The sequence below is a fragment of the Vibrio mexicanus genome (assembly GCF_001012815.1).
Classification (GTDB): Bacteria; Pseudomonadota; Gammaproteobacteria; order Enterobacterales; family Vibrionaceae; genus Vibrio; species Vibrio mexicanus.
Genome location: NZ_JYJP01000051.1, coordinates 57,672 through 115,342 on the forward strand (window position 1 = coordinate 57,672; position 57,671 = coordinate 115,342).

Consider the following 57,671-nt stretch of genomic DNA (forward strand, 5'->3'; position numbering starts at 1 on the left):
GGCAGTCGCTGTTGCTGTCACCTGGGCAAGATGACACCCAACTCTCCAACTGTTTTTGAATCTCTTTGAGTTCTTTGATTCTAACTTCTATCTCTTCAAGCTTATTTTCCGTTTGCTTCTTAACATCACAGCTCTTGCGATTTGGGTTACGAGCCAGCGATGCGAGCTCGGCGCATTCTACCAAAGAGAAGCCCGCCTTGCGGCTTTTGGCGATAAGAGTGAGTTCTTGTACATGTTGATTAGTATATTCTCGGTAGCCGGATTCACTTCGGTTGGGCAGGGTGATTAACCCTTTGTCCTCGTATAGGCGAATGGATTTAGCGGATAACCCGGTGAGTTCTGCGATAGCACCAATGTTCATGAAGACTCCTATCAGAATTCTCTGGGTTGATTGTACTCATAACTCGGCTATATACCTAGAGGAATATACTTAATAGAAGAGAATGGCAGGGCGGTTATCGATTTAATTTTTGTTGAAAATGAAATCTAATTTTGCGCTGGATCAACTAATAATACAAATTAAATTATAATGAGCCAAAATAAAGTTGAATCATTCAAAAATTATTGAATAATAGCAGCAGAAACAAAGTTACTCTCACACTACAGTCATTTAATAGGAACTATACCTAATGTCTAATTCGTTTGTACTGGTTATCAACTCAGGCAGTTCTTCTCTCAAGTTTGCTGTGATCGATTCAAAAACTGGAGATGCAGTAATCTCTGGTCTAGGTGAGTGCTTTGGCTTACCAGAAGCTGTCATTGGTTGGAAATACAACGGTGAAAAGACTGAGGAAGCGATCAGCGCTCCAGACAATCACCATCAACACGCTATCAACCGAATTGTTCGCCTAATGGATACATTGGGTTTCACCAATGACTTAGTTGCTGTTGGTCACCGTATCGTTCACGGTGGCGAAAAATTCACTTCTACTGTACGTATCGACGAAGAAGTGCTAGCGGAAATCGAGAGCCTGTCAGACTTGGCTCCACTGCACAACCCTGCTGGCGCTAAAGGTATCGAAGCGGCTATGCAGGCTTTCCCAAGCCTACCTCAGTTCGCTGTATTCGATACAGCTTTCCACCAAACGATGCCTCAGAAAGCCTTTACTGGTGCTATCTCCAACGAACTATACAAAGAATACGGTATCCGTCGTTACGGTTTCCACGGCACAAGCCACTACTTCGTAAGCCGTGAAGCTGCGAAAATGCTGAACAAGCCAGTGGATGAAGCGAGCTTCATTTCTGTTCACCTAGGCAACGGTGCATCGGTTTGTGCGATTGAAAATGGTCAGTCGGTAGATACATCAATGGGCTTCACACCGCTAGCTGGTCTTATGATGGGCACGCGTTCTGGTGACCTAGATCCAGGTATCATCGAGTTTCTTATCAAAAAAGGTTGGAGCGCAGAGAAAGTATTCGAAACGCTAAACAAGAAGTCTGGCTTCTTAGGTGTGTCTGGCCTAACATCTGATGCGCGTGGCATTCTAGAAGCGATGGAAGATGGTCACGAAGGTGCGAAACTGGCATTCGAGGTATTCACTTACCGCGTTGCTAAATACATTGGCTCTTACATGATTCCACTGTCTAACCTAGATGCAGTTATCTTCACAGGTGGTATCGGTGAGAACTCGTTACCAATTCGTCGTGAGATCTTGAACAACCTTAAGCTACTAGGTTTTGTTGAAGATGTAAAAGGCAACGAAGATGCACGCTTTGGTGCAGCAGGTATTATTGCTAAATCTGCAGTTCTTGATGCTGTAGCAATGGTTATCCCAACTAACGAAGAGTTCGTTATTGCACAGCAATCAGTTGAGCTTCTTTAAAAGCGTTTAAAATGAGATTGTCAAAAGCGAGCCTAGTGCTCGCTTTTTTGATGAGCGAAGTCGAAGGGTTTTCCTCTGTGTCGACCTTCAAAATACTCTTTCACAAACTCAATAAAGGCTTTCATTAGATCAGTTGCGGGTACACCAAGTACACTGAATTATGCTGGTGGTCGGTTTCTTGCGTCAGAACTTGATTGAGTCGGCCGCGTTCGACATCCCTTTGTACGTAGTAGTTCGCCAATCGCGCAATACCATTACCAGATAGCGCCGACTCTTTGAGTAAACTATTTTCATTGCTCGAGAGCCAACCTTGGGTTTGAATCGTCCCCGTTTTCAAAGGCCACTCCTTTTTGATGCTGCTCATTTCAAGGAAGCGCGTTAGATAGGTTATTCATAGCCCAAAATATATTCGAACCATCGCAATATAGCCTATTAATGTCTATTGAACCGAGCTTGAAAGGGATTGAGCTCATTACCAATAGGTTCAGTGAGTAACTTGTAAAGCTCTGGCCGGCGGCCACGAATCCATCGACGACCTGTGCACATCTCTAACTCGTCAGCTGTGATGTCCGCAATAATCATATCGTCGTCAATACTGTCTGATTCGTTAATGATCTCGCCATATGGGCTGATGATCATTGCGTTTCCTGTCCGTACTTCATTCATATCGACGCCAATACCATTGCTGAATATAAGATACATGCCGTTATCGTGCGCACGTGAAGGGAGCCAACGCATTAGCCACTCGCGTCCTTTGCGACCTTGAAATTCAGCCTTGATGGCATTTGGGTTTGATCCCCTGTTATGCCAGAGCTGAGGTTCAATTAACCCATGGCTTTGGGACTTCGGGAGTCACACCCACCGGTCTGATGGGGAGCGAGAAGGATATCAGCGCCTTTAAGGGCAGTCGCACGCACATTTTCTACCAGATTGTTGTCCCAGCAGATTAGAATTCCAACACGCCAGCCTTGAGGAGTATCAACCACGGTGTAATCATTGCCACTACTCATGTTCGGGTTAACAAAGGTATGCAATTTTCGATGTTTAGCGAAGCTACCATCTGGCATAGCCAGTACAAAGGTGTTGTAAAGCTTGCCATCAGCATCAATTTCTATCAGCCTGCGCCGATGTTCATGTTGGTTTTCTCAGACAGTGCGAGTAATCGCTGAGTTGACCTTCCTTCTGGGACGGGCTCTGCTAAGCGCTCCAACCCGGCGTGATCAAGCCTAGAAACATGCCAATAGCCGGTGATACACATTTCTGGAAATACAATCATATCGACGCTTTGACGGTGGGCTTTCTCTACGAACTGCTCGATAACCCACATATTGTAGGCTTTGTCATTTGCGCGGTGATTAAACTGGACGGATGCGACTCTGAGATCTTTCATGTCAAACTTCCAACATTGATTCAATGACATCAGTTTAAAAAACTTTTACGATTCCAAAAATTGAATATTAGTTAAACTATGATGACTAAATGGAATGGATTTTGATCAATTAAATGCTTACTGCACCCTCGCTCAATGCAATAGTTATCGCCTCGCGGCAGAACGGTTGTGTATCACTCAGTCAGCATTAACCAAAAAGATTCAGCGGTTAGAAGCAACGATTGGGTCTCCTTTGTTTGAGCGCGGCAGAAAAGGGGCGACGTTAACATTGGTTGGCGAAACCTTATTGGATGATGCGCAACGTTTGGTTGCCAGTTTTGGTCAGTTTAAAGAGTTTTCTTTGTCCGTGTCGCAGGGGACGACAGGGCACTTAAAGATTGGTTTCGGTATTTCTACTCTTTACGAAGCGCCAAGACATATCGCTCAATTCAAAAAATCCTACCCAAATGTAAAAGTCACTCTCAATGACATCCCTTCAAAGACTCAATACACCATGTTAGAGGATGGTGACCTCCACCTGAGTTTTAATCGCCTACCAGATTCAGGCAGCTTTGGAACGCTCAGTTTATATATCGACCGACTTGTTGTCGCAGTGCATGATTCCGTGACCATCGATCCCGGCACGATGTGGGAAGAGTTACGAAACCGAAGTTATCTTAAACTCGCGTCGCCGCGCGGGCCCGGTTTAAGTCGTCAGATAGAGCAGTACTTAGCCCATCAAGATCTAAACCTTCGCGTAGAACAACAAGCGGATGACATATTAACCTTACTTGGTTTGGTATCTGCGAACCTCGGATTCACGATTATTCCAGTTAGTGCCCAACTGATCGATCAACCCAACATTCAGTACGTTGCTTTGCAAGGGGCATATTCTAGCTGGGATGTCGGGCTAATCTGGAAAGAGCCAGTGGCTAACCCTTTGGTATCGCGTTTCATTGAGGGTATGTCAGCGGACAAGCGTTAGCACCTATGGGGTAATATTTTTGTGTGGCTGCAATTTCGTTCAATAACTCTGACTATCGATTGATTATATTAGCCCTCAACAGCAGTTAAATGAGAGGGACACATGGAGAGTTTGTTATTGGCGATGGCGGGGTTTGTTTTAGTAGGTTCAATTACGCCTGGGCCGGTTAATGTCATTGCTACGAATACAGGGTTGAACGCGGGCATATATAAGGCTTTCACGTATGTATTGGGTGCATCACTGTCATTTAGTGTCGTTGTGTTTATCGCTGGATTGATGCTCAATGAAGTCTCTGAACTACTGCCCAAAGCGACGTTAGCGATGCAAATATTCGGGAGTGCATTTTTACTTTATGTCGCATTTCAGCTTTCACGCGCTAGCGCTTCTTTTACCGATGCTAACGAGAATCAAAGTGCGGGTTTTTGGGCCGGGAGCTTTACCCAGGCAATCAACCTAAAGCATGGCTGTTTTCGAGTTCTGGCGTAAGCCTATATGTGGTGGGTCGCGAAACCGAGAATGATTTACTCCTAATATTTACGCTAGTCTCTTTTGTTATCTGTATGATTGGCGTTGGAGTATGGGCTGTCGCCGGCAGGTTGTTAAGGCAGCATTTGAACTCAGAGGGCAAAGTTCGTCGTTTGAATCAGGTTATGGCCGGGCTATTAGTTCTATGCATCGTCGTAATATGGCTTTAAGGACGTAAGAGGTTGAGTAAAAGGAACAACTATGAAAAGAGATAAGAGTGCCGAGTTTACTTGCCCTACGGTCATGCCTTGGATTGAAATTAGAACCGCATTAAATAGCGCTGCCTGTTATGACTCTCATTCTCATGATGAAGTTTCCTTCGGCATCATCAATTACGGAAGTGCAAAGTACAGAAATCAGAGGAATCAACATCTAATCGGGCAGGGAGATGTCGTTACTATCAACCTGGGGATGTACACTCGTGCAATCCCGATAAAGGGAAGTGGTCGTATTCTATGCTGTTTGTTGATGCGCTCAAATTAGGTGATGTTCAACGCGAGATAAAGGCCCACACGCAAGACTATTTGGCATTTAACAATGATTTAGAAAAGTCGCCGCTGATTCAACAGCAATACTTAGCTTTGTATGATGCGCTCAGCACAAGCAAAGACAGTTTAAACTCAGAATCACTAATGTTTGATTTCGTCGAAGTGATATTAGGGGCGAATGAGGGTGAAGGTTATCGAACCCCGAATGCACAGGAAAATGTGGCTCGGGTGAGAGATAAGCTGTTGGATGAAATGAATGCTCCTCATTCCCTTGAAGATTTAGCACACGAAGCGGGCTTGAGCCAATATCAATTACTTAGAGCGTTCAAAAAACACTACGGATTACCGCCTCATGCTTATCTTTTAGATGAAAAGATTAAACGCTCTAAACTTATGCTCAAAAATGGGTCGAAGGTGATAGATGTTGCGTATGAGCTGGGTTTCTCAGACCAAGCGCATTTTCAGCGTCATTTTAAAAAGAAGCTAGCAGTAACACCGAAATACTATCAATCTCATTTTATTGGCTGATTTTTTCGATAAATTGAATCGTTCGTCTGTTTGGTTACATTGATTGGTTTGATTGCAGAGCCAGTGACACTTTGGAACTAGGGCGACGGTTAAGGGCTTTGCAGATGTCCCATCCTGCTTTCGCAATCGCCTTTAATTCGATTCCCGTTGAAATACCCATCCCATGACATAGATAGATAACATCTTCTGTCGCAACATTCCCTGACGCCCCTTTGGCGTATGGGCAGCCACCTAGGCCCGCAACACTCGTGTCTATCGTTGAAATGCCCATGAGCAGTGATTGATGTATATTGGCTAGCGCTTGGCCCCATGTATCGTGGAAGTGGACGGCAAGACATTCTGGCTGGATTTCTACTAGCAAGCAATCAAGCATTGCCTGAACACGTTTTGGAGTACCCGTTCCTATCGTATCGCCCAGCGACACTTGATAGCACCCCATATTGAGTAGCTGCTTAGCGATCGTTAATACGCGTTGTGGGGACGTCGGCCCTTCATAAGGGCAATCTAGGACACATGACAAATAGGCCCGAACGGGGATGTTATTCGCTTTTGCTTTTTCTAATACCGGCATGAATCGTTGCAGGCTTTCGGTAACCGAACAGTTTGTGTTTTTACGACTGAAACTTTCCGAGCAAGTTGTGAAAACAGCGACTTCATCTGGTGAATGCTGAAGTGCCGCATCAAAACCGACGATGTTTGGCACTAGCGCTGTGTACGAGACCTTGTCGGAACGCTCTATTTTGGAAAAGACTTGGTTTGAGTCAGCCATTTGAGGGACCCACCTTGGAGAAACAAAGGCACCAGTTTCAATATGGGTAAGACCGGAGTGGGAGAGGTCGTTGACTAACGCCACCTTGCTACTGAGCGAAACGGGCTGTTCATTTTGCAAACCATCTCTGGGGCCAACCTCAAATAGCGTAACGGATTGTGGTAGTGACATTGTGATTCCTCGCGCCGTTTGCATGAGTATTAACTGAATAGCTGTCTTTAGCCGCCCAATCTACATCCGAAAAATACCAAATTTAGACTCTTGTACCGGAGCATTTAGAGCGATATTAAGTGACTGAACTAAGACCTTTCTTGTGTCCGCGGGGTCAATAATACCGTCGTCCCAGAGGCGAGCACTGGCATAAAATGGATGACCTTGCTCATCATACTTCGCCCGAATTTCTTCACTATATGCGTTAGCCTCATCTTCACCCCAATCAACCCCCTGCTTTCGCTTTCGCTCCTTAATGACTTGGGTCATGACACCGGCAGCTTGGGCTCCTCCCATTACTGAAATTCTGGCATTGGGCCACATCCACATAAACGTCGGGTCATAAGCACGACCGCACATGCCGTAATTCCCTGCACCATACGAACCACCAATTACCACAGTGATTTTTGGCACATCTGCGCATGAGACGGCCATGACTAACTTAGCGCCATGCTTGGCGATGCCGCCTTCTTCATACTGTTTGCCGACCATAAATCCCGTAATGTTTTGCAAAAAGACCAAAGGAATCTTCCTACTGGCACAGATTTCGATGAAGTGCGCACCTTTTTGGGCAGACTCGGAAAACAAAATGCCATTGTTAGCAATGATTCCAACTTGAGTTCCTTCAAGATGGGCAAATCCGCAGACCAGCGTTTTTCCGAACAGCTCTTTAAACTCGTCAAATTCTGAACCATCAACGACGCGTGCGATTATCTCTCGTACATCAAAGCTTAACCTTAGGTCTGCATTGACGATTCCGTAGATCTCATCGGCTTGATAGTTAGGGGACTGAACACTATTGAGCTCTGGTTGTTGAGCCCTATGCTCTTGTTCATGATGGTGAGTCGACTCTAGGGGGCAACTGCTGACACATTGACGAGCTAACATGAGTGCGTGCTGCTCGTTTTTGGCGTAATAGTCAGCAACGCCAGACTTTCTGCAATGCACATCTGCACCACCTAGCTCTTCTTCAGAAACCACTTCTCCAGTTGCAGCCTTCACTAAAGGAGGGCCAGCCAAAAAGATTGTCCCTTGTTCTTTGACGATAATAGAAACGTCCGCCATAGCTGGAATGTAGGCACCACCCGCGGTACATAACCCTAGTACGACAGCAATTTGCGGAATGCCTTGGGCAGACATACGTGCTTGATTGTAAAAAATGCGACCAAAGTGGTCTTTGTCTGGAAACACTTCATCTTGGTAGGGGAGGTTCGCACCGCCTGAGTCAACAAGGTAGATACAGGGTAAACGGCACTTCTGTGCAATTTCTTGAGCGCGTAGATGTTTTTTTACGGTCAACGGGTAATAGGTGCCGCCTTTCACTGTAGGATCATTGGCGATAATCATGCAATAACGGCCGTCCACTAGACCAATACCGGCGACAACACCGGCACATGGCACTGGATCCTCATAGACGTTCCAGGCTGCAAAGTGCCCGATCTCTAAGAAATCTGAACCTTCGTCTAGGACATTCGCAACACGCGAGCGAACAGGAATCTTGCCTTTTTGTTTGAGTTTATCTCGTTGAGCCTGGTTCCCGCCTTGACGGATTATGTCTTGACAATTTCTTAAATCTTCAACAAGTTTGATCATCGCCTCTCGATTGGAGACATACAGTTCACTATCGATGTGTGTCTTACTTCGAATAGTTGGCATTGCCGCCTCCTTTGACTAAATGACTTATTCAGATTCGTTGAATAGCTCGCGCCCAATTAACATCCGACGTATTTCGGAAGTCCCTGCACCAATCTCGTATAACTTGGCGTCGCGTAGCAGGCGGCCAGCAGGATACTCATTGATATACCCGTTGCCTCCAAGTAACTGTATGGCGTCCAACGCGATTTGAGTAGCCAGTTCAGCGGCATAAAGGATCACTCCTGCAGCATCTTTGCGTGTGGTTTCACCTCGGTCGCAGGCTGCAGAAACGGCGTACAAGTAAGCCCTAGCTGCATTGGTTCGGGTATACATGTCCGCAACTTTTGCCTGAACTAATTGAAACTCGCCTATGGAACGCCCAAACTGCTTGCGGTCATGGATGTAGGGGATAACGAGGTCAAGACAAGACTGCATGATGCCTACCGGCCCACCTGCAAGTACAACACGTTCGTAATCCAAACCACTCATTAATACTTGTACGCCTTTATCGACGCCACCGAGTACGTTTTCTTTTGGGACTTTGCAGTTTTGAAAGACAAGTTCACACGTGTTTGAACCACGCATTCCCAGTTTGTCGAGCTTCTGCGCATGGCTAAACCCTTCAAAGTCGCGCTCGATAATAAAGGCGCTTATCCCATGTGCTTCATGCTCAGGACTGGTCTTGGCGTAAACAATCAGTGTGTCTGCATCTGGGCCATTGGTAATCCACATTTTGTTGCCGTTTAGACAAAAATGGTCCCCCTTGTCTGTAGCCAATAGCTGCATGCTGACAACATCGGAACCTGCGTTAGCTTCGCTCATGGCCAAAGCGCCAACGTGCTCGCCACTAATAAGCTTAGGCAGATACTTTTGTTTTTGTTCCTGCGTACCATTTCTGTAGAGTTGATTGACACATAGGTTAGAGTGAGCGCCATAGCTTAATGCTACGGATGCGGAGGCACGGCTAATCTCTTCCATGACGATGGTATGGGCAAGATACCCCATGTTCGCGCCACCAAATTCATCCGATACCGTAACGCCAAGCATGCCCATAGCACCGAGCTCTGGCCACAGTTTGTTTGGGAATTGATTGTTCGCGTCTATCTCTGACGCGAGGGGAGCGATGTGTTCAGCGGCGTATCCCTGAACATGTTGCCTCAGAAGATCTAACGTTTCTCCTAAACCGAAGTTTAGAGGGCGATAATGTTCGGTCATGGAACCTCCCAGATTATCTGCCGTAACCAAATAGAAACCGTTAATAGCGTAAGTCTGTTTGTACAAGCTAACGCATTATAACTAAATTTCTAGTTGTTCAAGCGCTTGTTCACATCGCACTTTGGCGGTAGATAATTCTTTCATAACGACGTTTATGTCATCCAGTTGGCGCTGCAGAACTTGCTGCTTCTCGTCGATGATCGTAAGCATTTTAACTAACTGCGTTTCGCCTTGATGGGTATCGTACAACTCAAATAATTCTCGGATTTCGGCCAATGAAAAACCGAGTCGCTTACCACGCAGAATCAGCTTCAAGCGCACTTTATCTCGTTGCTGATAGATTCGAGTGCTGCCTTTGCGTGTAGGGTGAATGAGATCCATATCTTCATAGAAACGAATGCTTCGAGTGGTTACGTCGAACTCTTTCGCTAAATCACTAATCTTGAATGTTTCCATGCACATAAGGTCCTTTTGATTCTATTCATTAATCGAAACAAGCCAGTGACGATGCTGATGCCGTTTAAGCACTATCAAATTATCACTAACTTGTTTCTTGACGTTTACGTAAATGTTAGTGCTATGCTTACGTAAACGTCAAGTATTCAGTAATGCGTGTTCAAGACAGCGTAACTGGCTCTGTTGAAAGCTCTCCATGAGATGCTCCTAGGTAAACTTCAACACTGGCAGGCGAATATTGAGGAGGGGCAATGGCAGATTCAGTTTGGATAGTTGCGGCAAAAAGGACGCCAAATGGGCGGTTCCAAGGGGCGCTATCGGCTTTCACTGCCCCGAGTTGGGAAGCTTTGCGATCAATGCAGCGCTCAAAGCGAGTGGGCTGTCGCGCATGATGTTCAAGAAGTCTACATGGGCTGTGTGCTGTCGGCTGGGACTGGGCAGGCTCCTGCTCGTCAGGCGGCTTTGAGGGCATGTTTGTCCCAGTCAACGCCTTGTACAACGATCAATAAAGTGTGTGGCTCTGGCATGAAGGCGTTCATGCTGGCGTTTGATGCAATCAAACTTGGCTACGTAGACTGTGCAGTAGCTGGTGGAATGGAAAGTATGTCCAACGCGCCTTATCTGTTACCTAAGGTGCGAAGCGGATTACGCCTTGGTCATCATCATACATTAGACCATATGTTTTGTGACGGGCTTGAAGATGCGTATGAAGGCAGACTTATGGGATGCTATGCGCAAGATATCGCCAATAAGCTAAGTTATTCCCGAGAGGCTATGGATGAGTGGGCAATTCAATCTCTAACCCGAAGCCAGCAAGCCCAAGACTTACAACAATTCTCTGATGAAATTGATGGTGTTAAGTTACAGGGTCACGAAATGGTCATGAATGATGAGCATCCAACGACCATATCTGCAGAAAAAATTCCAAAACTAAAACCTGCCTTTATCGCTGATCCTACGAGTAATGACGGCTCCGTTACCGCTGCTAACTCAAGCGCGATCAGTGACGGAGCTGCGGCTACGATACTGATGAGTGAAGAATCCGCGCGAAACCATGGTATTGAGCCTCTTGCTATTGTTCATAGTCACACGACCCATGCTAGAGCTCCGGAAGAGTTCACGGTCGCTCCCGTTTATGCCATTGAACAATTGTTGTCTCAGCTGAATTGGGCGGCGGAAGATGTGGACCTCTGGGAAATTAACGAAGCATTCGCAGTCGTTGCTCAAATTGCTGTCGACCAACTTAATCTCGATCCAAATCGAGTGAATATTAAAGGTGGCGCGTGTGCGCTAGGACATCCTATCGGTGCTACCGGTGCGCGAATAATCGTTACTCTTACTCATTCGTTAAGGCAGCTGCAACAGCTGCAGAAAACGGAGACTAAAACGTCGCTGAAAGGGATTGCGGCTTTATGTATCGGTGGTGGGGAAGCTACGGCTGTTGCGATAGAAATTCCGGCGATTTAGGCCGAATTGAACTCATTTAACTGATGTGTGAGAAAACAAAATTCTAAGGAGCTGTTATGACTCATACTCGAACAGAATCGTCAGAAGTTTCTAAAGTACCTTTGTTTCTGGGCGGTGACTTCGTCGAATCTAACTCAAAGAAGTGGATTGATGTAACCAATCCCGCCAATAATCAAGTGATCGCACAAGTACCCTGCGCCACCGTTGATGAGATCGAAAGCGCGGTTAAAAGTGCTCAAGCTGCCTTTGGGGAATGGAAAGAAGTTGCCGTGCCGGAACGGGCACGTTTGATGTTGCGCTACCAGCATCTGCTAAAAGAAAATCATGACGACCTTGCGGTTTTATTGTCGAGTGAAACCGGTAAAACCATGGCAGATGCAAAAGGTGATGTGTGGCGTGGTATTGAAGTTGTTGAACAAGCGGCGAATATTGCGAGTAACATGATGGGGCAATTCGTAGAGAATGTCGCCACAGACATCGACAGCTATTCGATCATTCAGCCACTAGGCGTATGTTTAGGCATTACCCCTTTCAATTTTCCAGCCATGATTCCGCTGTGGATGTTCCCCCTTGCCATTGCCAGTGGTAACACCTTCGTACTAAAGCCCTCCGAGCAAGTCCCCTTAACCGCAATGCGCTTGGCATCTTTGTTTGAAGAAGCCGGGGCTCCTAAAGGCGTACTCCAAATTGTTCACGGGCAAGAACCACAAGTTTCGCAGCTATTGGCACACCCATCGATACAAGCGGTGTCTTTTGTGGGCTCGGTACCAGTTGCCAAATCCATTTACCAGCAAGCAACAGACAACTTTAAGCGCGCCCAGTGTTTCGCAGGTGCTAAGAACCATATGGTTGCCATGCCAGATGCAGACAAACAGCAGGTGATAAGTAACTTAGTTGGCGCGTCGATAGGCGCTGCGGGTCAGCGATGCATGGCAATCTCCGTTGCGATCTTTGTCGGTGAGTCAAATGAATGGATTGTAGATTTGGCTGACGAAATGCAAAAGCACTCACCAGGTATTGACGCCGATTCGGCATATGGCCCTTTAATTAGTAAGGCGGCGAAACAACGTGTACTGAGTTTAATCGAACAAGGCAAAGCTCAGGGAGCGACTTGTGTGCTAGATGGTAGCCAATGTGTTGTCGACTCAAGCCCTGAGGGCAACTGGATTGGCCCTACATTATTTCGCGGTGTAACTGTCGACATGTCGATTTATCAACAAGAGATATTTGGCCCAGTTTTAGTCTGTATTGAGGTAGAGACTCTGTCCCAAGCCATTCAGCTAATTAACGACAACCCCTACGGAAACGGTACTTCTATTTTCACCAACAGCGGCGCGGCTGCAAGGCAGTATCAGCATCAAATAAGGGTTGGGCAAGTGGGCGTAAACGTTCCGATTCCTGTACCACTGCCGTTTTTTTCTTTTACAGGTTGGCGTGGAAGTTTTTATGGCGATCTACACGCGTATGGTAAGCAGGCAGTGAAGTTTTATACGGAAACAAAAACCATAACCGCTCGCTGGTTTGAAGACGAAGTGGTGAGCGGGCCGAATCTGACTATTCAACTTAAGTAATACGTGAGACTCGAAGCGAGGGCTAGTCTTGTAAGGAGTGAGTCATGGACTTTGAACTGAGTGAGGAACAACGCGCTTTTGCAGATATGGCGAAACAATTTGCCGATGAGCAGTTGAAGCGAATGCATCGAAGTGGGACGAAGAACAAGTCTTTCCGAAAGAAACGCTGAAGGCCGCGGGTTCGTTAGGTTTTATGTCTCTATATACACCTGAAAACGCAGGTGGATTGGGACTATCAAGGTTGGATTCCTCCATCATTTTTGAGCAGCTAAGTACTGGTTGCACCTCAACAACCGCTTTCATGACCATACACAACATGGTCACGTGGATGATTGCGACATTTGGCAATGAACAAGTTATACGCGAGTTTTGCCCAAAGCTTACAACGGGAGAACACCTGGCTCATATTGTCTAACGGAGCCAAATTCAGGTTCGGATGCGGCCTCTTTAACCACGCGAGCTGAAAAAAAATCAGATGAATACATTCTTTCTGGAACCAAAGCTTTTATCTCTGGAGCAGGTCAAACCGATGTGCTCGTTGTGATGGCAAGAACCAGTGATGAGGGTGCGAAAGGGATCTGCGCATTTGTTGTGCCTGCCCATGCCGATGGTATTAGCTATGGACGCAAGGAGCCCAAAATGGGTTGGAATAGCCAGCCAACTCGAAGTATTACTTTTGATAATGTCCATGTGTCAGAACAAAACATGTTAGGACAAGTAGGCGAAGGTTTTCGTCTTGCAATGAAGGGGTTAGACGGCGGGCGCATCAATATCGCGACTTGTTCAATTGGCACAGCGCAGCAAGCATTGGATGATGCTCTTTGTTACACCACTGAACGCAAGCAGTTCAACCAAACGCTTTTTGATTTCCAATCTGTTCAGTTCAAGTTAGCGGATATGGCCACTGAGCTTACGGCAGCGAGGCAACTTGTTCGATACGCGGCAAGCCAGTTAGACAAACAAGCCCCCGACGCGACCGTGTTGTGTGCAATGGCGAAAAGACTAGCCACAGACGTAGGTTTTACTATTTGCGACCATGCACTTCAGCTACATGGGGCTATGGTTATATCAAAGAGTATCCATTAGAACGATATTTTCGCGACGCCCGTGTCCACCAAATATTGGAAGGAACCAACGAAGTTATGCGCGTGATTATTGCGAGGCATCTTCTCAGGCAACACCAAAGTATCCTCGGGTAGCTTGTTCAAAGCATGTTTCTCGAAGTTGGTTGCAATTAGATAACGCGAACGATTTGTAAAAGGGTCATGACAATGAATGAAGCAATACACGTTGAGATTCAAAGCCACATTGCCGTAATTACAATGAATAACCCTCCCGCCAACACTTGGACGGAAAAAAGTCTTTATGCCTTCAAACAGCATATTCTAGAGCTTGACGCTAACAAAGAAATCTACGCCGTGGTCGTAACGGGTGCAGGAGAAAAGTTTTTTTCTGCGGGCGCTGATCTAAAAGTATTTGATGAAGGGAAACATCAAGCGGCCATTGATATGTCACGAGCTTTTTCAGAAGCCTTTGAGGCGCTGTCAGACTTCAAAGGAGTGACAATTGCCGCGATTAATGGATACGCGATGGGAGGAGGACTTGAAGTGGCCCTTGCATGCGATATCCGCATAGCCGAAGAGCAGGCAGTCATGGCTCTGCCAGAAGCGAAGGTCGGTTTGTTGCCATGTGCAGGAGGGACTCAAAACCTTACAGCTTTAGTTGGCGAAGGATGGGCTAAGTTAATCATTCTTTGTGGCGAACAGGTCTCCAGTGAAAAAGCGTTAAAGATGGGCTTGATCGAAGAGGTCGTCGGTAAGGGCGAAAGCTTGCAAAGTGCACTCGAGTTGGCTGGTAAAGTAGAAAACCAATCTCCTTCCTCTGTTGCCGCATGTAAATCCCTTATCCAAACGATTAGATATTCATCGAGAGCACATGGACTTATTCGAGAGCGAGAACTTTTTATTCAATTGTTTGATACAGAAGATCAAGCAGAAGGGGTAAGCGCATTTTTAGAAAAGCGTAAGCCGCAGTGGAAAAACCAATAGACAGCCTAGGCCTTTTCAAGACATTTAAGGCTCCAGGGGGAACAATGGCAGGGAAGGTTATCTTTGAAGAACCGTCGTGTCACGACAGCGATTATAAGATAGGCATAGCGACACTGAGTAACGTGTCGTCACTAAATGCGCTCACTTATGACATGATCGAGAACCTTTATCAGCAGCTCATTGAGTGGCAGAGCAATCCACAGATAGTTTGTGTTGTGCTCAATGGGGCTGGTGCTAAAGCTTTTTGTGCCGGTGGTGATGTATGTACGATGTATAAAGTGATGAGCGAAAAGAACGACGATGATATTGCTCAGTTTTGCACGGACTACTTTAGTCTTGAATACCGATGTGACCACCTCATTCATAAGTATAAAAAGCCGGTTATTGCTTGGGGGCTGGCTTCGTGATGGGGGAGGTATGGGGCTCTTCATGGGAGCAAGTCATCGTGTAGTCACACCGTCTTCTAAACTGGCGATGCCAGAGGTAAGTATTGGGCTGTACCCTGATGTCGGCGCAACGTGGTTTTTGAATCAAATTGACGATGGCATTGGTCTTTTTCTCGGCCTGACAGGAATGAGTGTCAATGCCTCGGATTCAGTTGATTTGGGGTTAGCCGATTACTTACTTTTAGAAGAGCAGTTCGAGGAACTGACGACGCTACTGCGCACTACACATTGGCCTGATAATGCACACCGACATGAAATAGTTTCAGATACGCTAAGCAACTTACAAATTTTTGCGGCTAAAAGTCGCCCTGCGAATCAATTGATGCCGTTCAAAATGCAGATTGAACTTGCCTGTAGTCATCCAGATCTTTACATGATCGTTCAAAATATCAAGGCGATCAATTGCGAAGAAAAATGGCTCGATAAGGCGATAGCAAACATGGTGAGCGGCAGCCCAATCACTGAATACATCTGTTTTCTTCAAATGCGTCACTACAATAAATTATCGCTTGAAGAGAGCTTTCAACTTGAGTTGAGCATGTCCGTTCGCTGCGCATTATTAGGTGAGTTTAAAGAGGGCGTTCGGGCAAGGTTGATTGATAAAGATGGTATGCCAAATTGGAAATTCGACTCAATAGAGAGTGTGGATAGAGAAACTATCGACACATTAATTACACCGCTTTGGACGGTAGATAACCACCCTTTGAATGGACTTGGCGCAAGCCTGTAGGTTGAGTGATAGTAGGGAGTCAGAACATGAGAACAGTGGCTTTTGTAGGGCTTGGAAACATGGGTTCGCCAATGGCAGTGAACTTGTTAAAGGCGGGTTTTAAAGTACAAGTTTTCGATAGAAATGAGCAGGCCCTTCAGCTCGTAAAAGAACAGGGTGCATCAGTAGCCAAAACACTGACCGATGTCGTGGTGGGAGCTGACTGCATCATCACCATGTTACCTGAAGGCCGACATGTGCGAGATGTGTATCTTGGCGACGGTGAGGGGCATCAAGGGGTAATTGAACTGGTTGCACCAACCACGCTACTCATCGATTGCTCCACCATTGATCCTGCAACCGCTCGACATGTTGCACAGCAGGCCAAAGCGAATCATCTCTATTTTGTGGATTCACCTGTATCTGGCGGAGTTGCAGGGGCACAAGCTGCAACGCTCACCTTTATTGTTGGTGGTGAAGACCATGCGTTCAAACTGGCAAATCCGATTTTAGGTGCAATGGGCAAGAACATCTTTCATGCGGGTGAGATTGGTTGTGGTCAAATGGGTAAAATTTGCAACAACCTTTTACTCGGTGTCTTAATGGCGGGAACCTGTGAAGCACTTAATCTTGGCATTGAAAACGGACTTGACCCAAAAGTGTTATCAAACATTATTATGCAGTCGTCAGGACGTAATTGGGCGCTAGAGCTTTACAATCCGTGTCCTGGAGTGATGGACAATGTCCCGTCAAGTAACGGTTATCAAGGTGGCTTCATGAGTAAACTGATGTTGAAAGATCTCAGCTTAGGGCTAGAAGCTGCAACCCATTCTCAGTCGAGTATCCCGATGGGGTCGTTGGCCAGAAACCTGTACGCATTTCATAATCAAAATGGAAATCAGGAATTGGACTTCTCTAGCCTGTTTGAGTTCTATCGTAACGTCTAAATAACGTCATCGTTTAAATTAAAGTCATGATTCAACGGTAAGTAAGGAGAGGGAATGGACTTAAGTAACAGCGTAATTACGATAACGGGTGCTGGACAAGGATTGGGACAAATGATGGCTGTCACTTTAGCTCATCACGGCGCTGAACTTGCCCTAATTGATATGAATGAAGAGGGGTTACAGAGCACACAAGAGCAATGCAATATGCTGAGTGCTAAAGCGTTAATCTATCGCTGTAACGTGACGGACGAGCAAGATGTGTGTGACACTTTCGATTCAATTGCAGAGGATTTTGGTCAACTCAATGGCTTGGTAAACAACGCAGGTATTTTGCGCGATGGCCTGATGATTAAATCAAGTAGTGACGGTGTCACTAAAATGTCGCTTGAGCAGTTCAATCTCGTTATGAATGTCAATGTTACTGGGACTTTCCTTTGCGGTCGAGAAGCGGCTGCGCGTATGGTAGAAACAGGCAGCAAAGGGGTTATTGTTAATATATCGAGTGTTGCTCGGGCGGGTAACGTAGGCCAAACCAATTATTCTGCGTCTAAAGCGGCAGTGGTTGCGATGTCAAACTGTTGGGCTAAGGAACTCGCTCGTTTTGGTATACGTTCTGCTTCTATTGCCCCGGGAATCATGAAAACTGCGATGACTGATGGTTTAAAACCGGAAGCAATCGATCGACTCAATCAAATGGTACCTGTGGGCAGAATCGGTGATCCCAGTGAAATAGCACATGCGGTTCAGTTTATCTTCGAAAATGATTATTACACAGGTCGAGTTTTGGAAGTCGATGGGGGCATGACGATGTAATTGGATTAAGAGCCAGTTATACAATCAGGCTAAGCACTGTAATTAGTGCTTAGCCAGTTGCTAGCTTTGTAAGACTCTAGTTCTTTGTTGGACCCTTGCGCACAAGGTCTTGACCAGTTTGAAAGACTTCCTCTGTAACCCAACGCCCCAATAACAATTGGTGTTTATCATCCAACACTGCAATAAAACGACGACCGTCCGAGTTGTTAGTTGCTAGGGCAATACCTGCGACATTTTGTAATCCAAGCACGCCGCTTTCTACCGAAACCATGAATGCTTCAAGCTCTTCTAAGCTACTAATAATTTTGTCGTCGTTGATCATCTTGTTTCTCACTCACATTTGTAATTTGAACGCCTGGCAATCAAGCCAGACAATGACGCATACATTAATTGCGTATAGGACCAATTTCCACCTTTAAATTATTAAGATCCATAACTCTTTCATTTATTGATTGTTTTGTAAACAAGGATAAAAAACGTGATGTAGACAATTTGACAAGTTGCATAAGGGTTTCTAGCTTTCAAAAGGACAAGGTTTACTATCATAAGGATGGAATCATATGATTTCGTGTAACAAAACAATCATTACGTCGTTACTGGTTGGGGTAATTGCGGGTTGTGGTAGCGACTCGTCGAGTACTACCGCTACAACTGGCTCTGAAAGCGGTGTATTTGTCGACGCAGCTGTAGCTAATGTTAACTATAGGACAGAGACCGTATCCGGAGTCACAGACTCTGAAGGGAAATATACCTATAACTTAGGCGAAACAGTTACGTTTTCCATAGGCAGCATTGAGTTCCCACCAGTACCAGCATCGGGAGTGGTTACACCTCTGGATTTAGCAGGAACGAATGACACCGAAGATGACCAGGTGATCAACATCATTAGGCTTTTGCAGACGTTAGATACCGACGGAGACCCAAGCAATGGCATTACGATCAGTGATGATGCAAAAGATGCCGCAACCACCGATATCGATTTTGATGTCGATAAGGCTAGCTTTGCAGCAAACCAAACCGTATTGTCGTTGATCAGCCAAGGCGGACAAGACAGCTCTGTCACCGAGCTCGTTAGCGAATCTGCGGCTTTAGCTCACTTTGAGTCTACATTAAGCTCGGTTGGGGTGACATTTGGTAAGTTTGTAGGCACTTGGTTGGTATCTGGAACCAATGAGAATGAACTACTGATGTTTACCTTCTTCGCAGATGGTACTTATGTTCATGCCGAGATTGATACTGACCCTCAGAATGCTGAGAATCCTGATGAAATCAGCGGTATGGAGTGGGGTAAATACAGCGTTAATGACTTAGGAGAGTTCTACAGTGACACGACTTACTTCGATCAAAACGGAGATACTGGCCTAACGGATATCATCCGTACAAGCGATATTAACAGTCGGGATGGTGGAGTGCTGAAATTTACCTTTAATAGCGATGCAACGGTTCTTACTTTCAATATTACTGAGTATGAGTCAGGCTCACAGACCGACACGAGTACGCTTACGTTCAATAAACTGACTGGTACGGGTATTATCGGTACTTGGCTCATCACAGGCGAAAATGAAAACGAACTTCTGATGTTCACTTTCTTGAACGATGGTACATACGTACACGCCGAAGTCGATACTGATCTAAGCACCGCAACAAATCCAAACGAAAACAATGGATTAGAGTGGGGTAACTATAGTCTAAACGCTCAAACAAATGAGTTAACGGTCTCTTTCGACAACCAAAATCTAACGGACTTAAATGGTGATGTAGGTTTATCTGATGCAGTGACCAATGTGATTACACAAATGTTCGCCACGGTAAATGGAGATGTACTGCAACTCAGAGTGCTTGAAGCTTCTTCAGAGCAAAACTTAACCTTCCTAAGACAATAGGAAGAACAACCGGTAGTACAGAAGCAAAAAAGGCTAGCCATAGATTGGCTAGCCTTTTCAATTGAGTTGAAAGTGTTTGGTGCCGTTACTTTTGACCAACCATATCAAGCGCTAATGCTTCAGCAACCTTAATACCGTCGATACCCGCAGATAAGATACCACCAGCATAACCAGCACCTTCCCCCGCAGGGTAGAAGCCTTTTAGGTTGATGCTTTGGTAATCTTTGCCACGCTTGATGCAAACTGGTGAAGAAGTACGAGTCTCCACACCGGTCAATAGACCATCTTCGGTTGCAAAGCCTTTAATCTTGCGGTCAAAAGCAGGAATCGCTTCACGAATCGCTTCGATAGCAAAAGGTGGTAGTGCTTTGGAAAGATCGGTCAGCTTAATGCCTGGCGTAAACGATGGCTCTACGTCACCAAGTTGGCTAGGATCGCGACCTTTAAGGAAGTCACCTATTTTTTGCGCTGGAGCGTCATAGGTTTCGCCACCTAATTTATATGCATTGCTTTCAAGTTCACGCTGGAGACGAATACCTGCCAGTGGGTCCCCAGGGTAGTCCACTTCAGGGGAGATACCCACAACGATAGCACTGTTAGCGTTACGCTCAGCACGTGAATATTGGCTCATACCGTTTGTTACAACACGTCCTTCTTCAGACGTAGCTGCAACCACTGTACCACCAGGGCACATACAGAAGCTGTACACAGTTCGGCCATTCTTACAGTGGTGAACCAGTTTGTAGTCAGCCGCACCTAAAATTGGGTTACCTGCATTAGGTCCAAAGCGAGCTTCATCAATCATGGATTGCTTGTGTTCGATACGGAAACCAACCGAGAAAGGCTTTGCTTCCATATAAACGCCGCGCTCATTAAGCATTTCAAACGTATCACGTGCACTGTGCCCGACAGCGAGTACAACGTGACGGCTTTGAATTGTTTCTCCGTCTGAAAGCGTTAGACCAGTAATCTGACCGTCTTCCATGTGGATATCGTCAACACGTGTACTGAAGCGAATCTCGCCACCAAGTTCGATGATCTTAGCGCGCATTTTTTCGATCATGGTAACCAGTTTGAAGGTACCAATGTGCGGTTTGCTTACGTATTGAATCTCTTCAGGTGCACCTGCTTCTACAAATTCGTTGATTACCTTGCGGCTGTAGTGCTTAGGATCTTTGATTTGGCTGTAGAGCTTACCGTCTGAGAAAGTACCCGCACCACCTTCACCAAACTGTACGTTTGATTCTGGGTTAAGGTTACGCTTACGCCAAAAGCCGAAAGTATCTTTAGTACGTTCACGTACTTCTTTACCACGCTCAACGATAATTGGGTTGAAACCCATTTGAGCCAGAACCAGGCCAGCAAACAGACCACAAGGGCCAAAGCCAATAACAACTGGTCGTTCAGTTAAGTTCGCTGGCGCTTGTGCAACAAACTTGTATTCCATGTCAGGTGTTTCGCGAACGTGCGGGTTATTTGCGAATTTCTCGAGTAACTCAGATTCATTTTCTACTTCAACATCAAGCGTGTAGATCAAAAGGATTTTTGCTTTCTTACGTGCATCGTAACCACGTTTAAACACGTTAAACGAAATCATGCGCTGGGCAGGAATATCGAGCTTGGATAGGATGGCTTCAGCGATCGCGCCTTCTTCATGGTCAAGTGGCAGCTTAATGTCGGTTAAACGAATCATAGAGTGTTCTCAGGTTTTTAGGTGTCTTAGCGAATAGCAGTTAGCTATTGGCTCACAATGGCGCGCATTTTACGTTAAGTGCAAACGTCTGTCATACTTATTCTCTATGTTTCAGTGTTCTATCTTGGGGTAAGGGAGTAAAATCTAATCAGTGATTGGTTCGATGAGGTGGGACTGGATTAGCAGCTTGAATTTTGGTGGTTTATCAGTATTATCGCCGTTCCAGAATTTTGAGCCTTTACGCTAACTACGGGAGAGCGGGTAATTATGGCGTTTGTCGTAACCGATAACTGCATTCAATGTAAATATACTGACTGTGTCGCGGTATGCCCTGCGGATGCGTTTCACGAAGGGCCAAACTTTATGGTAATCAATCCAATCGAGTGCATTGACTGCGGTCTATGTGTCCCAGAATGCGATGCACAGGCTATCTTCCAAGAAGATGAGCTTCCTGACGATCAAGTCGTGTATGTGGAGCTTAATGCGGAGCTGTCCGAGCACTGGCCAGTACTGACCGAAGTTAAACCTGCGATGGATGAAGCCGAAAAGTGGAACGGTGTAGAGAACAAACTCCACATGCTTGAAAAATAGGTTGTTGAAGTTAAATTTAGAAGCTAAAGTTTCGGTTATAGAACATAAAAAAGGCGATGAGATATTTAATCTCATCGCTTTTTAGTCTTTATGTCTTGATCACTGGTGTTGACGACGCAGGTTATCGAGAATGATCCCAGTCGCCATTGCAACATTTAGAGACTCCGCGCCACCAAAAGCGGGGATGGTTATTTTGTTGGTGACAAACTTTTCAGATTCCTCACGTACGCCGTGTGATTCGCTACCCATCAACAAAATTCCCTCTGGGGAAAATTCCGTTTTATGCACACTTTCACCGTTTAAAAATGCGCCATAAACAGGCAGGTTACACGTCGCTAGGTATTCAGGTAGATCCAATTGTGTTACTTGAACACGACCAAAACTGCCCATAGTGGCACTGATAGTCTTCGGGTTGTATGGATCTGCACAGTCATGACTGGCGATGATATGCTTAATACCGTACCAATCAGCAAGGCGGATAATCGTACCAAGGTTACCGGGGTCAGAGACTCCATCAAGAGCAACCATTAAGCCTTCCGCTTTGGGCGCTTGAGTCGATGGAATCTCAACAACCGCTATTGCTGCATTGTTGCTTACCAGTGTGCTCACTTTGGTGAGATCATCGAGTGAGGCTTCAGCACAGTCGTATTGTGATAACTCTAGAGCATGTTCCGCTAGGAAATCAGTCGTGGCATAAACGTGTTTAACTTGCAGTTGGCTCTGTGCCAACTCAAGAACGTTTTTCTCACCTTGAACCAAAAATAGCCCATGGGCTTTACGTTGTTTCTTTTGACCGAGCGAACGTACGAGCTTAAGCTGATTCTTGGTTATAACCTTATATTGACTCATCAGGGAACTACCACATTAGATCGTCTGGTACGACGAAATCAGCGTATGGGTCGTCTTCATCCAACGTTTCTTCACTTGCAGTATTGTTTTGGATAATGGCATCTTGGTCTCGCTCTGCAATCTTGTTTGCAACAGAGCTTGGGATAAGGGCATAGCTGTCCTCGTATCGAGCAATCGACAAAATACCTTTGCTTAGCTGAGTTTGCGCAAGATCATCCACATAGAGTGCTTTTACCAGCGTACCATCAGTGAAGTTGTACTTGATTTCACCTTCGTGGTCGGTGAGGCGGTTCATTTCGATAAGCTGCTTTACTTGAGCTTTGATTGCCTTTGCAAGCTGCTCTTCGTCGCGCTTTTTGTTGAGCTCTTTATCACGCTCTTTTTGTGCCGCAAGATTTTGCTCTGCTGCTGCTTTGGCTTCACGAGCTTGTACTCGTGACTTTTTAGAACCTTTCTTTGCTTTCTTTAACTTCTTTTCATTTACAAGACCTGCTTTTAGCATTTGCTCTTGTAGGCTTAGCTTGGACATCCGCTCACCATTGATTACACGATTTCAATGTGCGCTATCATCCCAAAAAACGATCGCAAAATCACGTGAATCCAGAATGATTTCTAATCATTTAGCTACATTCCTTGATAGTTGGGTCCGCTTCCGCCTTCTGGAGCCACCCAGTCGATGTTTTGACTCGGATCTTTGATGTCACAAGATTTACAGTGCAAACAATTGGCAGCGTTAATTTGTAGCCGCTTGCTTCCTGCTTCTTCAACGATTTCATAAACTCCTGCTGGGCAGTAACGTTGAGCGGGTTCCAGGTAGAGCTCAACGTGGGTGGTTATCGGAATCGTTTTGTCCTTTACCTTTAGATGGCAAGGCTGATTCTCATCGTGCTGTATGTTGGATAGATAAACTGACGATGTTTTATCAAAACTGATTTGACCATCAGGCTTTGGATATTCAATCGGATGATAATGAGCAATCGGACGCAAAGAAGCATGATCCGATTCTCTATCTTTGACTTTCCATGGTAAAGGAGAGGTCGTAATGTTTTGCCAGACGTTGTAATCAAACGTATTGACTAAGCCACCTAATAACGTCCCAAACTGGTGGATAGACGACCCAAAGTTCTGAGCTTGTTCAAGCTCTTCATACAACCAATCATGCTTGAAATGGGACTCGTAATCGGGTTCTGACTTTGGTGTTTCTGATACTAACTCTTCAAAAATGGCTTTGGCCGCCAACATGCCTGAACGCATTGCGGTATGCGTCCCTTTAATTTTTGCACCGTTTAACGTGCCCGCGTCGCAGCCGATTAGAAGCCCGCCGGCGAAGCTCTGTTTTGGCAAAGAAAGCAGTCCGCCTTTCGCTATTGCCCGAGCTCCATAACTCAATCGCTCGCCATTGGTGAGTAAGTTAGACACAGAAGGGTGATGTTTAAACTGCTGGAACTCATCAAAAGGACTTAGATAAGGGTTTCGGTAATTTAAATCGACAATGAGTCCGACGGCGATTTGATGACCGTCTAAGTGGTAGATGAAACCACCGCCGCTCGCATCATGCTAGATAAAGGCCAGCCGACAGAATGGACGACCTTACCTGGGTAGTAGTTGGGATTGCCTGGGTCTATTTTCCAGATCTCCTTGAAGCCAAGGCCGTAATGCTGGGGCTGTTTGCCATTGTCTAAATCAAAGTTCTTGATTACTGCTTTACCAAGGTGACCGCGAGCACCTTCAGATAGAACGGTGTATTGGCCTTTCAACCAGATGCCCGGCATGAAGTTCGGTTTCTCATTTCCGTCTTTGTCGCGCCCCATATCGCTAGTAATGATTCCTGTGACTTTGCCTTTATCGTCGTATGCGATCTGAGATGCACTGAATCCGGGAAATATTTGAACACCAAGATCTTCGGCTTGTTTTGCAAGCCACTTTGCCAGTTCACTAACACTGATAATGTACTGTTCATAAAGGTGGTTACGCAGCGGTTTTGGTGTAAGGATTCGAGGAATGTTGATGTGGTTTTGGTCTGTCGTGAGATATCGTAATTGGTCTTCGGTAACCGCTTGTTTTAAAGGTGCATTGGAATTGGGCCAATCGGGAAACAGTTCATCCAATGCAGAGGTTTCAAATACCGCACCAGAAACAATATGCGCTCCGACTTGAGCCGCTTTTTCGACGACACAAATACTGACTTCGCTGTTTGCTTTAGTGGCGAGTTGAGCAAGGTGACAAGCGCAGCTTAAACCTGCCGGGCCAGCGCCCACGATGATGACATCAAACTCCATACATTCTCTATCTGCTAGGGTGTCTTTTTGTGGTTGATTGTCATCTTTCGCGTTCATATTACTTACCCACCTTTATTCGAAGTGCTGTTTAGAATACTGAACTGTCTATGTCGATTAGCTCCAAAGAGAAAGCTTTATGCACCCAATAGATCTAAGTTTTGTACTACAAAAATAACTATAGTGCAGTTGACGTAAACGTAAACTTTACTAAGCTGAAAATTGTAAAGAAACAAAACAAATCATGTTGCGAAATGTCACTTAATGGCTAGTTAAGCGCTATGTAATTTAGCGTAATAAAGTTAGGGAGAGGCAAGTAATGAAAGTACTGGTTGGTATCAAAAGAGTTGTCGACCCATACGTGAAAGTAAGGGTAAAGGCCGACAAGAGCGGAGTCGAAAAGGACAACGTAAAAATGTCCATGAATCCGTTTTGTGAAATTGCAGTTGAAGAAGCCGTTCGATTAAAAGAAGCAGGCACTGCAGATGAGATCATTGTTGTTTCGGTTGGAGCGAAAGAGTGTCAGGAACAGCTTAGAGGCGCATTAGCGTTAGGGGCGGACAGAGCAATTCATGTTGATTCTGCTGATGACATTGAACCTTTAAACGTCGCCAAATTGTTCAAAGCACTGATGACCCAAGAGGAAGCGCACCTAGTGATTCTTGGTAAACAATCGGTCGATACCGACAACAACCAAGTTGCCCAAATGCTGTCGGCTTTAATTGGTTGTTCACAGGGAACATTCATTTCCCAATTAAACGTGAACGAGCAGGGTGTCGAAGTGACGCGCGAGGTGGATGGTGGGTTAGAAACCCTTCAGCTGTCGCTACCTGCGGTCATTAGTACAGATTTACGCCTCAATGAACCGAGGTATGCTTCACTTCCGAATATCATGAAAGCGCGGCAAAAGCCTTTAAATGAAATTGCCCCTGAAGAGTTAGGTGTTGAGATTAAGCAACACCAAGAGGTACTTGAAGTGTTCGCTCCAAAACCAAGAAGTGCGGGCGTCAAGCTAGATAGTGTTGATGAGCTAATAGCAAAATTGTCATTGGCAGAGTAATAGCCGTAAACACGCTGATTGATTAGGAGAGAACAATGAGTGATTCGAACGTAAAGGTACTAATCATTGCAGAACACGATGGGTCAGTACTGGCTGCGGAAACGTTAAAAGCGGTAACGGCCGCTCAGCAACTCAGACAATTTGCGGATTCCATAACGACAGATGTTCTCGTATTTGGAAAAGGCTGCGCAACCGTAGTTGAATCGGCTAGCTGTATAGATGGTGTGAGCCAAGTGCTTGTTGTCGATTCCGATATTCGAGTAGCAGAAGCGATGACAAGTTTAGTGTCTGACATCGCCAAGCAATACACGCATTTGATGGCGGCAGCGACGACTTTTGGTAAAAATCTGATGCCTAGAATTGCTGCCAAATTAGATGTTGGGCAATTGTCGGATGTCTCGCAGATCTTTGGCGTAGACACGGTTGTAAGGCCAATCTATGCAGGGAACGCTTTGGCGAAAGTACGTTCGCTCGACCCGTTGAAAGTGCTCACTGTAAGGGCGTCATCTTTTGAGAAAGCGGCTATGGGAGAGACGGCGACAGCACAATAACGAATATAGATGAGGTTTCGGTTGAATCTCCGACTCAATTTGTATCGATTACGAAAACCCAATCAGAGCGCCCAGAGTTGAGTTCTGCCAATGTGGTGGTGTCCGGAGGGCGTGGTTTAGGCAGCAAAGAAAACTTCGAGTTAGTTGAACAATTAGCTGATGCGCTCGGCGGCGCAGTTGGGGCGTCTAGAGCTGCTGTCGACGCTGGCTTTGTGCCTAATGACATGCAAGTGGGTCAAACGGGTAAGATCGTTTCACCAGAGCTGTATTTCGCTGTGGGTATATCCGGTGCGATTCAACATATTGCGGGTATAAAAGATTCCAAGGTTATTGTCGCGATTAACAGCGATCCAGAAGCCCCGATTTTTGACGTAGCGGATTACGGGTTAGTCGGAGATTTGTTCGAAATTTTACCGGAACTAATGTCCAAAGTTTCTAAGGTGTAGGTGCTATAAGGTAACGTTTAGGAACACACATTGACGGCATATTTTGAGTAAAGCGATATAGACTGATAAAAAAGCGCCCATAATTGATGTATGGGCGTCTTTAGTTTTTATAAAGCTAATTGGGCATTGCTAATCTGTTTCTAATTACCTTTCAAGATCGTTAACCAAGGCTTTGATAAATCTTGCGGCTTCGCCTCCAGTACAAGCTCTGTGGTCGAATGTCATTGAAAGCGGCATAACTTTAATAGCGACAGGCTTGCCTTCTCTTATTACTACCCGTTCAATCAAGCGCCCAGCGCCAACTATGGCAACTTGAGGGGGCGATACCACCGGGGTCGCGAAAATACCACCAATCGCGCCAAAGTTTGATAGCGTAATAGTCGCATGCTGCAACTGCTCACGGCCAATTTTACGCTCTCTGATTCCTGCCACGGTGTCGTCAAGCCACTTTCTAACACCTTTAGCAGAAACATCATCGGCATGACGAAGTACTGGCACGTATAGGCCATGCTTGCTATCAACAGCGACACCAATATTGACGTTGCTATGCACACAGCGTGTCATCGTATCTGCATCAAACCATGCATTTAAAGCAGGCTCTTGTTCGCAAGCGTAAACAACAGCTTGGATAAGGCGTACCGAGATATCTTCCTTGGCAGACCAGTTGTCGAGCGAGGCTTCTTCGGTAATCGTTACGTCGGCAACATGTTGATGCGACTGTGCCATGGCGTCGACCATTGTTCGCCTAGCACCTTTTAACACTTCGGTGCCTGGTAATTGCTTGTCACAGGCGCGATAAATGTCAGCGTCGATAATCACGCCATCTTGGCCACTGCCAGAGACCTTATGAAGATCAACCCCAGTTTTTGTGCTAGCTTGCGTGCCGAAGGCATCGCGGAGATCAAATTATCTGGCGTGATATTGTGGGTGCTACCAATCCAAAAATCATCAACCTCAACGCTGTGCGCATGGTGAGATACATTGCCCACAACCGTAGCAGCGTCAGTTTGGCTGGTTTTAGTTTCGTTTGCTCCTTTAGATGTTAACGCTCGATTCGAATTTTCTGAATGGCTTTCATCGATTTCCAATAGTAATGAGCCTATTTCAATCACATCACCTTCGTTACCTAAGCGACTAATGATCTTGCCACCAAATGGGGCGGGAACCTCGACGACGGCTTTCGCTGTTTCTACGGTCAACACTATTTGATCAAGTTTGACCACTTCGCCCACGTCAACATGCCATTTGACGATTTCTGATTCGGCTAACCCTTCACCTAAATCGGGTAACATAAACGTCTTCATTTCCAACCCTCCATGAGCTCTCTCGCTGCGAGAACAATATCTTGTTCTTTAACAAGGTAGTAATCTTCATTTCGGTAATAAGGCATCACGGTATCAAATCCCGTCACACGTTTTGGTGGTGCTTTAAGCATGCAAAGCGCTTGCTCAGCGACACGTGTAATGATTTCGGCACCTACGCCACAAGATTGACTGGCTTCATGAACAACAAGCAGTCGGTTTGTTTTTGCCAACGATTTGATGATGGAGTCCATATCAATCGGCTTGATACTCGCTAAGTCAATGACTTCGGCCTCTATCCCTTGCTTTGACAAAGTTTGTGCAGCTTGGAGGCTTTCCACGACACAGGCTCCCCAAGTAACTAACGTAAGATCTCGTCCTTTTCTAAGCGTGTAACAGGTTCCGAGTGGTAGAGCCTCACCGTTGTCGACAACGACAGATTTTACGGTTCGGTAGATGCGTTTGGGCTCGAAAAACATGACAGGGTCTTCAGATCGTATTGCAGCCAGCAACAGCCCATAAGCGCGCTGAGGTGATGAAGGAATCACTACTTGGAAGCCCGCAGTATGGGCGAACAACGCCTCAATACTCTCCGAGTGATGCTCGGGCGCATGAATACCACCACCAAAAGGAGCTCTAAACACGGCGGGGCAGGTCAAACGCCCACGAGTACGATTTCGAATTCTCGCAGCATGGCACATCAAATGTTCTAATGTTGGGAAAACAAAACCTTGAAATTGAAACTCAGCAACGGGTCGTAGCCCTTGTGAAGCCATCCCAACAGTCACACCGCCAATTAGCGCTTCTGCAAGTGGTGTATCGATAACCCGTCTTAATCCAAATCGTTCTTTCAATCCAACCGTCGCGCGAAACACGCCGCCGTTATCACCGATGTCTTCACCTAAGGCAACAACAGAACTGTCCTTTTCCATTTCATGGTGAAGCGCCAAATTAACTGCTTCAACAAGCGTTATTTCATTTGAGAGGGAGCTATTCATGTTTACCTCCCTGCATACGCATTGCCTTGTTGATCAGCGCATCACGTTGTGGGTGCAGTTCCTTGGGAAGCGTTTCGTATAGATAATCAAACCCACTTTCGGGTGGTTGCGGAGAAAGGGCGAGATAACGTTGCACGGCTTGCTCGACGGTCGCTTTCGATTCTTCTAGTGCTTTGTTCTCTTTGTGCTCATCCCAAAGCCCCTGTGACATTAAGAAAGATTTGTGCCTTTCTATCGGGTCATATTTCCATGCTTGTTGAAGTTCATCATCGCTGCGGTATCGGCTAGCGTCGTCTGCCGTGGTGTGATCGCTCAATCGATAACTTATCGCTTCAATGAGGGTTGGTCCTTTTCCTTTTCTGGCTCGATCGAGTGCTTGCAAAATGGTGTCATAAATTGCAACCACGTCATTGCCATCAACGGTGATCCCTTTTATCCCGGCTCCTTTGGCTTTTTCGGAGAGGTAATCAGCAGCACATTGTAGTTTTCTTGGAACAGAGATGGCCCATTGATTGTTATTAACGACAAAAACTAGGGGGAGGTTCCATGCGCCCGCACAGTTAATTGACTCCAAAAAGTCGCCTTTAGAGGTCGCACCGTCACCACAAGTGACTAAGGCTGCGTTATGATTACCTTCGATCTTTAGGGCCGCTGCCACACCTACGGCGTGCGTGCATTGAGTAGCGATCGGAACGCAAAATGGAAGGTCACGGCATCGAGAATCGGGTTCATCATCGAAATCGAAATGGCTGCCTCGTTCATCGCCTCCCCAATATTGGAGGTTTTTCTCCATAGCGATACCACGTACCCACATTGCAGGCATATCGCGATAGTAGGGGATAAATACGTCTTGTCGGGTTAAAGCTCGTCCAATGGCTACACCAATCGCTTCGGCACCAAGATGCGAAGGGTAGGTGCCTAGCTGGCCGGTACGTTGGAGTGCGACAGCTTTGTAGTCATAGGTACGAGCGGTCAACATGTCTGTGTAAAGAGTACGAAGAATATTGGGCTCAGCCCATCCGGGCAGGGGCAAGGTTATATCGCCATGGTGGTTGACGAACCGTTTCATTGGTAATGCTTGAACGTTCATCTCAAGCTCCTTCTTGCATGAAGCCCTTTGCTAAACGGGCCTCGAAACATGCGTACCAATCTGTGATCGCGGTGATGCGCCGTAAAGTCAATCATCTTGATTGAATAAAACACTCTACTGCTATTCGCTAGTTGAGCGTTTTAATAAGCTGCGCAACGACTCGATTTTAGTGATGAATCTTGGTACAACCGATTACATTAAGTGTAACAACTTTGTTAAATCTCGCCTTTTTTAGACTGAATTAGCATGTAAAAATTTTCTTACATAACTAATATTTGTAGTTAGAAATAGTAACGATTGAGATCTGCTACTCGAAAAAGCAGCAGATCTAATGTGCTAATTGACAAGTTAGTAGAATATGATTTTGTTGCACTCTTTATGTGTCTAGTTATTAATCGTATGAGTAGCCAATCAGTGATATTTACTAATATTGCCGTTTCGTCAATTGCTTAGGATAAAGTTAGAATGTTAGGGTTAATGTACAGCGTGTCTAACCAATGTAGGGGCTCCAAGCATGACAACTCGATTACTCATAAATGGTAAAAAAGCTGGACTCGAGGAAGTACGCAATGCCGTATTTACACTGAGAAAAGAGGGCTATGATATCCAAGTTAGGCCGACGTGGGAGTCTGGGGATATAGAGCGATTGGTTTTAGAAGCGGCCGAGCAGGGCGTCACTCGTTTGATTGCTGGCGGGGGTGATGGCACGGTAAATGAAGTGGTTGATGCAATGCTAAAACAGGCGTTTACTGATTGTGAACTCGCTGTACTCCCTCTTGGTACTGCCAATGACTTTGCTACTGCTTGCCATATTCCAACGGATTCTTACTACGAAGCTTTGAAACTGGCTGTAAACGGAAAAAGCGTGTCGATTGATGTCGGTAAAGCTAATGAACGTCACTTCGTTAACATTGCCACTGCCGGATTTGGTGCTCAAGTGACCGCCACGACTCCTGTCGCACTGAAAAACTTTTTGGGTGGCGGCGCATACACGCTCTCGGGATTGGTTCAGGCCATCAATTTCCAGCCATTTAAGGGGCAGGTGAAATATGATGGCATCAGTAAAACGTCTCATGTGGTGGTTGGGGCGATTTGTAATGGTAAGCAAGCAGGCGGAGGTCAGGTTCTTGCCCCAAATGCTTTGCTTAACGACGGATATTTAGAGGCCGTTGCATTAGAAGAGTTTACCCCAGCCGATATCCCAACTGTGATTGAAGAACTTACTAATCATCAACCGTTTGTCGGTAAGTTTGTAAAACGCGAACGAGTAAAACGTGTTGAATGGTCTTCTGATACGGTAATGCCTATTAATCTTGATGGCGAACCAATTTCAGAGCTCAACGTTGTTATTTCCGTGATTCCATCTGCTATTCGATTGGTGGTCCCTGAAGATTGCCCCTTGATTGGTAAAGTCAGTGCCTAGAAAGTCATCGCGATGCAAGAATTCAGACAACGTGATAGTTATCCCTTTACCTTCGCTAATCCATAGAATTGGTAGGGAGCAGGCAAACGAACTTAAAAGTCTGGCACAACCGTTTCATTGTTCAGTAGGGAGAGTTCGTCGCTCTCGTAATTGGCAACTATCAGGGGAGCCAGACCAGCTCGCAAAGCTTGTCTCAAGCCTGAAGGAAATGGATATCGAAGGCTGGTCTTTTGTTCTGTCAAAGAGCGAAGCTGTTCTTAGTCAGGTAAAACCAAAGGAAACACTAGAAGACAAACTAGCACGACTATTGCGACAAGATCCTAACATGACACTGAGTGCTTTGATGGAACAGACTCACTGCAGTCAAACGGAGGCACGCAAAGCAAGGTTCGCTGCCGACGACTGGTAATGCTGTTTGCTTCTTACGAGCACTTCCAAAATCTCACCTATAATCAGTTAGTAGTGATTATTTTAGCGATTAATGTAATGGGTAACTAAAAGGCTCGGATGTGATGACAAGAGTATTAATTTCACTGTTGACGTTCACTTTGTACGCATCACCGTTGTACGCAGAGTATAAGATGCATTTCTTTTTGCCTGAATTTGCCCCTTATACCGAAATGAGTGAATCGGGAGAGGCATTTGGAATCGGAATTGACAAAATGATTCCGATTCTAGATGCACTTGATGTTGAATACACATTCCAAGTCGGATCGAATCACGGACGTGCATTAGCGGAAATGAAAGCGGGGCGTTCTGATGGTTTTTTCATGGCCACTCGCAATGATATGCGTGACAGACACGGCGTCTTTTCTGACCAATTGATGGTGAATCGTTGGGTATGGATTATACGAGAAGAAGATAAAGAGAGCTTTAACCCCAAATTGCCTTCTTTTAAAACTCAAGCCAAAGTCGCGAGTTTACTGAATACCAATACGGAATATTACCTAACCAAGCATAAATACAACAAACTCCCAGCTTCAAAAGATGCGGAAGAACTTTCTAAACGACTGTCGTATGGGGAACTCGACGCGATTTTAATTGCAGAAGTCGTGTTTATGCATTCAATCAAAGAACAACACATGTTGGATTATCATGTTGCGCTTCATCAAGCCAAAGAGTTTGGGGTGTATATATCCCATGACTTTTTAGCAAAACATCCGAAGTTTATGGAAAAGCTCAATGCAGAAATCTTAAGGAATAGAGAGAAAGAATAAGGGCCTCATGCATCCTTACAATCGGCCCTTAGGTGTGAGTTCTTTACGCGCTTTGTGGTTGTTGGTCCTCCACTAAGTTGTTTATCCATTTCTTAGAATGAATGCGTTGAGATGTTAAGCCTATCTTGACGATCTCTTCAATTAGAATGATCATCATTACCCAATCTAGCGGCCAAGCCAGAATGAGTGCGGTATAGTAGGCAAGAGGTATACCGATTCCCCATTGGCAAAATATATCGATGAATATGCTGTACTTTATGTCCCCGCCGCTTTTGAGTACGCCTCCAATTCCGACCATATTGAACACTCGAAGCACCATACCAAAAGCCATGACTAAACAAACATTCACCGCGAGATTAACGTCGGAAATCGGGCTAAGCGAAATGGCCTTGTAAATGAGGGGCTCTAACACGAGGCAAAGCACAGCAACCATGAATGCAATGGCGCAACTTATAACGACGTACCACCATGAAGTTTGATGCACGCGATGGTAGTTTTTAGCTCCAATTTCGTTACCCAAAATGACAGAGGCCGCTACGGCAAACCCGAGGAAAGCAGAAATCAACACGCTTTCTATCGGAGCAAGCAGCGATATGATGGCAAGCTCACTAACTCCTAACTGTCCAACAATGTAGTTGTATATTAAAAGACCGCTTGCCCACGCTGAATCATGGATAATCATTGGCGTTGCAACTTTCCAAAATCTATTGCGCTCACTCTTTTGCCAAGCTTGCAAATAGTGTTCCCGTTTCGGAATGAGATAGCGATATCGTTTAGCGACAATAGCGAACAGTACTATGGTTTGTATGAGTCGAGATATACTCGTACCAATTGCAGCACCAAGTACCCCCAATTCTGGGAACCCAAATAGACCAAAGATAAGCAGTGCGTTGAGGATAAGATTCACAACGATCGCTAAGATACTGACATAGGTAGGTAGCTTTGCTTCACCAACTGAGCGAAGAGCAGTTTCAAGCGGGACGACCAAAGCTGTACACACTAACGTAAACCCAGTGACATAGAGATACTCTGTGGCCAAAGTGATATATGCAGGATCATTGGCGATTAGAGAAACTATATACTCAGGTTCCACGACATACAGTAATGAAAAGGGTACAGTGAACACAAGTGCAATTGCCCAGCTCTGAACTAATGTTCGCTTAAGGCCATCAAGGTTCTTAGAACCAAAATACTGTGAACCCAAGATACCGACTGCACCACTAACACCGACAACTAATATTAAGTTAAAGAAGAAAATACGGTTACCTACGCCAACGGCAGCGGTTGCTGATTCACCAAGTTGGCTAACCATAAATATGTCTACCACACCGAGCAGTGAAAACAGCATAGACTGCATAGATACTGGTAGGCCGATGGATATCAGCTTGTGCCAGAAACTACGGTCAAGAGAATGGGCTGTATGAATCATGGTGTCACTCTTTAAATAGTGGTTTATACGTGTATAGCTTCACAGAGCTTTGTTTAAGTTCTTATCAGTAGTGTATATATGTTAAACAAACGTGTATTCTCCCAAGTTATCAGAAACTTTTGCAAAACTATCAAAATGATCGAAAGACTTGAGCAATTTAGCGTTTCCGAACGCACCGACCATGAGTTTATAGACAGAAGTCACGTCCTTACTCTAGAAGAGAAAGGGATTGTTCAATGTGGAATCGCGACTTGTCGGGATGAGTTCACTATTGCTAGGCGTAACCAACAAAAGCACATGCTGCTTTACACTGTAAAAGGACGTGGCTGGTTAACGAGCGGCGGTATAAGGTACGACCTTGAGCCTGGCAGCGTAATATCGGTGCCGGCAGGCATCGATAATGCGTTTGGCATAGAGGAACAAGGTTGGCAAATTGCTTGGGTGTTTTTGGATCCGCTAAAAGCATGGCCCAGTATTGACTTAAGCTTAGTTAGACTCGACGTAACCCCAATTTCGGAGGTAATGTATGCCGCGGTTCTTGGTCTATTAAGAACGATTTCACTGCCGATTGCTCTAGGTACAGAGATCGCTATACGGTCCGTTGAGCAAATAGAGCTTTTGATCAAAGCCCCCGGAGCAACAGACGGTAATAGACTAAAAACTCGCCTAAACCAGTTGTTTGCCAACGTTCAGAGACAGCTGCATAAAGACTGGTCCGTTGAACAGTTAGCGCAAATGATGCCTTGCTCAGAACCACACTTCCATCGATTGTGTCAGCAATATCTTGGACATAGCCCTAAAGTACATCTGACAAGAATGCGCATGGAGTATGCCGCTAGGTTATTGGTTTCGACTCAGTGGTCAGTGCAACACATTGGCGAAATTGTCGGTTATCCAAATGCGGCTAACTTTAGTACGCGATTCAAGAAGTGGAGTCAATTGACACCTCGAAATTTTCGAAACAGGTTCGCGTAAAATCATGATTTGCAATTGTAAGCCATTTACTCTGAAGCCACTTATTCCGAACTCGTTGTCTTAAAGAATAAGAACAAGAAAAAGGGGCTCACAGCCCCTTTTAGTTGCATGAACCAAATAGATTAGAAGTTCAACTCGAACACAGAAGTTGTGCCGCTCACTTCATTGCCAACAGCAATATAATGCATGCCATTTCGAGTGAAGTAATTGATCGACTCTGGGCCCAAATCTCCGGCTTTCGAGTTGTACGTGTCGTTATCGCACTCACCATCATCGACTAGAGTACACACTGGCTCGTCAAAATTACGATTGTTCAAGTAAGTAATAAACTTGGCTGCGCTCGGTACTGTAACGTCGTAAACCATAATGCCACCTTGTCGCTCTAGGCCAATGAAGGCGTAGGTGTATTTTCCTATAGTTGCGACTTCAATCGCCTCAGGTTCAACCCCTTTATCGTCACTGCGGTCGTCTGCACTGCTGTTACTGTCGTTGCTACTGTTAAAATCCGCAGGGTTTACTTCGAGGACAATTTTCGCAAATTCGTCGCCGCTATCGAAAACCAATTCACCTTGTTCGCTCCAAATAGAGAAAGAACGTGCGCCAAATCCGGTAATAGGATCATCTGACCCTAGCGGGCTGTCTGGCTTAATAAGTTTGATGCGACCGAGTTGTGATTTGTCTTTTAAACTCGCGGCAAGGGGATGGTTCTCTGGTACATCAAGTTTCTTGCCGCGGATTTCGTCTGTGTAGCTAATACAAAAATCAATTTCGCTAGCGTAATCGGGCGTACCTTGGTAGTCATCGCCATCCCATTTGAACCCTTTTGCATCGCACTGCTCTTGAGTTGTCTTGATGCCATACTCTCGGCCATCGCCTTCGTTCGCTGTTAGGATGTAGCTGACATTATCCTTGCTAAACACATCGATGGAATCTGGCATGTATAGGCTTTCCAACCCTGGGTAAGATTTCAAATTACCAACGACACCATCTTTATTCGAAGCATCAAGGGAGATGTTATTCCACTCCTTAGAACCTAATCCCCAAATTGATCGGATGCTAGTGGTCGACACATCAATAACTGCAATGGCGTTATTCTCTTGCATAGCGACAAATAGCTGCCCTTTGTTATCGAAGGTTAAGTACTCAGGCTCAAAATCTTGAGAGACTGTCGCGCTGTGAGCAGAAACTCGAACGTTTGAGCTCAGTTCACTGTGGCGCGGTTGGCCTTGGTTGAAATCAGTAAAACCAATTTGATGAATGGTTGGATTACTCACACCTTGGCTGATATCAACCAAAGTGACACTGCCTTCCGGATCAACGGTGTATTCACCGTTTGGTTCGCCTTCGTTTGCAGAAGCTATCCAAAGGCCATCGGGCGAAAAGCTGACCATGTCAGGAAGTGCGCCAGTAGGATAGGTTGTTATAAGCTCGAGCGTATCAGTGCGAAATAGGGCGATAATGCCAGGCTCTTGCTTTACTTTGTTCTCAATTGCCACCGCCAGTAAGCCATCAAATGTTGATACACTGTTTGCTGCACCAATTTCAATACCAGCGGATTTTTCCGTGACACTGAGTTCGAGGCTTCCTGCACCAGTAGGTTGACCTTTGTCATTAAACTCAATTAAATCAACTTGCTTGGCATGAGCATTAACAACATATATGCGATCTGAACAGGCGTCATAACTGACGATTTCAGCGGCAGAAGTGTCGAAGGGGCTATTCGAAACAAAAGTACCTACCAAAGACAGACTACTCAGTTTTGAGTCAGCGATGTTAATTTCTGACTCGGAAGTATTCTTACAAGTAATACCTAAGTCGTGAGTTTTTACATCAGCACTACCGCAGGCAACAATTTGGGTGGTTACAGCAAGGCCCAATATAGCCTTAATTGCATTTTTCACTTTATATCCTCCATGAATAATAAGCGTAATAAAATAAGGCACTTATATGACATTAATGCTTAACATTCATTGCAGTGAAGTGAAGGCTAACGATATGAATTCGGTTGAGTATTAGAAAAACTGTGATTTAGCTCCTAGAATTAGAACAATTATAAATAATTATTATATTCAGTTGGTTGAATATCCTCGTTATGGAAAACGAATAGGCATATAAGGCAACTGTTATGAAAATTGCTACAAAAATTATAATTGCTTGTACAGTTCTGTGTTCTCTTGGTGTTGCTGTCACTGGTGGTCTTGTTGGAATGAAAGCCTCGAGCTTGTCAGAAGAAGCATTAAGGAATCGAGCTGTTAGCTTGTTACTCTCTGTAAGAGAGATTAAGAAAAACGAAATAGAGCGCTATTTTAACTCTATACACTATCAACTCGAAACACTTACCACGGATATCTCAACTCAAGATGCTATGGTCGCGTTCACTCAAGGATTTAATGAGTACCCGACTGAACGCGTCTCAGACTCCGACAAACAAGCACTTTCGAACTATTACCGAACTCAATTTGGGGCAACGTACCGTGACGTTAATGATGGAAGCAGTGCCAACGAAGTTGGGAAATACAATCAGCTCAGTGATAAAGCAAAGGCTATGCAGGCCCGCTACATTGGCATTAACGCCAACAATCTAGGTGAAAAGCACAAGCTAGATGCGGATTCACTGAACAGCAGTTACGACCAGTCACACCAAAGGTACCACCCACCTTTACGTCATTTCTTAGAGTCTTTCGGATACTACGATATTTTCTTGGTCGATCTGCAAGGTAACGTCGTGTATTCAGTTTACAAAGAGCTCGACTACGCGACCAACCTGAAAACTGGCCCTTATGCGAACACGGGAATCGCTCGTGTCTTTAATTCGGTGGTTGGGCTGTCAGAAAATGAATATCGAATTGAAGATTTTTGCACCCTTTTATCCATCCTATGAAGCGGCGGCATCGTTTATAGGGTCGCCAATTTTCAAAGGGGCAAAAAGGTAGGGGTGTTAATTTTTCAGATGCCGGTTGATGTCATCAATGGGATCATGACTTTTGACAACAAGTGGGCTGAGTCTGGATTAGGTGCCAGCGGTGAAACTTACTTGATCGGGCCAGATTCATTACTAAGAAGCCAATCCAGGTTCCTAATAGAAGATCCAAACAGTTACTTTGAAGCTCTTGCGGGTGCGGGAGTGAGTGCATCGACGATAGCTCAAATTAAAGGAAAAGAATCCGCAATCGGTAGGCAAAGAGTCGACACTCTTACATCGACAAATGCTATCAGCGGTTAAACAGGTGTGGAAGTTGTTAACGATTATCGTGGCGTTGAAGTGTTTTCAGCTTATGCGTCCGTTGATGCGGCTGGAATGAAATGGGGTATTTTGACCGAAATAGACGTAGAAGAAGCATTGAGTGACGTTGCGGCACTTAATAGTTCGGTATTTAACACCATGCTCGCGTCCGTTATTGTCATTATTGGTTTATCCGTGGGTTTAGCCTATTGGGTAGGGACGAATATATCGAAACCAATTCGCCTAGCTTCGCAGAAAATCCAATCTATCAGTAAAGAAAACGATTTAACGGCAAGGCTTGAGGTGAGCGGCAAAGATGAAATGACGGACTTAGCTGTCTCACTTAATAGCTTCTTCGAGCATTTACAAAACATGATCACCAAGTTTGCCACTACGACCGTGATGTTGAACGACAATAGCCAAGCAATGGCGCAAAACATGCGCACGACACGAGCAGCGGTTGATGATCAAAGGCATCGAACGGAGTCGGTTGCGACAGCCGTTAATCAAATGAGCGCATCGATAAACGAGGTGTCACAGTTCGCAAATCGCGCCGCTGAGTCTGTAAAGAATGCAAACCAGACAGGTACTGAAGGCGTGGATGTTGGTGAGTCATTAGGTACCGAGATAGGTCAACTCAGCTTAGAGATGAGCACCGCAGTAGAAGCGATAGGTCGATTGCATCATGAAAGTAATTCAATTGCAGAAGTCCTAGATGTGATCCAAGGGATTGCCGAACAAACAAATCTACTTGCGCTTAACGCTGCAATCGAAGCGGCACGTGCAGGCGAGCAAGGTCGAGGTTTCGCGGTAGTTGCTGATGAAGTTCGTTCTCTTGCTGGTCGAACTCAAGCATCGACTGAAGAAATCCGGTCTAAGATTGATTCTCTTCAAAGCGAAACGAATAACGTTTCCCAAGGGATAGAAAAAGCCAACAAGACAGTGGTTAAAGGGGTAGAAACCTGTACGACAAACACAGAAATGTTGACTCAAATTGTGGATATGCTGTCTGAACTAAACGACATGAATGTTCAAGTCGCAGCAGCAACAGAAGAGCAGACCTCAGTAACAGACGAAATTAGCAGTAGTATTACTTCGATCGCTGACTCTTCCGTAGAAGTTAATAACCAGGTCAACGATGTCGACAGCTTAATTGATGGGCTTTCGCAACAAGCTTCTCAACTTAATGAGGAAATTTCACAGTTCAAATACTGACTTGGACTTACTATGTGTGAAGCTGATATCAGCATTTAAACGAGGAGTGACATTGTCACTCCTTGTTTTGGTTCATGAAAATTAGTATAGGGACTAATAGCGGCTGTTTGCGTTTAACGCCTAATTGTTAACTCGCTAGGTAAATCCGTTTTTTGTATGATACTGTCTTTGGTCAACTTAATAGGACGTAAGTAAGACAATGACTTTAGAGCAATTTCTAGTAAAACTTCAGCAAGAGCCGACAAATGTTCAATTCGAAGACACAATGGCAGTTATCGATGCCAACTTTGAATTTGAGCCGACCGCTTTCATCAACGGCAACACAAAAAACGAAGCCAATCAAAACAATGGTTCATGTAAGATTTTTGCCTTTGGTTTAGAACAGTCATTAAATGCTGAACAAACTCTGGCGTGTTTTGGTCGTTTTTATCGTGAAGACGTACTTCAAAATCCAGAAAATGATGATCACCAGAATATCCGCAACTTTATGGTAACCGGATGGGAAGGGATTAAATTCGACGCATCAGCGCTTAAAAAGAAATAAAAAAATGGGCAACAATGCCCATTTTTTTATTTGAAACTTCGTTACGCGTATTGTGCGACAACGAGCTTCCAGCTTTTTCGTTGCTGCACTAATTTCTCGCTTAGTTGGTCGTAGCGAATTTTAAGCAATGAGTGCTCGTACTTCTTAACCAAATCTTCTTTCTTACTGTCTAGCATCTGTTTTTTTAGCGCATAGTAAGCATTGATGCTCTCTACCAACATTTCAAACTCTGCAATTACCTTTGCGTTTAGTGCCTCCGCATTTGGCATACCGACCAAACGCTTTTGGATTCGCTGCAAATTCATAGCCGCGTGGGCTTTTTCAATTTTGATTTGCGGCGCTCGGCGAAGTTTTGATGCAAGCCCGACCTTAGAAAGTAAAGAAATTAGCCATTTAGTTGGATCGTATTGCCACCAACGAATACCGTTACGATAATCATTCTCAAAAATATGATGGAAGTTATGGTAACCCTCGCCAAACGTAAGAATGGCTAAAATTCCATTATCACGTGCAGTATTTTTGTCTGTGTAAGGTTGGCTTCCCCAAATATGCGCTAAGGAGTTAATGAAAAACGTTGTATGGTGGGTGAGAACCAGTCTAACCACGCCAACAATCAAGAACATACCGATAATATCTTGATAGAGGATGCCTAGCAGTAGAGGAACTGCAATATTCAACCCGACTGCAAGCGGAACGTAGTATTTGTGTTGCCAAACCACGACTTTATCCTTCTGCAAATCACGGCAGTTTCCGTAATCTGAGTAACTGTCGTTGTTATAGTTTCTTAACATCCAACCAATGTGAGAAAACCAAAAGCCGCGCTTTGCACTGTATGGGTCTTTGTCATTGTTATCCACGTGGCGGTGATGGACTCGATGATCCGAGCTCCAGTGCAAAATACTATTTTGCAGGGCTAGTGCGCCCCCTAGAGCAAAAATGACTCTTACAACGGAGTTCGCCTCATACGCCTTGTGAGACCATAGACGGTGATAGCCTGCTGTGATAGATAAGTTACTGAAACTAAACAGCACTAGCAGCCATATCCAATGTTCAAAACCATAGCCATTTGCAAACCCGTACCAAGGTGCTGCAATGATGGCGAGTAAAAAACTAACAGAAAATAGAACAACATTGAGCCAGATGAGAGGTGGCTTATTCCCGGATGTCATTTGTTTATCCCTTTGAGCTTACATCTGTACGCTAGAATATCAGCGTACACGTGTAAGTCAAACTAAGATGATAAAAAATATGAACAGGACAATTGGCTTTCAAACCACAAAAGAATAGTATATCTGTTAACAATCAAATTACATGAAGTAATAAGGCACTATAAATGGAATTAAAAACAGCCAAATATAGCGATTATGAGCGAATCGCAACTTTGCATGCCAATAATTGGCAACGTTACCTAGAAGGTACAGAGTTCGAGCTAAAAGATTCTCAAGACGTTCTAGATGATCGCATTGCTATATGGCAAACCCGTCTCATTAACCCTCCTTTTAATCAACATGTCCTTCTGCTTGAGGAAGGCGGGTTACTCTGCGGCTTCATCTGCGCGTTTGGTAATCATGACGTTGAAAAGGGGACTTACATCGATTCCCTTCATATCGATCCACACTATCAAGGCAAAGGACTTTCAATCACCTTGCTGCGTGCACTTTCAGAATGGATGCGAAGCTACTATCCAGATTCAGGCGCGTATTTAGAAATTTTTGAGACAAATGACAACGCGATAGATTTTTATAAACATTTAGGTGCGCAAGAAGCGGGCTCTCGATTATGGCACGCCCCGTGGAATCAAGATGTTAATGAGGTGATCTATCACTGGTCTTCTCTAAATGATTTAGAAGCAGACATAAAGTGATCTAAGCAACATTTACTTACATTCATCGAGATTAAATTTACTTATCATTAGATTCATACACTATTGCCTGTGCTAAATTGGAATATCTGAAATTCCAAATGTACTTAGCGGTGTATTAATGAAAAAAGTGTTACTTCTCTCTACCTTGTCGGGAGCTATTCTACTAGCTGGATGTAACGATGCTGGGAAACAAGCGGGCCAAGGTGCCGCTCCGTTGGTTGTAGGCAAACAAGCGCAAACCGTGCTCATCAACAAAGTAAATCTTACATAGGTCGTGTTGAGGCTGTTGAAGATACCGAGATTACCGCTCAGGTAACTGGGTATCTTAAAGAGCGTCACTTTGTCGAAGGCCAGATGGTCAACAAAGGAGATTTGCTTTATGTTATCGAACCTTCCTCGTTTGAAGCGCAAGTCGCAAGTGCCAACGCATCGGTTGCCCAAGCTAATGCTGCATTGAAAAAGGCACAGCTCGATTACAACCGTGGTAAAAATCTATTACCTAAAGGCAGTATCTCTCAATCCGAATTCGACGCGCTCACAGCTTCTCGTTTAAGTGCAGAAGCAGAGCTGAAAGCTGCTAACGCTCAACTTAACCTCGCTGAAGTTAACTTGTCTTATACTCAAATTCGCGCGCCATTCTCAGGCCGAATCAGTGATACCAAAGCGAGTATCGGTGATTTAGTGTCTCCACAGTCGGGCGTGCTAACGACTTTAGTCAGCCTAGACCCAATTCAAACTGCATTCAGTATCTCTGAGCGTGAGCGTCTTGCGTTAGGTATGGACCGTGTGTCTGGTGACGGCGGTGAAGATGGTAGCAACATTGTCGTTAAGGTCATCCTAGAAAATGGTGAGTACCTAGATGGCGAAGGTAAACTCGACTTCCTAGGAAACCGTATCAACACCAATACGGGTACCATCGCGATGCGCGCAATTATCGACAACCCAGAACAGCGCCTTCTTCCAGGTCAGCATATTCGTGTTGAGCTCATGGAGCGTGAGTCTATTGATGTGGTGGTCGTTCCTCGCCGAGCGGTACAAACCGACTTGGAAGGTGACTTTGTGATGGTGATTACGGAAGGCAATGTTGCAGAGCGCCGTAATGTTTCTCTTGGACGTCAAATTGAAGAGGGTGTGATCATCACATCAGGCTTGTCTGCGAATGACAAAGTCATCTCTCAAGGTCTACAGCGTGTAAGAAACGGTGTACCAGTTCGTCTTCAAGAGCAGCAAGAAGCTGGTAACGAGTAGGTGCCGCTATGTTAAGTCGTTTCTTTATCCAGCGTCCTAAGTTTGCGCTGGTAATATCCATAATTTTGACACTGGCGGGGGCCATTGCGTTGGCCGTTTTGCCAGTGGCAGAATATCCAAAAATCAGTCCTCCTTCGGTTAGTGTGACCGCGTTCTACACGGGTGCAAGTGCCGAAGTTGTTGAACAAGCCATAGCCGACCCGATAGAGACCTCGGTTAACGGTGTAGAAGACATGATCTATATGTCTTCTAAGAGTGCGAACGATGGTTCATACAGCTTGAACGTGACGTTTGATGTTGGTACTGACCCTGATATGGCTCAGGTTAACGTACAAAACCGAGTCTCGCAGATTGAGTCTAAGCTTCCACAAGAAGTTAGGATGGTCGGTGTAACGGTTAAAAAGCGTTCTCCTGACCTTCTAATGGTACTGAACTTCTACTCGCCAGACGGAAAATACGATGACCAATTCCTAATCAACTACATTAACCTCAACGTAAAAGACCAGTTGGCTCGAGTTAAAGGTATCAGTGAAGTTGGGGTTATTGGTGGTGGTGAATACGCAATGCGTGTTTGGCTAGATCCAGAGAAGATGGCCAACTTGAAGCTGACGACGAGTGATGTTTATGCCTCTCTAGCGGAGCAAAACGTTCAGGTAGCCGCAGGCCGAGTTGGTGCCGCGCCATACGATAACGCTCAAGAAGTGCAGTTTAACCTTGTCACTAAGGGCCGTTTAGAAACCGTCTCGGAGTTCGAGAATGTTGTTCTTCGAGCGAATAATGATGGTTCAACGGTTTACCTTAAAGACGTTGCACGAGTAGAGCTCGGTAAGAAGTTCTATGATGGTACGGGTAAATTCCGAGGGCAAGATGCCTCCATCGTGACGTTGTCACTCCAGTCTGATGCGAACGCGTTGGAAAGTGGCGAAGCGTGATGGCGCTGCTTGAGAACTTAAGCTCCACCTTCCCCGAAGGCATGAAGTATGAAACCAGTTACGATACGACTGTATTCGTTGCGGAATCGATCAAAGGGGTAGTAAAAACGCTTATTGAAGCAATTATCCTTGTAATCATCGTAACGTACATCTTCTTAGGTAGTGCACGTGCAACGCTAATTCCTGTTGTTGCGATCCCAGTTTCCTTGATCGGTACATTTGCCGTAATGCAAATGACTGGATTCACCATCAACACAGTGACGCTGTTCGGTTTGATACTCGCTATCGGTATTGTGGTGGATGACGCTATATTGGTTATCGAAAACGTTGATACCACCATGGCGAAAGATCCGACCATGACGCCACGCAAAGCAACCTTGATTGCGATGAAAGAGGTAACAGGCCCAATCATCACATCAACCCTGGTATTGCTTGCGGTATTCATTCCAGTTGCGATGCTACCTGGTATCACCGGTATTATGTATAGACAGTTCGCTCTGACTATCTGTATCTCGGTTGTTATCTCATCCATTAATGCCTTAACACTTTCACCAGCGCTGTGTTCATTGGTACTTAAGCAAGGTGGCGGTAATACGACTCGTTGGTTCGCCGCATTCAACAAAGGCTTGGACAAAGTAACCGAGAAATACGGTAAGCTTGCAGGTTTCCTTGTTAAGAAGTCAGTCATTCTAATGACGTTCTTCGTTATTGCCGTTGGTTCTGTGGCGTTCTTCGCGAAGACAACATCTACCGCCTTCGTACCACAGGAAGACAAAGGCATACTTCTGGTTAATGTCCAGTTGCCAGACGCCGCCTCTATTTCTCGTACAGAGGCAGTAAGTGAGCAGCTTATGCACATTGTCGAGGAAGAGCCAGGTGTAGACGGTGTGACAGTGGCTAACGGTTATGCATTCATGACCGGAGCAGCAGCGTCGAATGGTGCTTCACTGTTCATTAAGCTCCACGATTGGAATACGCGAGCTGAACTGGGTGGTGACCAATCTGCTAATGCAATCGCGCAACGCATCAACATGCGAGCAGCGGCAGAGCTACCTCAAGCGGTCGTATTTGCGATGGGGCCTCCTGCAGTGCCGGGTATGGGTGCAGCGTCAGGTTTTGAGTTCGTCCTTGAAGATACCCTTGGCCGAAGCCGTACCGACTTAGCGATGGTAATGGGCGAGCTAATTCAAGAAGCGAACAAGCAGCCAGAGATTGCGTACACCTTTAGTACTTTCCGTGCGAACGTTCCTCACTACTACGTTGATATCGACCGTGAGAAAGCTCAGCAACTTGGCGTTCCATTGTCGTCTATCTTCCAAACGCTACAGGGTAACTTAGGTTCCATGTACGTCAATGACTTTACGATGTTTGGTAAGAACTTCCGAGTGACGATGCAGGCGGATAGTGAGCACCGCAGCGGTATCATGGATCTGCAACGCTTCCACGTTCGTTCTTCTGCAGGCGAAATGATTCCATTAAGTACGCTTGTTAGTTACGAGCAGGTATTTGAACCAGATGTGGCATGGCGTTACAACATGTACCGCAGTGCTATTATTCAAGGCCAACCAGCACCAGGCTATTCAAGTGGTGATGCCATTGCAGCAATGGAGCGCGTTGCGGCTGATTTCTTGCCTCACGGCTATCAGTATGAATGGACAGGTATGGCATACCAAGAAGTTTTAGCGGGTAACCAAGCAATCTTTGCATTCGCTTTGGCTCTAATCTTCATCTATCTGTTCATGGTGGCTCAGTACGAGAGTTGGACTATTCCGCTCGCAATTATTCTTGTCGTACCGGTTGCTACTTTGGGTTCATTCCTTGCGCTGAACTTGGCGGGCATACCGCTTAACCTCTATGCGCAGATCGGTCTCGTTCTCTTGATAGCACTCGCCGCGAAGAATGCGATTCTTATTGTTGAATTTGCGAAGATTGAGCGCGAAGAGCATGAAAAATCGATTGATGACGCGTCAGTTCGTGGCGGTAAGCTACGTTTCCGCGCCGTTAACATGACTTCATGGTCGTTCATCTTGGGTATCTTCCCACTGATCTTCGCTTCAGGTGCAGGTCACGTGAGTCAAAACTCATTAGGTATTTCTCTGGTCGGCGGTCTTCTTTGTGTGCTGTTAGCAGGTACGTTGATGATTCCTGGTTTCTACGCACTCGTGCAAAGAAAGCGTGAAAAGATTCACGGTGGCAGCACTAAACTTGTGCCACTTGACGATGAGTAAGAATTTCACTGTCCATTAAATGGCACTTTGAATACATAGCAAAAAGCCCCAACGAAATGTTGGGGCTTTTTTAATTCACTTTGAAGAAGGAAGTTAAGCGGCGCTTTCTACTTTCTTCTCACTTTGCATTTTTGCAAGGAAATACACGTTCACGCAAGCAATGAAACCGTTAGTTACAACTACTGGCCATGCGTCAATCATTAAACCGTAAGCGGTGAAAAGTGCACAACCAATAAAGTTTAGAACGCGCAGTTTAACGATGTCTTTCATTGTCAGTGAGATTGCTACCATGATAGAAGCAGCGTAACCCAAAATTTCAACCATATTCATATCCATAATTCGACCCTCTGATTATTTCCGACTCTGTCGGTACCATTTCTTCTCTTCATGAGATAACTGAGGAAGCTCCGTGCCCCGAATGGCCTAAGTTGATTTTCTGAGTCGGACTATAACAAGGCAAAATCTGTGATAAAAGCCTAACTTTTAGGAAATAGAAGGTTAGCGATTACGCAAACGTTTAGCAGTAAATTCACTGTATTAATACCGATTTCTGTTGATAACAATAGATTGATATTTCATGCAAGAAAAAGCCTCCGTAGAGGAGGGCTCTGTATTTATTGGAAAAAGTAAAGGTTACTTTTTACCTTGAACTGTTTGCTTGTCTTCTTCAGTTAGCTCACGGATACGACGGCTGATGTCGCGACGAGCTTTAGAAATCTCAGCACTCTTGATGATGTGGTCATCTACACGATCTTCGTAGTCTGCTTTCATGTTCTTGATGATAGCGACGATTTCGTCGTGGCTCATGTCAGATTTGATGTAATCTAGCAGGTTTTCAAGTAGATCAACACGTTTACGGTTATCGCGAACCTTTTTCTCATTGTCTAGCAGCTCGCGCTTTAGTTTGTTTTTACGGCGAGCTTGGTTCACGATTTCGAATACACTACTCATAGGTCCTTTTCCCCAATTTGAATATTAACTTACTCGATTAAAACACAACAAAGCCGCGCATAACAGTCTTAAGATCAATCATTAGAGTAAGTTGATTGTTTTATCAGCATTCAAGATTGACAGAATTGCACAGAGATAAAAATTCGGGCTAAGATGCGACAGGACTATTACACTTAACTGAAATTTATATGCTTTTGTCAGAAATAGTGATTCCTCAGAACGACATCGATGAGCAGGATATCACTCGGAAAATTAAACTCCGCTCAGCTTATCAAAATGAACGTGATCGTCTTGAGGTAATCGAAGTGGAACTTAATCGTTCAAAAGTCGTCATCATGGATGATAGAGGAAAAATCCGCTATATCCCGATAATTGCAGAGCATTAACGTCACCCTCACTTGTATATATAGGAAGACTCATGAATAGAGAACTTAGCCCAGTAGAGGCAAGAATCATTGGCTGTCTGATTGAAAAAGAAGTCACGACGCCGGATTACTATCCGTTAACGTTAAACAGCTTGACCACAGCGTGTAATCAAAAAAGTAATCGTGAACCTGTTATGAGTTTGACGAGTGAGGAAATCCAGCAAGCTGTTGAGGGTTTGAAATCTGCTAGACTCGTGCATGACGAGAGTAGTTTCAATAGCCGAACCAGTAAATTCGTGCACCGTTTTTGTAACACTGAGTTTGGCGATCTTCAGTTTACAGAACAAGAGCGAGGCATTATTTGCTGTCTTCTTCTTCGTGGAGCACAAACCCCTGGAGAACTAAGAACACGAACCAACCGTTTGGCGAATTTTACTGACGTAAAAGAGGTTGAAGCGGTATTGGAGCGATTGTCTCAACGTGAAGATGGGGCATTGGTCGTCAAATTACCACGTGAAGCGGGTAAGCGTGAATCACGCTATCAACATTTGTTCAGTGGTGAAGTTGACCTTGAAGCCCTACCAGCCGCGGCACCGAGTATTTCAAGCAGCGCTCGCGTTAAAGAGTTAGAGAAGGAAGTTGAAGAACTCAAAGCACAAGTGGCGCATTTACAAGAGCAGCTTTCTCAATATTCAGATAACTAATCATCCTAATGAATAACGATTGGTACATATACCTCGTTAGAACCCGCTTAAACACGCTCTACTGCGGTATAACGACCGACGTAGAGCGTCGTTTCAAAGAACATGTCAGTGGTGAAGGTGCAAAAGCGCTTAAAGGGAAAGGACCGTTGACATTAGCCTGGTCTACCAAAACCGGTGATTCTAGATCAATTGCGTCTAAATACGAGTACGCGGTAAAGCGCCTGTCTAAACAGAAGAAAGAGAGACTAATTCTCGGTCAGCTCACACTTTCCGAACTTTCAATAAGTAACTAGCTGCCTATCATTACGCATTATCCCTATTCCTACATTAGTTTTAACTATGAGTTACGACAATATAGGTTGATAGGGAAATGAATCATAAAATTATTACAACCATTGCAGTGGGCCTGTGCTTTAGCTCGTTAACCGTTCATGCCGCTAACCGTGTGGCAGACGGACGAGGAAATGGTATGGGTAATACAGGTGTGACGAGCGCTAATTACTTACTTGCGCCGTTTTATAATCCAGCATTAACAGCAGTCTATCGTGGCGACGATGACTTTGGTCTATTGTTACCGGCTATAGGTGCAAGAGTCAGCGATAGCGACAAATCATTAGAAACCATTGATGATCTTCAAGACACAATCAATGATTTTGAAAATAATCCCACCATTGCCAACGAGGCTCAGTTGAACGCCTACTTGGATCAGCTTGATGGAAATAAACCATTGGCAGTAGCCGGTGGTGTCGCCGTTGCTGTTGCAATTCCACTGGATCTCCTGTCAGTGAATGTTTTTTCTAGCGGTTATGCCGAAGTACTTGCCCAGCCAGTCATCTTCGAATCTAACGACACAACGACGCGCTACGAAAACTCAACCGTCGATACGCTTGCATTTGCCTACAGTGAAGTAGGGGTAGCACTTGCAAAACAAATAACACTATTTGGGTTACCCATGTCCTTAGGTGTTTCACCAAAATTTCAAGAACTCGAAACCTATAAACAGGAAATTTCTATTCGCGACTTCGACGTCAGTGACTACGACCAAACTAAAACGTCCAAGTCTGCATTCAATATGGATCTAGGGGCAGTTTGGTTTTATCACAACTTTAGAGGCGGATTAGCCGTTAAAGATCTGTTTTCTCAAGATATTGATACGCAAGATGTGGGTGGCGTTGATAAATATGAACTTGATACTCAAGTGACGGTATCCGGCGCTTATGCCACCGAGGTCATCACTGCGTCTGTCGATTGGGATCTGACTAAACAGGGGCGATTTGTAAACCGTGAAGATGATACTCGTTACCTAAGGTTTGGCTTGGAAGGGAATGCTTTTGGCTGGCTGCAGGCACGCCTTGGCTATGAGTTCGAACTAGAAGATACGCTGGATGATACTTTCACTGCAGGTGTTGGTTTTAGCCCTGGCGATTTGTTCCATTTCGATTTGGCTGGCAGTTACGCAGGAAGCAACCAATTCGGTCTATCAGGAAACCTCGCATTTACCTTCTAATTCTTAGTTGATTAGGTTAATAAACACATGACCACAAGGTTGTGTGTTTATTATTCAATCGCGTCATCAAAAAGTAAAAATGACTTTAATTGAGCTATCTTTATAGCGATACTTACGATTTGCCGCACACCTAAACGCCCAATTTAAGGAATGCTATGCGAATAGTAGTAAATTATGTTTTCCTGATCGCATTAGCTTTCTCTTCAAGTGTATACGCTTTTAAGCCTTTAACCGGTTATTGGGGTTATGAGGAGTACCTCGAAGCACACCCTGCCGAGCATGACCTCACTGAGTTACTTAGCTATGTGGTAAAACGTGATGCTGTGCCTCTAGCCGCTAAGCAACAACGACCTGTCTCTATTTCCGTCGTATTCCCGGGCCAGCAAATATCAGATTATTGGCGCCGTAATCTCACTGCATTTGAAGCGCGGCTAAAAGAGCTGCAAATAGACTACGACTTAAAGCGAGTCTTTACTCGTCCTAACACCGATCTGCGCCAACAAAGTCAATCCATGATGGAAGCGGTTCAAGAGGGCGCTGATTTCTTAATCTTTACGCTAGATACCACTCGCCACCGAAAGTTTATTGAATATGTTTTAACGTCTACGGATACGAAACTTATCATTCAAAATATTACTACACCTGTAAGAAGTTGGGAAGAATATCAGCCGTTCTTGTATGTGGGCTTTGACCACTATGAGGGCACACAGCTTTTGGCGGATTACTTTAAGCAGCGTGTTCCAGAAAATAGCGAATATTCGGTACTTTATCGCTCTGAAGGGTATGTGAGTGATATGCGCGGCGACCCATTTATTGAAGAGATGTCCTTTCGCAATGACTATTTTCTTGTTTCTTCTTTTTATACCCAATCCACAAGAGAATCCGCTTACAAAGCCGCTTCAGTTGCGCTTAAACGAAGTAATGATCTTTCGATGATCTATGCTTGTTCTACGGATGTCGCGTTTGGTGCGATTGATGCGATCAAAGAGCAAGGACGTGAAAACGTACTTTTAAATGGTTGGGGCGGTGGTAGTGCAGAGCTAGAAGCGCTAAAAAAGGGCTATCTAGACGTAACCGTTATGCGCATGAATGATGATACCGGTATTGCGATGGCCGAAGCCATTAAGTGGGACATCGAAGGAAAAGAGGTCCCTGTGGTTTACTCTGGAGAGCTTACTCTAGTGACCAGTGAAGATTCAGCAGAAAGGATTGAACAGTTAGTGAGTCATGCTTTTAGGTACTCAGACAAATAATGATCAAACGCTTAAAACAACGAATTTCAAAACATACGCGTTTATCATCGCTGATTACGCGTTCGATATTTATCACGCTCGCCACACTAGCTTTGATTGTATTGGTTCAAAGCTACCAGTTTAATCGCCAAGTCATCTCTCAGGAGATCGATCGTTCACTCCAACAAACCTCGAGTCTTGTCCAAGCGATTTTTTCATTTCGCCTGAACGCAATTGAAATACAGCAAGACAGCTACAGCCGTAGTGATGTTCTTGTCCGAGCACTAGACCAATCTAGCAGCGCTATTGATAACTTTTTCACCAGTGCTGACCAAATGGCTCCCGCGCTTTCTCCTGACTTTCGCTTCATCACCAAACGTAAATCGCTGCATTGGGATGACTCTAATTATCAGTTTTATGGCATTCCAGTCGCAAGATAGAAGACTTTGTCGAGACCATGTCTCTTAGTAATAATTGGCATTTGATTTCTTTAAATACCGACTTTGGACTGCGCTATATCATGATGCGCCGTACGCCAATTATTGATCTTTCAACGGGCGAGGTGCTTGCGAGCTTACACGTCGGAATTGTCCTGAATAACAACTTTTCTCTGGCTTCGGCAGTAAAACATGGCAGTAACACTGATAACGTCGTTATTGCCGTTGGAAGTAAAGTCGTCGCGTCAACGGTTAGGGATAAAGAAAACTACACAAGCCAAGACCTTCTTAATAACTTCACTGAAAACCACGACCAAACTCGATTTTTGGTCGCCAAAACGGATATAGCAATCAACGCCAAGCCGACGTTTATTTCAATTTATTCGATTCAAAATAACGAACACGTGGCTCTTCTAACGCGGAGTCACTATTTTTGGTTATTTGTCGCCTTTATCAGTATGTTCGTTTTGGCTGTCAGCACGCGATTTTGGTTGGGACGCAAAGTGTCACATGATCTTACCGAGTTGATGAACTATACGGTGAATGCTGTTGAGCATCGTAAGCTTGATGAATATAAAGGCTCGTCGATCTCCGAGTTTCAACAGATTGGGGAAGCTCTCGAATTAACCTTTCAACGACTCACCAACAAAGAACGTCAGTTTCAGGATTTGTTTAACTTCTCGCTTCTGCCAATCATGTTTTGGGACATGAATGGTCGTGTGATGAAGATGAACCTGCGGCTGAACGTTACTTTAACTCAAGCGAAGTCGATGACAATACCTACCAGATTATGCTAGAGAAGTTGCTACCACAGATCCAAATGGCGTCACAAGGGGCAACGCTAACTGGTGTTAACATCCCACTTGGGGAGCAAGTCTTCCGTTGGAACTTATCTCCAATTGTATTTGATGATAAGCCGAAAATGGTAGTGGCTCAGGGACAAGATATTACGAGCTTGGTAGAGGCTGAGCGCCAGAGTCAACAAGCCCGTGAAGAAGCTGAGGAATCAGCGCGAGTTCGAGCGGATTTCTTGGCTAAAATGAGCCATGAATTGCGAACGCCATTAAACGGTATATTGGGTGTGTCCCAACTGCTAAAAGCCGAGTTAAGAACGGATAATGAAAAAGAACATGTTGATGTTCTGATTAACAGTGGTGAGCATCTCTTAGCAGTACTTAATGACATTCTTGACTTCTCTAAATTAGAGCAAGGTAAGTTTCATATTCAGCAAGATAAGTTCCGCCTGATGGAGCTAAAGAATACGGTGTCCAAGATATTCGCACCACTGTGCGAAGAGAAAGGTATTCACCTTAACGTAAATGCTGATTTTGCTGACGACACCCATATCTCTAGCGACCAAGTTAGGCTTAATCAAATACTCATTAATTTGGTCAGCAACTCGGTAAAATTCACGCACAGCGGTAGTGTAAAAGTAAAACTTGCTCTATCTGAGTCGAATGAAAAACTGCATATAAACGTGACGGATACTGGTATCGGGATCGACCAAAATAGGATTGATTCGATTTTTGAACCCTTCGTTCAAGCCGAGTCGACCATTACACGTGAATACGGGGGTAGTGGCCTCGGTTTAACCATAGTCCAAAACCTTGTTGAACTCTTGGGTGGCAGTATTACGGTTGACAGTGAGAAGGGCAAAGGGTCCTGTTTCTGTATCGCAATTCCAGTGACCGTTTCAAGCCATGCGTCTTCGTTAAAACCAACGATAGACCCTGATATGCAAAAAACATTGTTCTCTCGTAAATTGTCAGTGCTTTTGGTTGAGGATAACCACACTAACGCATTTATCGCTCAAGCATTCTGTTTAAAGTATGGAATGGACGTAGAGTGGGTAACTGATGGTAATCAAGCAATTTCAACCTTGTCTGGAGATAAGGTGTTCGATTTGATTCTCATGGATAACCAACTGCCTAATTTAGGTGGTATCGAAACGACAAAAACTATCCGAGAAAAACTGTCACTAACGACACCAATCTACGCTTGTACAGCAGATGGTATGCAAGAAACGAAAGATGCGTTTATTGCGGCAGGTGCTAATTACATCATAATAAAGCCAATCAAAGAGAAGGCGCTCCATGAGGCTTTCGTTCACTTCAATGAGCACTTTGTTTAAAACGAAGGCGGCAATTTAGCCTCCTTCAACAGTGATCAACGGATAGTCGTTCGAGTTGACAAATACGGTTCCGACTAAACGGGTCACATTTTAGGTATTACCATTGGCCATTGTCACCACGCGTTTCAACGTCCACCGGATTAGCAAGGGGATACATTCCGGACCTTGTTCTTCACAGTAATGAACAATAGCCAAGGCCAGATCTGGTTTGGCGAATTTCTTCAGTACGCGTGTCACAACTTTTTTAGGTGGAATAGGGTGATCAAGCGGGACTTTAATCATCTGCTTGAAAAAAGGTTCGAAGCCGTTGGCATAAAGGTAGTGCTCAATATCTTTATCCGGTAGTTCCGTAAGCCTGTGGCGTTCTTGATCGTTTTCAAGTTGATTCTTAACCGCGACCGCGTATTTTTTCCCAGCCGCATCTCCATCTGTAACCACATGCCAGTCAATACCAAACGCCTTAGCTACCTTGACTAAAGATTTTAAGCCGGACTGGGCAAACTCAATAATCTGCACACCTTCGGCGGCCAAGTTATAGCCGCACTGGTTAGCTAACTCGTTGAACAGCCATACTTCAGTTTCGCCTTCGACTAGCAGCCAACATCTCGCAAACAAAGCCCCAGAGCGATGAAATCGAATGTGGAAACCTATACGGCGAAGTTCGTCTTTTCCAAAGCCTTTGATAGGCAATTGAGTGGCGATGGTTTTATCAGATTGACGAACCAAACGACGTATACTTGACAACGGGACTTGGCCAAGTAGATCAGGGCTGTTTGTCGTTAGGATCTTTTGCATTGGAAGCAGTTGCAATAAACTCCACGCTCTAGCTAGATGAGTTGGGTGAAGTCGCCCTTCGGGATCTTCCAGTATCAATAATGGTCTAGCGCAACGACGCAAATCCGTTGGCCCTTTGGCTTGAAGATAAGCATTGAGTAAACCCATCAAAAGTAATCGGGTTTGTTTGTCATTGGTCTCTTCAACGACTTGAGAGAGGCTCTTCTCATTAGCAGATTTGCTGTAAAACAAACCATCTCTTTGCTGGCGAGGATTCTTACGATACTGGCGCTTAAACGAGAAGTAGTGCTCAACGAGCGAATTCATTGAGTTAAGGCTACTTCTTATCTCGCCTTTATTTACATGCCCCGGAATTGCCATGAGCCTTCTACAGGTATTGTTGATGCGCTTCTCTGTTCGAGAGTTCCCGTTCGCGGCTGTATCCACCGGCCTTTCAAACCGTCTAGAATCGCGTAGGCGTATTACCGGGTGAAGGGTCATCAATTCTTGGGCGAGTTTTTCTGAATGGTGCAAAGGAAGCGTATTGCCGGAGCGATCTAAAAATGTATATTGTGTTTCGATATCGTAGCCGTCTCGAATGGCACTTATCTGATAGTAGATCTTATTAATACCTTCGTCTCTTCGACCCATACAGGCTTAATTTTTCGATATCGTCCGGCTCTTATTTCGTTTTTATCCGACGCCGATAAGGTAAGTACAATTTGAAGATGCTGAGTTTGCGGATGGGCAATCGAATAATCGACGTGAAAATCGCTCATTTCGAATTGATAAGGAATACCGTCAGCGGGCAAAACGACAGACAAAGCGTCGAGAAGTGAAGATTTACCCCAAGTATTTTCTCCGATAAGCGTTGTGAGCTCTTCAAAGGCGAGTGAGAGGCGTTTAATACCTCTGAATCCTGAAATTTCAATTCGTTCTAACTGCATAGGCAATCCCAATATTGCTATAAAATTTAGAGGGTTACTAACTTGCTTTGTGTTTAGGAACTAATAATAAGCATAACTGAAAAAAGACGATAATGGCGGATTTTAGGTCACATTCTTCTCGTGTTAAGTCAGTTAATCATTTGGCAGGGCTCAAACTTTCTAAAAATCTTTGCACTGGCATTTCATAAAATTCATGAATCTGTCATTATTTTATGGCTAGGATGAAGAGGAGTAGAAGAGAAAAAATGATGATGAAAAGAAAAGAAAATAGAAGCGCCAGACTCGTACTAGCCCATATTAATGACACCCATTCATATTTTGAGCCTACTTCCTTACAATTAACACTAGAGGTTGATGATCAACCTGTGACGCCTTATGTCAGTGCCGGTGGTTTTGCTCGAATAGCAACGAGAGCCCACCAACTGCGCGACGATGCTAAACGCATGAACTCCGGATTTCTGTTTCTTCATGCCGGTGATTGCTTCCAAGGAACGTTATATTTTTCGCTATTTAAAGGCAAAGCCAATGCTGAAATGCTCAATGCTCTTGAAATTGACGCCATGGCACTGGGTAATCACGAACTCGACATGGGCAACGAGCCCGTGGCGAAGTTCGTTCAAAAGGTCAACTTCCCACTGTTAGCAGGTAACTGGGATCTATCCCATGAGTGCCAGTCTAAGCCTTACACGCTAAAAGGCGTCGACAATGTGTACGATTACGCACCAAACACCAAAACAGCGAAGTGGATTATTAAGGAAGTTGATGGCGAACCCATTGCCATATTCGGATTATCTCTCGACAAGATGTCTGACATTTCCAACCCTGATGCAGATACACCGTTTGTGAATGCGGAAAAAACCGCAAGGAAGACAATATCGACGTTAAACGCACTTGGTGTAAACAAGATTATTTTATTGAGTCACCTAGGTTACGATGCCGACCTTGAACTCGCGGAAAAGGTCTCGGGGTTAAGTCTAATTATCGGTGGGCACAGCCATCACTTGCAAGGGGACTTCAGCGACATCGGTTTAGGTCAAGGTGACGAATATGGATTGTTAGTCAATGGTACAAGAGTACTTCAAGCAGGGTTTCACTCGCTTACAATGGGTCATGCTTACATTGACTTTGCTGCTGATGGAACGATCACCAAGTTTGTCGGTAAGAATGAACTGTTACTAGGGCGTCGACTCTTTTTGAATGCGAGCATGAGCCAAGTAGGAGAGGATTCGAGTTACCATCAAGCCTGTGAGTTACTCAACAATCACAATAACGTCGTAGTATGTAAAAAAGATCCTGATGTTCATAAGATTCTTGCAGATAAGTACATCCCAAGAGTTAGGAAACTACAGTCGACCATTATCGCGACAAACAACCAGCCGTTGCGTCACATACGCATTCCAGATGCTCATGGGCCTAGCGAAGTCGCGCCTTTGGTTTGTGAGTCGTTTTATTACGCCATGAATAAGCGACACTATGACGTTCAATTTGCTATTCATAATGCAGGTGGGGTGAGAACGTCACTAAATGAAGGTGATATTACCGTTGCCGATGTTGCCGGAAAATTGCTTCCGTTTGCCGTTCCG

The 57,671-nt window shown here is 44.9% G+C and carries 44 protein-coding genes and 11 pseudogenes (2 of these 55 cut by a window edge); 34 read left to right on the forward strand and 21 right to left on the reverse strand.

Going from position 1 to position 57,671, the window contains the following annotated elements; genetic code table 11:
• Positions 1-361, reverse strand: the 5' portion of a protein-coding gene (gene cueR / locus UA76_RS07610) for a Cu(I)-responsive transcriptional regulator (protein ID WP_047044581.1). The gene continues 29 nt to the left of window position 1, outside the view; the window shows 361 of its 390 coding nt (coding positions 1-361); it begins with the start codon at positions 359-361; its stop codon lies off the left edge, out of view.
• Positions 362-629: 268 nt separating this feature from the next.
• On the opposite strand from cueR, the gene UA76_RS07615 reads away from it, so the two are divergent.
• Positions 630-1,823, forward strand: coding sequence for an acetate/propionate family kinase (locus tag UA76_RS07615; protein WP_047044584.1), 1,194 nt, complete (start codon positions 630-632; stop codon positions 1,821-1,823).
• A gap of 124 nt (positions 1,824-1,947) precedes the next feature.
• On the opposite strand, the gene UA76_RS07620 is transcribed toward UA76_RS07615, so the two are convergent.
• A complete protein-coding gene (locus tag UA76_RS07620) occupies positions 1,948-2,160 on the reverse strand; it encodes a LysR substrate-binding domain-containing protein (RefSeq protein ID WP_047044586.1) in 213 nt (70 codons plus the stop codon).
• Between the two features lie 95 nt (positions 2,161-2,255).
• Positions 2,256-3,213: pseudogene (locus UA76_RS07625) on the reverse strand (nitrilase-related carbon-nitrogen hydrolase).
• 94 nt (positions 3,214-3,307) lie between these two features.
• Between UA76_RS07625 and UA76_RS07630 the strand changes: the two are divergent.
• The 4 genes from UA76_RS07630 (at position 3,308) to UA76_RS07640 (ending at position 5,718) form a co-directional block, all read left to right on the forward strand.
• Positions 3,308-4,177 (forward strand): LysR family transcriptional regulator, encoded by an 870-nt coding sequence (locus UA76_RS07630; protein WP_047044589.1) that lies wholly within the window; start codon positions 3,308-3,310, stop codon positions 4,175-4,177.
• 102 nt (positions 4,178-4,279) lie between these two features.
• Complete coding sequence (locus UA76_RS23425; protein WP_052771985.1) at positions 4,280-4,663, forward strand: LysE family translocator; 384 nt, start codon at positions 4,280-4,282, stop codon at positions 4,661-4,663.
• A 282-nt stretch (positions 4,664-4,945) separates the two neighbouring features.
• Positions 4,946-5,185, forward strand: a complete 240-nt coding sequence (locus UA76_RS25610) for an AraC family ligand binding domain-containing protein (RefSeq protein ID WP_420340906.1) — start codon at positions 4,946-4,948, stop codon at positions 5,183-5,185.
• Positions 5,158-5,718 carry a helix-turn-helix transcriptional regulator gene (locus UA76_RS07640; protein WP_420340904.1) on the forward strand — a complete coding sequence of 187 codons (561 nt, stop codon included), beginning with the start codon at positions 5,158-5,160 and terminating at the stop codon, positions 5,716-5,718. Before UA76_RS25610 ends, UA76_RS07640 begins: the two co-directional genes overlap by 28 nt.
• Positions 5,719-5,752: 34 nt before the next feature.
• On the opposite strand, the gene UA76_RS07645 is transcribed toward UA76_RS07640, so the two are convergent.
• The 4 genes from UA76_RS07645 to UA76_RS07660 form a co-directional block, all read right to left on the reverse strand.
• The gene (locus UA76_RS07645) at positions 5,753-6,658 is read right to left on the reverse strand and encodes a hydroxymethylglutaryl-CoA lyase (protein ID WP_047044592.1); all 906 of its coding nucleotides are present in this window, start codon (positions 6,656-6,658) and stop codon (positions 5,753-5,755) included.
• Between the two features lie 60 nt (positions 6,659-6,718).
• The gene (locus UA76_RS07650) at positions 6,719-8,353 is read right to left on the reverse strand and encodes a carboxyl transferase domain-containing protein (RefSeq protein ID WP_047044595.1); all 1,635 of its coding nucleotides are present in this window, start codon (positions 8,351-8,353) and stop codon (positions 6,719-6,721) included.
• Positions 8,354-8,377: 24 nt separating this feature from the next.
• A complete protein-coding gene (locus UA76_RS07655) occupies positions 8,378-9,547 on the reverse strand; it encodes an isovaleryl-CoA dehydrogenase (RefSeq protein WP_047044597.1) in 1,170 nt (389 codons plus the stop codon).
• Positions 9,548-9,628: 81 nt separating this feature from the next.
• Complete coding sequence (locus UA76_RS07660; protein ID WP_047044601.1) at positions 9,629-10,003, reverse strand: MerR family transcriptional regulator; 375 nt, start codon at positions 10,001-10,003, stop codon at positions 9,629-9,631.
• Between the two features lie 251 nt (positions 10,004-10,254).
• Between UA76_RS07660 and UA76_RS07665 the strand changes: the two are divergent.
• From UA76_RS07665 to UA76_RS07695, 7 genes and pseudogenes are all read left to right on the forward strand, one after another.
• A pseudogene (locus UA76_RS07665) lies at positions 10,255-11,470 on the forward strand (thiolase family protein).
• Positions 11,471-11,526: 56 nt separating this feature from the next.
• Positions 11,527-13,041 carry a CoA-acylating methylmalonate-semialdehyde dehydrogenase gene (locus UA76_RS07670; protein ID WP_047044605.1) on the forward strand — a complete coding sequence of 505 codons (1,515 nt, stop codon included), beginning with the start codon at positions 11,527-11,529 and terminating at the stop codon, positions 13,039-13,041.
• A 44-nt stretch (positions 13,042-13,085) separates the two neighbouring features.
• A pseudogene (locus UA76_RS07675) lies at positions 13,086-14,240 on the forward strand (acyl-CoA dehydrogenase family protein).
• A gap of 66 nt (positions 14,241-14,306) precedes the next feature.
• Positions 14,307-15,089 (forward strand): enoyl-CoA hydratase, encoded by a 783-nt coding sequence (locus UA76_RS07680; RefSeq protein WP_157617599.1) that lies wholly within the window; start codon positions 14,307-14,309, stop codon positions 15,087-15,089.
• 44 nt (positions 15,090-15,133) lie between these two features.
• Positions 15,134-16,265: pseudogene (locus tag UA76_RS07685) on the forward strand (enoyl-CoA hydratase/isomerase family protein).
• Between the two features lie 26 nt (positions 16,266-16,291).
• A complete protein-coding gene (mmsB, locus tag UA76_RS07690; RefSeq protein WP_047044610.1) occupies positions 16,292-17,191 on the forward strand; it encodes a 3-hydroxyisobutyrate dehydrogenase in 900 nt (299 codons plus the stop codon).
• A gap of 54 nt (positions 17,192-17,245) precedes the next feature.
• A complete protein-coding gene (locus UA76_RS07695; protein WP_047044613.1) occupies positions 17,246-18,004 on the forward strand; it encodes an SDR family oxidoreductase in 759 nt (252 codons plus the stop codon).
• Positions 18,005-18,080: 76 nt separating this feature from the next.
• On the opposite strand, the gene UA76_RS07700 is transcribed toward UA76_RS07695, so the two are convergent.
• A complete protein-coding gene (locus UA76_RS07700; protein ID WP_047044615.1) occupies positions 18,081-18,326 on the reverse strand; it encodes a hypothetical protein in 246 nt (81 codons plus the stop codon).
• Positions 18,327-18,564: 238 nt separating this feature from the next.
• Here UA76_RS07700 and UA76_RS22420 point away from each other — a divergent pair, with 238 nt between their 5' ends.
• Positions 18,565-19,887: a hypothetical protein gene (locus tag UA76_RS22420; protein ID WP_052771986.1), complete on the forward strand. Its 1,323-nt coding sequence runs from the start codon at positions 18,565-18,567 to the stop codon at positions 19,885-19,887.
• Positions 19,888-19,972: 85 nt separating this feature from the next.
• On the opposite strand, the gene UA76_RS07710 is transcribed toward UA76_RS22420, so the two are convergent.
• A complete protein-coding gene (locus UA76_RS07710; RefSeq protein ID WP_047044617.1) occupies positions 19,973-21,580 on the reverse strand; it encodes an NAD(P)/FAD-dependent oxidoreductase in 1,608 nt (535 codons plus the stop codon).
• 267 nt (positions 21,581-21,847) lie between these two features.
• Here UA76_RS07710 and fdxA point away from each other — a divergent pair, with 267 nt between their 5' ends.
• Positions 21,848-22,171: a ferredoxin FdxA gene (gene fdxA, locus UA76_RS07715; protein WP_047044620.1), complete on the forward strand. Its 324-nt coding sequence runs from the start codon at positions 21,848-21,850 to the stop codon at positions 22,169-22,171.
• Positions 22,172-22,270: 99 nt separating this feature from the next.
• Here the strand turns inward: fdxA and UA76_RS07720 are convergent, their stop codons facing one another.
• The 3 genes and pseudogenes from UA76_RS07720 to UA76_RS07730 form a co-directional block, all read right to left on the reverse strand.
• Positions 22,271-23,020: an RNA methyltransferase gene (locus tag UA76_RS07720; RefSeq protein ID WP_047044623.1), complete on the reverse strand. Its 750-nt coding sequence runs from the start codon at positions 23,018-23,020 to the stop codon at positions 22,271-22,273.
• 7 nt (positions 23,021-23,027) lie between these two features.
• Positions 23,028-23,549: a DUF2058 domain-containing protein gene (locus UA76_RS07725; protein ID WP_047044626.1), complete on the reverse strand. Its 522-nt coding sequence runs from the start codon at positions 23,547-23,549 to the stop codon at positions 23,028-23,030.
• 95 nt (positions 23,550-23,644) lie between these two features.
• A pseudogene (locus tag UA76_RS07730) lies at positions 23,645-25,299 on the reverse strand (electron transfer flavoprotein-ubiquinone oxidoreductase).
• Between the two features lie 316 nt (positions 25,300-25,615).
• On the opposite strand from UA76_RS07730, the gene UA76_RS07735 reads away from it, so the two are divergent.
• The gene (locus UA76_RS07735) at positions 25,616-26,356 is read left to right on the forward strand and encodes an electron transfer flavoprotein subunit beta/FixA family protein (protein ID WP_047044629.1); all 741 of its coding nucleotides are present in this window, start codon (positions 25,616-25,618) and stop codon (positions 26,354-26,356) included.
• A gap of 35 nt (positions 26,357-26,391) precedes the next feature.
• Positions 26,392-27,353 (forward strand): annotated as a pseudogene (locus UA76_RS07740) (electron transfer flavoprotein subunit alpha/FixB family protein).
• 144 nt (positions 27,354-27,497) lie between these two features.
• On the opposite strand, the pseudogene UA76_RS07745 reads toward UA76_RS07740, so the two are convergent.
• The 3 genes and pseudogenes from UA76_RS07745 to pdhA all read right to left on the reverse strand — a co-directional run bounded on the left by UA76_RS07745 (position 27,498) and on the right by pdhA (position 30,742).
• Positions 27,498-28,657: pseudogene (locus tag UA76_RS07745) on the reverse strand (dihydrolipoamide acetyltransferase family protein).
• Positions 28,654-29,652 (reverse strand): alpha-ketoacid dehydrogenase subunit beta, encoded by a 999-nt coding sequence (locus tag UA76_RS07750; RefSeq protein WP_047044632.1) that lies wholly within the window; start codon positions 29,650-29,652, stop codon positions 28,654-28,656. The pseudogene UA76_RS07745 and the gene UA76_RS07750 overlap by 4 nt, the downstream one beginning before the upstream one ends.
• Positions 29,645-30,742, reverse strand: coding sequence for a pyruvate dehydrogenase (acetyl-transferring) E1 component subunit alpha (pdhA, locus tag UA76_RS07755; protein WP_047044635.1), 1,098 nt, complete (start codon positions 30,740-30,742; stop codon positions 29,645-29,647). The genes UA76_RS07750 and pdhA overlap by 8 nt, the downstream gene beginning before the upstream one ends.
• Positions 30,743-31,256: 514 nt before the next feature.
• Here pdhA and yegS point away from each other — a divergent pair.
• The 3 genes from yegS to UA76_RS07770 all read left to right on the forward strand — a co-directional run bounded on the left by yegS (position 31,257) and on the right by UA76_RS07770 (position 33,382).
• Positions 31,257-32,165 (forward strand): lipid kinase YegS, encoded by a 909-nt coding sequence (gene yegS, locus UA76_RS07760; RefSeq protein WP_047044638.1) that lies wholly within the window; start codon positions 31,257-31,259, stop codon positions 32,163-32,165.
• A 31-nt stretch (positions 32,166-32,196) separates the two neighbouring features.
• Entirely contained in the window at positions 32,197-32,574 is a 378-nt protein-coding gene (locus UA76_RS07765; protein WP_047044641.1) for a ribosome recycling factor family protein, read from the forward strand.
• Between the two features lie 103 nt (positions 32,575-32,677).
• Positions 32,678-33,382 (forward strand): substrate-binding periplasmic protein, encoded by a 705-nt coding sequence (locus tag UA76_RS07770; RefSeq protein WP_047044643.1) that lies wholly within the window; start codon positions 32,678-32,680, stop codon positions 33,380-33,382.
• A gap of 43 nt (positions 33,383-33,425) precedes the next feature.
• Here the strand turns inward: UA76_RS07770 and UA76_RS07775 are convergent, their stop codons facing one another.
• Positions 33,426-34,811, reverse strand: coding sequence for an MATE family efflux transporter (locus UA76_RS07775; RefSeq protein ID WP_047044647.1), 1,386 nt, complete (start codon positions 34,809-34,811; stop codon positions 33,426-33,428).
• Between the two features lie 135 nt (positions 34,812-34,946).
• Between UA76_RS07775 and UA76_RS07780 the strand changes: the two genes are divergently transcribed.
• Positions 34,947-35,786: an AraC family transcriptional regulator gene (locus tag UA76_RS07780; RefSeq protein ID WP_047044750.1), complete on the forward strand. Its 840-nt coding sequence runs from the start codon at positions 34,947-34,949 to the stop codon at positions 35,784-35,786.
• Between the two features lie 122 nt (positions 35,787-35,908).
• On the opposite strand, the gene UA76_RS07785 is transcribed toward UA76_RS07780, so the two are convergent.
• Positions 35,909-37,687, reverse strand: coding sequence for a choice-of-anchor I family protein (locus UA76_RS07785; protein WP_052771988.1), 1,779 nt, complete (start codon positions 37,685-37,687; stop codon positions 35,909-35,911).
• Positions 37,688-37,911: 224 nt separating this feature from the next.
• Between UA76_RS07785 and UA76_RS07790 the strand changes: the two are divergent.
• Together UA76_RS07790 and UA76_RS07795 are read left to right on the forward strand one after the other, a co-directional pair.
• Positions 37,912-40,224, forward strand: a pseudogene (locus tag UA76_RS07790) (methyl-accepting chemotaxis protein).
• A gap of 199 nt (positions 40,225-40,423) precedes the next feature.
• Positions 40,424-40,768, forward strand: a complete 345-nt coding sequence (locus tag UA76_RS07795; RefSeq protein ID WP_047044649.1) for a HopJ type III effector protein — start codon at positions 40,424-40,426, stop codon at positions 40,766-40,768.
• Positions 40,769-40,809: 41 nt separating this feature from the next.
• Here the strand turns inward: UA76_RS07795 and UA76_RS07800 are convergent, their stop codons facing one another.
• Positions 40,810-41,937, reverse strand: coding sequence for an acyl-CoA desaturase (locus UA76_RS07800; RefSeq protein WP_047044652.1), 1,128 nt, complete (start codon positions 41,935-41,937; stop codon positions 40,810-40,812).
• Between the two features lie 164 nt (positions 41,938-42,101).
• Here UA76_RS07800 and UA76_RS07805 point away from each other — a divergent pair, with 164 nt between their 5' ends.
• From UA76_RS07805 to UA76_RS07815, 3 genes and pseudogenes are all read left to right on the forward strand, one after another.
• Positions 42,102-42,632, forward strand: coding sequence for a GNAT family N-acetyltransferase (locus tag UA76_RS07805; protein WP_047044654.1), 531 nt, complete (start codon positions 42,102-42,104; stop codon positions 42,630-42,632).
• Positions 42,633-42,750: 118 nt separating this feature from the next.
• A pseudogene (locus UA76_RS07810) lies at positions 42,751-43,880 on the forward strand (efflux RND transporter periplasmic adaptor subunit).
• An 8-nt stretch (positions 43,881-43,888) separates the two neighbouring features.
• A pseudogene (locus tag UA76_RS07815) lies at positions 43,889-47,040 on the forward strand (efflux RND transporter permease subunit).
• Positions 47,041-47,133: 93 nt separating this feature from the next.
• Here UA76_RS07815 and UA76_RS07820 read toward each other — a convergent pair.
• Positions 47,134-47,376, reverse strand: a complete 243-nt coding sequence (locus tag UA76_RS07820; protein WP_047044656.1) for a YgjV family protein — start codon at positions 47,374-47,376, stop codon at positions 47,134-47,136.
• A 297-nt stretch (positions 47,377-47,673) separates the two neighbouring features.
• Entirely contained in the window at positions 47,674-47,991 is a 318-nt protein-coding gene (locus UA76_RS07825; protein WP_047044658.1) for a DUF496 family protein, read from the reverse strand.
• 206 nt (positions 47,992-48,197) lie between these two features.
• On the opposite strand from UA76_RS07825, the gene UA76_RS07830 reads away from it, so the two are divergent.
• The 8 genes from UA76_RS07830 to UA76_RS25425 all read left to right on the forward strand — a co-directional run bounded on the left by UA76_RS07830 (position 48,198) and on the right by UA76_RS25425 (position 54,367).
• Positions 48,198-48,377: a hypothetical protein gene (locus UA76_RS07830; protein ID WP_238322214.1), complete on the forward strand. Its 180-nt coding sequence runs from the start codon at positions 48,198-48,200 to the stop codon at positions 48,375-48,377.
• Positions 48,378-48,409: 32 nt separating this feature from the next.
• Positions 48,410-49,060 carry a YceH family protein gene (locus UA76_RS07835; RefSeq protein ID WP_047044664.1) on the forward strand — a complete coding sequence of 217 codons (651 nt, stop codon included), beginning with the start codon at positions 48,410-48,412 and terminating at the stop codon, positions 49,058-49,060.
• An 8-nt stretch (positions 49,061-49,068) separates the two neighbouring features.
• On the forward strand, positions 49,069-49,353 hold the full coding sequence (locus UA76_RS07840) for a GIY-YIG nuclease family protein (RefSeq protein ID WP_047044666.1): 285 nt from the start codon (positions 49,069-49,071) through the stop codon (positions 49,351-49,353).
• Between the two features lie 77 nt (positions 49,354-49,430).
• The gene (locus tag UA76_RS07845; RefSeq protein ID WP_047044669.1) at positions 49,431-50,567 is read left to right on the forward strand and encodes a conjugal transfer protein TraF; all 1,137 of its coding nucleotides are present in this window, start codon (positions 49,431-49,433) and stop codon (positions 50,565-50,567) included.
• Positions 50,568-50,722: 155 nt separating this feature from the next.
• Positions 50,723-51,820 (forward strand): substrate-binding domain-containing protein, encoded by a 1,098-nt coding sequence (locus UA76_RS07850; protein WP_047044672.1) that lies wholly within the window; start codon positions 50,723-50,725, stop codon positions 51,818-51,820.
• Positions 51,820-52,239 carry a LuxQ periplasmic sensor domain-containing protein gene (locus UA76_RS25415; RefSeq protein WP_337588517.1) on the forward strand — a complete coding sequence of 140 codons (420 nt, stop codon included), beginning with the start codon at positions 51,820-51,822 and terminating at the stop codon, positions 52,237-52,239. The genes UA76_RS07850 and UA76_RS25415 overlap by 1 nt, the downstream gene beginning before the upstream one ends.
• Positions 52,240-52,256: 17 nt before the next feature.
• Positions 52,257-53,033: a LuxQ periplasmic sensor domain-containing protein gene (locus tag UA76_RS25420; protein WP_337588518.1), complete on the forward strand. Its 777-nt coding sequence runs from the start codon at positions 52,257-52,259 to the stop codon at positions 53,031-53,033.
• Complete coding sequence (locus UA76_RS25425) at positions 52,937-54,367, forward strand: ATP-binding protein (RefSeq protein ID WP_337588519.1); 1,431 nt, start codon at positions 52,937-52,939, stop codon at positions 54,365-54,367. The genes UA76_RS25420 and UA76_RS25425 overlap by 97 nt, the downstream gene beginning before the upstream one ends.
• Positions 54,368-54,457: 90 nt before the next feature.
• Here UA76_RS25425 and UA76_RS07860 read toward each other — a convergent pair.
• A pseudogene (locus tag UA76_RS07860) lies at positions 54,458-56,088 on the reverse strand (ATP-dependent endonuclease).
• Between the two features lie 251 nt (positions 56,089-56,339).
• Between UA76_RS07860 and UA76_RS07865 the strand changes: the two are divergent.
• Positions 56,340-57,671 carry the 5' portion of a bifunctional metallophosphatase/5'-nucleotidase gene (locus tag UA76_RS07865; protein ID WP_157617602.1) on the forward strand. The gene runs 417 nt beyond the window's last position, so 1,332 of the gene's 1,749 nt are visible here — the first part of the coding sequence; its start codon is at positions 56,340-56,342; the stop codon falls past the right edge of the window.

Coding starts and splice junctions, on each gene's coding strand:
- UA76_RS07655 (WP_047044597.1), bottom strand. CDS start 9,547: ATGACCGAACATTATCGCCCTCTAAACTTCGGTTTAGGAGAAACGTTA.
- UA76_RS07640 (WP_420340904.1), top strand. CDS start 5,158: ATGCTGTTTGTTGATGCGCTCAAATTAGGTGATGTTCAACGCGAGATA.
- yegS (WP_047044638.1), top strand. CDS start 31,257: ATGACAACTCGATTACTCATAAATGGTAAAAAAGCTGGACTCGAGGAA.
- UA76_RS07680 (WP_157617599.1), top strand. CDS start 14,307: ATGACAATGAATGAAGCAATACACGTTGAGATTCAAAGCCACATTGCC.
- UA76_RS07670 (WP_047044605.1), top strand. CDS start 11,527: ATGACTCATACTCGAACAGAATCGTCAGAAGTTTCTAAAGTACCTTTG.
- UA76_RS07805 (WP_047044654.1), top strand. CDS start 42,102: ATGGAATTAAAAACAGCCAAATATAGCGATTATGAGCGAATCGCAACT.
- UA76_RS07775 (WP_047044647.1), bottom strand. CDS start 34,811: ATGATTCATACAGCCCATTCTCTTGACCGTAGTTTCTGGCACAAGCTG.
- UA76_RS07795 (WP_047044649.1), top strand. CDS start 40,424: ATGACTTTAGAGCAATTTCTAGTAAAACTTCAGCAAGAGCCGACAAAT.
- UA76_RS07645 (WP_047044592.1), bottom strand. CDS start 6,658: ATGTCACTACCACAATCCGTTACGCTATTTGAGGTTGGCCCCAGAGAT.
- UA76_RS25420 (WP_337588518.1), top strand. CDS start 52,257: ATGTCTCTTAGTAATAATTGGCATTTGATTTCTTTAAATACCGACTTT.
- UA76_RS07735 (WP_047044629.1), top strand. CDS start 25,616: ATGAAAGTACTGGTTGGTATCAAAAGAGTTGTCGACCCATACGTGAAA.
- UA76_RS07630 (WP_047044589.1), top strand. CDS start 3,308: ATGGATTTTGATCAATTAAATGCTTACTGCACCCTCGCTCAATGCAAT.
- UA76_RS07695 (WP_047044613.1), top strand. CDS start 17,246: ATGGACTTAAGTAACAGCGTAATTACGATAACGGGTGCTGGACAAGGA.
- fdxA (WP_047044620.1), top strand. CDS start 21,848: ATGGCGTTTGTCGTAACCGATAACTGCATTCAATGTAAATATACTGAC.
- UA76_RS07780 (WP_047044750.1), top strand. CDS start 34,947: ATGATCGAAAGACTTGAGCAATTTAGCGTTTCCGAACGCACCGACCAT.
- UA76_RS07840 (WP_047044666.1), top strand. CDS start 49,069: ATGAATAACGATTGGTACATATACCTCGTTAGAACCCGCTTAAACACG.
- UA76_RS07850 (WP_047044672.1), top strand. CDS start 50,723: ATGCGAATAGTAGTAAATTATGTTTTCCTGATCGCATTAGCTTTCTCT.
- UA76_RS07720 (WP_047044623.1), bottom strand. CDS start 23,020: ATGAGTCAATATAAGGTTATAACCAAGAATCAGCTTAAGCTCGTACGT.
- UA76_RS07700 (WP_047044615.1), bottom strand. CDS start 18,326: ATGATCAACGACGACAAAATTATTAGTAGCTTAGAAGAGCTTGAAGCA.
- UA76_RS07750 (WP_047044632.1), bottom strand. CDS start 29,652: ATGAATAGCTCCCTCTCAAATGAAATAACGCTTGTTGAAGCAGTTAAT.
- pdhA (WP_047044635.1), bottom strand. CDS start 30,742: ATGAACGTTCAAGCATTACCAATGAAACGGTTCGTCAACCACCATGGC.
- UA76_RS22420 (WP_052771986.1), top strand. CDS start 18,565: ATGATTTCGTGTAACAAAACAATCATTACGTCGTTACTGGTTGGGGTA.
- UA76_RS25415 (WP_337588517.1), top strand. CDS start 51,820: ATGATCAAACGCTTAAAACAACGAATTTCAAAACATACGCGTTTATCA.
- UA76_RS07615 (WP_047044584.1), top strand. CDS start 630: ATGTCTAATTCGTTTGTACTGGTTATCAACTCAGGCAGTTCTTCTCTC.
- UA76_RS07725 (WP_047044626.1), bottom strand. CDS start 23,549: ATGTCCAAGCTAAGCCTACAAGAGCAAATGCTAAAAGCAGGTCTTGTA.
- mmsB (WP_047044610.1), top strand. CDS start 16,292: ATGAGAACAGTGGCTTTTGTAGGGCTTGGAAACATGGGTTCGCCAATG.
- UA76_RS07770 (WP_047044643.1), top strand. CDS start 32,678: ATGACAAGAGTATTAATTTCACTGTTGACGTTCACTTTGTACGCATCA.
- UA76_RS07835 (WP_047044664.1), top strand. CDS start 48,410: ATGAATAGAGAACTTAGCCCAGTAGAGGCAAGAATCATTGGCTGTCTG.
- UA76_RS25610 (WP_420340906.1), top strand. CDS start 4,946: ATGCCTTGGATTGAAATTAGAACCGCATTAAATAGCGCTGCCTGTTAT.
- UA76_RS07650 (WP_047044595.1), bottom strand. CDS start 8,353: ATGCCAACTATTCGAAGTAAGACACACATCGATAGTGAACTGTATGTC.
- UA76_RS07660 (WP_047044601.1), bottom strand. CDS start 10,003: ATGGAAACATTCAAGATTAGTGATTTAGCGAAAGAGTTCGACGTAACC.
- UA76_RS23425 (WP_052771985.1), top strand. CDS start 4,280: ATGGAGAGTTTGTTATTGGCGATGGCGGGGTTTGTTTTAGTAGGTTCA.
- UA76_RS07710 (WP_047044617.1), bottom strand. CDS start 21,580: ATGATTCGTTTAACCGACATTAAGCTGCCACTTGACCATGAAGAAGGC.
- UA76_RS07820 (WP_047044656.1), bottom strand. CDS start 47,376: ATGGATATGAATATGGTTGAAATTTTGGGTTACGCTGCTTCTATCATG.
- UA76_RS07825 (WP_047044658.1), bottom strand. CDS start 47,991: ATGAGTAGTGTATTCGAAATCGTGAACCAAGCTCGCCGTAAAAACAAA.
- UA76_RS07845 (WP_047044669.1), top strand. CDS start 49,431: ATGAATCATAAAATTATTACAACCATTGCAGTGGGCCTGTGCTTTAGC.
- UA76_RS07800 (WP_047044652.1), bottom strand. CDS start 41,937: ATGACATCCGGGAATAAGCCACCTCTCATCTGGCTCAATGTTGTTCTA.